Source organism: Bradyrhizobium sp. CCGB20 (genome assembly GCF_024199855.1).
In the GTDB taxonomy this organism is placed as follows: Bacteria; Pseudomonadota; Alphaproteobacteria; order Rhizobiales; family Xanthobacteraceae; genus Bradyrhizobium.
Map to the genome: position 1 here is coordinate 6,284,663 of NZ_JANADN010000001.1, position 57,230 is coordinate 6,341,892.

The 57,230-nt window shown below is 65.8% G+C and carries 49 protein-coding genes (2 of these 49 running past the window's edge); 24 read left to right on the forward strand and 25 right to left on the reverse strand.

Annotated elements, in window-relative coordinates; genetic code table 11:
* Positions 1-406 carry the 3' portion of a universal stress protein gene (locus NLM15_RS29560; RefSeq protein WP_254121301.1) on the forward strand. 20 nt of this gene lie to the left of the window's left edge, so only the last 406 of its 426 coding nucleotides appear in the window; its start codon lies off the left edge, out of view; the stop codon is at positions 404-406.
* Between the two features lie 141 nt (positions 407-547).
* Entirely contained in the window at positions 548-1,009 is a 462-nt protein-coding gene (locus tag NLM15_RS29565; RefSeq protein WP_254121302.1) for a hypothetical protein, read from the forward strand.
* 225 nt (positions 1,010-1,234) lie between these two features.
* Here NLM15_RS29565 and NLM15_RS29570 read toward each other — a convergent pair whose 3' ends face one another.
* A complete protein-coding gene (locus tag NLM15_RS29570; RefSeq protein ID WP_254121303.1) occupies positions 1,235-1,471 on the reverse strand; it encodes a DUF1127 domain-containing protein in 237 nt (78 codons plus the stop codon).
* 186 nt (positions 1,472-1,657) lie between these two features.
* On the opposite strand from NLM15_RS29570, the gene NLM15_RS29575 reads away from it, so the two are divergent.
* Positions 1,658-3,001, forward strand: coding sequence for a PLP-dependent aminotransferase family protein (locus tag NLM15_RS29575; RefSeq protein WP_254121304.1), 1,344 nt, complete (start codon positions 1,658-1,660; stop codon positions 2,999-3,001).
* 13 nt (positions 3,002-3,014) lie between these two features.
* Here the strand turns inward: NLM15_RS29575 and NLM15_RS29580 are convergent, their stop codons facing one another.
* On the reverse strand, positions 3,015-3,614 hold the full coding sequence (locus tag NLM15_RS29580) for a YdcF family protein (protein ID WP_254121305.1): 600 nt from the start codon (positions 3,612-3,614) through the stop codon (positions 3,015-3,017).
* A 62-nt stretch (positions 3,615-3,676) separates the two neighbouring features.
* Positions 3,677-4,264, reverse strand: a complete 588-nt coding sequence (locus tag NLM15_RS29585) for a hypothetical protein (RefSeq protein ID WP_254121306.1) — start codon at positions 4,262-4,264, stop codon at positions 3,677-3,679.
* An 80-nt stretch (positions 4,265-4,344) separates the two neighbouring features.
* Here NLM15_RS29585 and NLM15_RS29590 point away from each other — a divergent pair, with 80 nt between their 5' ends.
* Complete coding sequence (locus NLM15_RS29590; RefSeq protein WP_254121307.1) at positions 4,345-4,779, forward strand: hypothetical protein; 435 nt, start codon at positions 4,345-4,347, stop codon at positions 4,777-4,779.
* Positions 4,780-4,781: 2 nt separating this feature from the next.
* Here the strand turns inward: NLM15_RS29590 and NLM15_RS29595 are convergent, their stop codons facing one another.
* The 3 genes from NLM15_RS29595 to NLM15_RS29605 form a co-directional block, all read right to left on the reverse strand.
* On the reverse strand, positions 4,782-7,181 hold the full coding sequence (locus NLM15_RS29595; RefSeq protein ID WP_254121308.1) for an EAL domain-containing protein: 2,400 nt from the start codon (positions 7,179-7,181) through the stop codon (positions 4,782-4,784).
* Between the two features lie 119 nt (positions 7,182-7,300).
* On the reverse strand, positions 7,301-8,713 hold the full coding sequence (locus tag NLM15_RS29600; protein WP_254121309.1) for an MFS transporter: 1,413 nt from the start codon (positions 8,711-8,713) through the stop codon (positions 7,301-7,303).
* A 196-nt stretch (positions 8,714-8,909) separates the two neighbouring features.
* The gene (locus tag NLM15_RS29605) at positions 8,910-9,416 is read right to left on the reverse strand and encodes a ferritin-like domain-containing protein (protein WP_254121310.1); all 507 of its coding nucleotides are present in this window, start codon (positions 9,414-9,416) and stop codon (positions 8,910-8,912) included.
* Positions 9,417-9,842: 426 nt separating this feature from the next.
* Here NLM15_RS29605 and NLM15_RS29610 point away from each other — a divergent pair, with 426 nt between their 5' ends.
* The 8 genes from NLM15_RS29610 to garD all read left to right on the forward strand — a co-directional run bounded on the left by NLM15_RS29610 (position 9,843) and on the right by garD (position 21,257).
* Complete coding sequence (locus NLM15_RS29610) at positions 9,843-10,925, forward strand: YbhN family protein (protein ID WP_254121311.1); 1,083 nt, start codon at positions 9,843-9,845, stop codon at positions 10,923-10,925.
* Between the two features lie 80 nt (positions 10,926-11,005).
* A complete protein-coding gene (locus NLM15_RS29615; protein WP_254121312.1) occupies positions 11,006-12,961 on the forward strand; it encodes a hypothetical protein in 1,956 nt (651 codons plus the stop codon).
* Between the two features lie 318 nt (positions 12,962-13,279).
* Positions 13,280-14,620: an MFS transporter gene (locus tag NLM15_RS29620; RefSeq protein ID WP_254121313.1), complete on the forward strand. Its 1,341-nt coding sequence runs from the start codon at positions 13,280-13,282 to the stop codon at positions 14,618-14,620.
* Between the two features lie 126 nt (positions 14,621-14,746).
* On the forward strand, positions 14,747-15,652 hold the full coding sequence (locus NLM15_RS29625) for a LysR substrate-binding domain-containing protein (protein ID WP_254121314.1): 906 nt from the start codon (positions 14,747-14,749) through the stop codon (positions 15,650-15,652).
* A 130-nt stretch (positions 15,653-15,782) separates the two neighbouring features.
* The gene (gene kdgD / locus NLM15_RS29630) at positions 15,783-16,727 is read left to right on the forward strand and encodes a 5-dehydro-4-deoxyglucarate dehydratase (RefSeq protein WP_254121315.1); all 945 of its coding nucleotides are present in this window, start codon (positions 15,783-15,785) and stop codon (positions 16,725-16,727) included.
* A gap of 24 nt (positions 16,728-16,751) precedes the next feature.
* Positions 16,752-18,104: a glucarate dehydratase gene (gene gudD / locus NLM15_RS29635; RefSeq protein WP_254121316.1), complete on the forward strand. Its 1,353-nt coding sequence runs from the start codon at positions 16,752-16,754 to the stop codon at positions 18,102-18,104.
* A gap of 24 nt (positions 18,105-18,128) precedes the next feature.
* Entirely contained in the window at positions 18,129-19,577 is a 1,449-nt protein-coding gene (locus NLM15_RS29640; protein ID WP_254121317.1) for an aldehyde dehydrogenase family protein, read from the forward strand.
* 138 nt (positions 19,578-19,715) lie between these two features.
* Positions 19,716-21,257: a galactarate dehydratase gene (gene garD / locus NLM15_RS29645; protein WP_254121318.1), complete on the forward strand. Its 1,542-nt coding sequence runs from the start codon at positions 19,716-19,718 to the stop codon at positions 21,255-21,257.
* Between the two features lie 16 nt (positions 21,258-21,273).
* Here the strand turns inward: garD and NLM15_RS29650 are convergent, their stop codons facing one another.
* Both NLM15_RS29650 and NLM15_RS29655 read right to left on the reverse strand, forming a co-directional pair.
* Complete coding sequence (locus tag NLM15_RS29650; protein WP_254121319.1) at positions 21,274-22,014, reverse strand: hypothetical protein; 741 nt, start codon at positions 22,012-22,014, stop codon at positions 21,274-21,276.
* Positions 22,015-22,018: 4 nt separating this feature from the next.
* Positions 22,019-22,906, reverse strand: a complete 888-nt coding sequence (locus tag NLM15_RS29655; RefSeq protein ID WP_254121320.1) for a MipA/OmpV family protein — start codon at positions 22,904-22,906, stop codon at positions 22,019-22,021.
* Positions 22,907-23,245: 339 nt separating this feature from the next.
* Here NLM15_RS29655 and NLM15_RS43790 point away from each other — a divergent pair, with 339 nt between their 5' ends.
* From NLM15_RS43790 to NLM15_RS29675, 4 genes are all read left to right on the forward strand, one after another.
* Complete coding sequence (locus tag NLM15_RS43790) at positions 23,246-23,926, forward strand: response regulator transcription factor (protein ID WP_254121321.1); 681 nt, start codon at positions 23,246-23,248, stop codon at positions 23,924-23,926.
* Positions 23,923-25,287, forward strand: a complete 1,365-nt coding sequence (locus NLM15_RS29665) for a HAMP domain-containing sensor histidine kinase (protein ID WP_254121322.1) — start codon at positions 23,923-23,925, stop codon at positions 25,285-25,287. The genes NLM15_RS43790 and NLM15_RS29665 overlap by 4 nt, the downstream gene beginning before the upstream one ends.
* A 192-nt stretch (positions 25,288-25,479) precedes the next feature.
* Positions 25,480-25,749, forward strand: a complete 270-nt coding sequence (locus tag NLM15_RS29670) for a hypothetical protein (RefSeq protein ID WP_254121323.1) — start codon at positions 25,480-25,482, stop codon at positions 25,747-25,749.
* Positions 25,750-25,849: 100 nt separating this feature from the next.
* The gene (locus tag NLM15_RS29675) at positions 25,850-26,062 is read left to right on the forward strand and encodes a TonB-dependent receptor (protein ID WP_254121324.1); all 213 of its coding nucleotides are present in this window, start codon (positions 25,850-25,852) and stop codon (positions 26,060-26,062) included.
* Between the two features lie 8 nt (positions 26,063-26,070).
* Here NLM15_RS29675 and NLM15_RS29680 read toward each other — a convergent pair whose 3' ends face one another.
* Positions 26,071-26,427 (reverse strand): hypothetical protein, encoded by a 357-nt coding sequence (locus NLM15_RS29680; protein WP_254121325.1) that lies wholly within the window; start codon positions 26,425-26,427, stop codon positions 26,071-26,073.
* A 436-nt stretch (positions 26,428-26,863) separates the two neighbouring features.
* Here NLM15_RS29680 and NLM15_RS29685 point away from each other — a divergent pair, with 436 nt between their 5' ends.
* A complete protein-coding gene (locus NLM15_RS29685; protein ID WP_254121326.1) occupies positions 26,864-27,916 on the forward strand; it encodes a hypothetical protein in 1,053 nt (350 codons plus the stop codon).
* A gap of 84 nt (positions 27,917-28,000) precedes the next feature.
* Here the strand turns inward: NLM15_RS29685 and NLM15_RS29690 are convergent, their stop codons facing one another.
* On the reverse strand, positions 28,001-28,606 hold the full coding sequence (locus NLM15_RS29690; RefSeq protein WP_254121327.1) for a DUF2147 domain-containing protein: 606 nt from the start codon (positions 28,604-28,606) through the stop codon (positions 28,001-28,003).
* Positions 28,607-28,714: 108 nt separating this feature from the next.
* Entirely contained in the window at positions 28,715-29,743 is a 1,029-nt protein-coding gene (locus NLM15_RS29695; RefSeq protein ID WP_254121328.1) for an NAD(P)/FAD-dependent oxidoreductase, read from the reverse strand.
* 181 nt (positions 29,744-29,924) lie between these two features.
* On the opposite strand from NLM15_RS29695, the gene NLM15_RS29700 reads away from it, so the two are divergent.
* Entirely contained in the window at positions 29,925-30,392 is a 468-nt protein-coding gene (locus NLM15_RS29700; RefSeq protein WP_254121329.1) for a thioesterase family protein, read from the forward strand.
* Positions 30,393-30,407: 15 nt separating this feature from the next.
* Here NLM15_RS29700 and NLM15_RS29705 read toward each other — a convergent pair whose 3' ends face one another.
* Both NLM15_RS29705 and NLM15_RS29710 read right to left on the reverse strand, forming a co-directional pair.
* Complete coding sequence (locus NLM15_RS29705; protein ID WP_254121330.1) at positions 30,408-30,728, reverse strand: 2Fe-2S iron-sulfur cluster-binding protein; 321 nt, start codon at positions 30,726-30,728, stop codon at positions 30,408-30,410.
* 165 nt (positions 30,729-30,893) lie between these two features.
* Positions 30,894-31,268 carry an Hpt domain-containing protein gene (locus tag NLM15_RS29710; protein ID WP_254121331.1) on the reverse strand — a complete coding sequence of 125 codons (375 nt, stop codon included), beginning with the start codon at positions 31,266-31,268 and terminating at the stop codon, positions 30,894-30,896.
* Between the two features lie 397 nt (positions 31,269-31,665).
* Between NLM15_RS29710 and NLM15_RS29715 the strand changes: the two genes are divergently transcribed.
* Positions 31,666-37,374: a negative regulator of septation ring formation gene (locus tag NLM15_RS29715; protein WP_254121332.1), complete on the forward strand. Its 5,709-nt coding sequence runs from the start codon at positions 31,666-31,668 to the stop codon at positions 37,372-37,374.
* 67 nt (positions 37,375-37,441) lie between these two features.
* On the opposite strand, the gene NLM15_RS29720 is transcribed toward NLM15_RS29715, so the two are convergent.
* The 7 genes from NLM15_RS29720 to NLM15_RS29750 all read right to left on the reverse strand — a co-directional run bounded on the left by NLM15_RS29720 (position 37,442) and on the right by NLM15_RS29750 (position 46,503).
* Positions 37,442-38,095, reverse strand: a complete 654-nt coding sequence (locus tag NLM15_RS29720; RefSeq protein WP_254124481.1) for a response regulator transcription factor — start codon at positions 38,093-38,095, stop codon at positions 37,442-37,444.
* Positions 38,092-41,640, reverse strand: coding sequence for a PAS domain-containing hybrid sensor histidine kinase/response regulator (locus NLM15_RS29725; protein WP_254121333.1), 3,549 nt, complete (start codon positions 41,638-41,640; stop codon positions 38,092-38,094). Before NLM15_RS29725 ends, NLM15_RS29720 begins: the two co-directional genes overlap by 4 nt.
* Before the next feature lie 147 nt (positions 41,641-41,787).
* Positions 41,788-43,278, reverse strand: a complete 1,491-nt coding sequence (gene mctP / locus NLM15_RS29730; protein WP_254121334.1) for a monocarboxylate uptake permease MctP — start codon at positions 43,276-43,278, stop codon at positions 41,788-41,790.
* Positions 43,268-43,405 carry a DUF3311 domain-containing protein gene (locus tag NLM15_RS29735; protein ID WP_254124483.1) on the reverse strand — a complete coding sequence of 46 codons (138 nt, stop codon included), beginning with the start codon at positions 43,403-43,405 and terminating at the stop codon, positions 43,268-43,270. Before NLM15_RS29735 ends, mctP begins: the two co-directional genes overlap by 11 nt.
* Before the next feature lie 299 nt (positions 43,406-43,704).
* A complete protein-coding gene (locus tag NLM15_RS29740) occupies positions 43,705-44,580 on the reverse strand; it encodes an MlaD family protein (protein WP_254121335.1) in 876 nt (291 codons plus the stop codon).
* 16 nt (positions 44,581-44,596) lie between these two features.
* The gene (locus NLM15_RS29745) at positions 44,597-45,367 is read right to left on the reverse strand and encodes an ABC transporter ATP-binding protein (protein ID WP_254121336.1); all 771 of its coding nucleotides are present in this window, start codon (positions 45,365-45,367) and stop codon (positions 44,597-44,599) included.
* Positions 45,368-45,369: 2 nt separating this feature from the next.
* The gene (locus NLM15_RS29750; protein WP_254121337.1) at positions 45,370-46,503 is read right to left on the reverse strand and encodes an ABC transporter permease; all 1,134 of its coding nucleotides are present in this window, start codon (positions 46,501-46,503) and stop codon (positions 45,370-45,372) included.
* A 134-nt stretch (positions 46,504-46,637) separates the two neighbouring features.
* Here NLM15_RS29750 and dgcA point away from each other — a divergent pair, with 134 nt between their 5' ends.
* The gene (gene dgcA / locus NLM15_RS29755; RefSeq protein ID WP_254121338.1) at positions 46,638-47,633 is read left to right on the forward strand and encodes an N-acetyl-D-Glu racemase DgcA; all 996 of its coding nucleotides are present in this window, start codon (positions 46,638-46,640) and stop codon (positions 47,631-47,633) included.
* On the opposite strand, the gene NLM15_RS29760 is transcribed toward dgcA, so the two are convergent.
* Complete coding sequence (locus NLM15_RS29760) at positions 47,603-48,799, reverse strand: major facilitator superfamily domain-containing protein 6 (RefSeq protein ID WP_254121339.1); 1,197 nt, start codon at positions 48,797-48,799, stop codon at positions 47,603-47,605. The genes dgcA and NLM15_RS29760 overlap by 31 nt on opposite strands.
* A gap of 75 nt (positions 48,800-48,874) precedes the next feature.
* Between NLM15_RS29760 and NLM15_RS29765 the strand changes: the two genes are divergently transcribed.
* Positions 48,875-50,263 carry a hypothetical protein gene (locus NLM15_RS29765; protein WP_254121340.1) on the forward strand — a complete coding sequence of 463 codons (1,389 nt, stop codon included), beginning with the start codon at positions 48,875-48,877 and terminating at the stop codon, positions 50,261-50,263.
* Positions 50,264-50,444: 181 nt separating this feature from the next.
* Here NLM15_RS29765 and NLM15_RS29770 read toward each other — a convergent pair whose 3' ends face one another.
* Positions 50,445-50,804, reverse strand: a complete 360-nt coding sequence (locus NLM15_RS29770) for a hypothetical protein (RefSeq protein WP_254121341.1) — start codon at positions 50,802-50,804, stop codon at positions 50,445-50,447.
* Between the two features lie 222 nt (positions 50,805-51,026).
* On the reverse strand, positions 51,027-51,290 hold the full coding sequence (locus NLM15_RS29775) for a PepSY domain-containing protein (RefSeq protein WP_254121342.1): 264 nt from the start codon (positions 51,288-51,290) through the stop codon (positions 51,027-51,029).
* A gap of 233 nt (positions 51,291-51,523) precedes the next feature.
* Between NLM15_RS29775 and NLM15_RS29780 the strand changes: the two genes are divergently transcribed.
* Both NLM15_RS29780 and NLM15_RS29785 read left to right on the forward strand, forming a co-directional pair.
* Positions 51,524-51,907, forward strand: coding sequence for a VOC family protein (locus tag NLM15_RS29780; RefSeq protein ID WP_254121343.1), 384 nt, complete (start codon positions 51,524-51,526; stop codon positions 51,905-51,907).
* A gap of 121 nt (positions 51,908-52,028) precedes the next feature.
* Complete coding sequence (locus tag NLM15_RS29785) at positions 52,029-53,714, forward strand: Na/Pi cotransporter family protein (protein ID WP_254121344.1); 1,686 nt, start codon at positions 52,029-52,031, stop codon at positions 53,712-53,714.
* A gap of 64 nt (positions 53,715-53,778) precedes the next feature.
* Here the strand turns inward: NLM15_RS29785 and NLM15_RS29790 are convergent, their stop codons facing one another.
* Positions 53,779-54,219: an RbsD/FucU family protein gene (locus NLM15_RS29790; protein WP_254121345.1), complete on the reverse strand. Its 441-nt coding sequence runs from the start codon at positions 54,217-54,219 to the stop codon at positions 53,779-53,781.
* Positions 54,220-54,422: 203 nt separating this feature from the next.
* Here NLM15_RS29790 and NLM15_RS29795 point away from each other — a divergent pair, with 203 nt between their 5' ends.
* The gene (locus tag NLM15_RS29795) at positions 54,423-56,240 is read left to right on the forward strand and encodes a caspase family protein (protein ID WP_254121346.1); all 1,818 of its coding nucleotides are present in this window, start codon (positions 54,423-54,425) and stop codon (positions 56,238-56,240) included.
* A gap of 72 nt (positions 56,241-56,312) precedes the next feature.
* On the opposite strand, the gene NLM15_RS29800 is transcribed toward NLM15_RS29795, so the two are convergent.
* Positions 56,313-57,230: the 3' portion of a threonine/serine dehydratase gene (locus tag NLM15_RS29800; protein WP_254121347.1), read on the reverse strand. The gene runs 66 nt beyond the window's last position; the window shows 918 of its 984 coding nt (coding positions 67-984); the start codon falls outside the window, past its right edge; it ends in the stop codon at positions 56,313-56,315.

The window sequence follows — 57,230 nt, forward strand, 5'->3', positions numbered from 1 at the left end:
GCCCATCGACCTCGCCGACACCGATCTGGCAAAGCCGGCGATCGCGACCGCTGCAACGCTGTCGCAGACCTGGAGCGGCACCGTGCGCCTGCTCAACGTGCTGCCGATGACGCCGGTGATGCTGGCCGAATACGTCCCGGCCGATTTCGACGAACAGCAGCGCCAGACCTCGGAAGAAGCGCTCGCCATCGTCGCGCGCGAATCCGGCATCGAGGCTCCTCGCATCTCCAGCGTGGTGCGCCAGGGCGGCATCTATCACGAGATCCTGGAGGAAGCCGTGCACATGAAGGCCGATCTGATCGTGATGACCTCGCACCGGCCGGCGATGCGCACCTATTTCCTCGGCTCCAATGCCGGGCACGTCGTGCGCTACGCCAAGTGCTCGGTGCTGGTGGTCAGGCACTGAGTGCTGCCGTCATTGCGAGCGCAGCGAAGCAATCCAGACTGCAGACGCGGAAAGATTCTGGATTGCTTCGCTGCGCTCGCAATGACGATGCGGAAGCAGCCGCAGCCCAATCTCATCGCACTTTAAGCTCGGAGCAATGTCATGAAGCAATGGTGGCGGCGATGGACCTACGAGGTCCCGCTCGCGATCGGTGATGCGTTGTGGGAATTGCTGGTCGTCCAACTGGCGGCGTTGCTAGACAGGCTGACGGTGCGGAAGATCGTAGCCGCCATCCCTGTCGCCATCATCGTACTCGCTTATTACCACAGGATCCCGATTCCGCCGGAGCTGATGCTGGTCGGCGACTTCCTCGCCTATATCGACATCTTCTCGGCGCTGTTCCTGCTCGGCGTGCTGAGCCGCGTCACGACGATCCTGTTCGTCGTCAGGCAGACCGCGGCGCGCATCGCCCTGCTCGTCGGCAGCACCGTCGCGCATGTGCGGCGCCTGGACGTTCGGCATCGGCGCCAGCGCGGCGCGCCAGCAAGGCCCCGCCGCAAGCCCGTCCGGTCCGAGGATGATCGCGCTTATGGCAGCGTCTGGGACCAGGTCGCGCTGGCCTGATCGAGGCACTAAGGCGCCGCGCCGTATGCGGCCCGTAGCCCGGGTGAGCGAAGCGATACCCGGGACCACGCTCGCAACAATCCCGGATGTCGCTTCGCTCATCCGGGCTACGAGATGTTGCATTGCCCGGCGGGCAAAACACCGTGGGTGTGTGTCTGCAATGACGATGCAGAGGCGCTGTACGTCACCACGCCCGGATCTGCCGGGCGTGGCAACAGAGCAAACTCACAGATATCGCGTCAGCTCGGCCTTGAACTGCCCGTAGACGGCGTCCTCGATCTGGCTGCGCGTGATCCCGATGTCGCGCAAGGCGCGGTCGTCGAGCTCGTTCAGCGTCTTGACGGCGGAGCGGCGCTCCAGGCGGTCGAACAGCGCATGAGCGGCGGTGGCGAGCGTGCTGAAAAATCCGCCCGATGAGGATGGGCGTAAACTCCGCCCGGCAGTTTGCGAGATCGTGGTCATTCTTCTTCTCCGGCGTGCTGTTCCGCGCGGCGAAGCAGGTGCCGTTGGCGCAGACGCTGGCAGCGCCTACACCTCATTTGCCATCGGATTGCTCTCGCTCACCTCGGCTCAATCGCGGAACTTGATGGAACTTAAATGCTCCAGTACACTACTCGGAGCAAGTAAAACATTGCTCTCGGTGCAATAATGTCCAAGTTCGAGTACGTGAAGCTTGCCGATGCCATTGCGGCCGATATCACTAAAGGCACGTTAAGGCCCGGCGACCGACTGCCGCCACAGCGCAATTTTGCCTACGACCGCGGCATTGCGGTCTCGACCGCGAGCCGGGTTTATACGGAGCTGCTCCGCCGCGGCCTCGTCGTCGGCGAGGTCGGCCGCGGCACCTTCATCTCCGGCGACATCAAACGCGAAGTCGAGGCGTTGAGCGAGCCGCGCGATGCGCGCATCGATTTCGAGGTCAATTATCCCCTTCTGCCGCAGCAATGGGCGATGATCGCCAAGAGTCTTGCGGGACTGGAGCGCGTCGACGCGCTCGAATCCGCGCTGCGCGTCTCGGCCAGCACCGGCACCAAGAGCGCCCGCAATGCCGCCGCCGCCTATCTCGCGCGCAAGGATTTTACGCCGCAGGCCGAGCAGATCGTCTTCACCGCCAACGGCAAGCAGTCGCTCGCAGCCGCGCTCGCCGCTCTCGTTCCCACCGGCGGGCGCTGCGGCGTCGAGGCGCTGACCTACCCTTACGTCAAGAGTATCGCGGCGCGGCTCGGCGTGACGCTGGTGCCAATTCCGATGGATGAATTCGGCGCACGGCCCGACGCGATCCAGAAAGCGCATCGCGAGGCGCATCTGTCGGCGCTGTACCTCCAGCCCATCATCCAGAACCCGCTCGGCGTCACCATGAACGCGACGCGGCGCGCCGACATCATGCGCGTCGCCGAAAAGCTCGATCTCACCATCATCGAGGACGCCGTCTACGGCTTCCTCGCCGACGACACGCCGCTGGCGGCGCTCGGCCCCGACCGCTGCATCGTGATCGACAGCCTGTCCAAGAAGGTGGCGCCGGGCCTCGCGCTCGGCATCCTCGTCACACCGCCGCATCTGCGCGAGAGCGTGATGAGCGCGGTCCGCACCGGCGGCTGGATCGCCTCGGGCCACGCACTGGCGTCCGGTCAGCGGCTGATGGCCGACGGTACCGTCGCCGAGCTGACGCGGCTGAAGCGGACCGACGCCGGACGCCGGCAGCAGACCGCGGCGAGGCTGCTCTCGGGCTACCAACTCTCGGCCGACCCGCGCTCCTATCATCTCTGGCTGACGCTGCCGCCGCACTGGCGCTCGCAGACCTTCGTCGCCGCCGCAGCACGGCGCGGCATCGCGCTGACGCCGTCCTCGACGTTTGCGATTGCGCATGGACATGCACCGAACGCGGTGCGGCTCGCACTCGCCCCGCCCTCGCCCGAGCAGCTCGATTCCGGCCTGCGCACGCTCGTGTCGCTGCTCGGCACCAAGGAAGAGGATTTCGACTCGACCGAGTAACGCGCGGAACCTCTCAGGCCTCCGGCCATTCCGCGATGAATCCGCTCGCCTTGTACGGCTCGATCTTGTCCCATTCGTGCAGGACGCGGCGGCGAAACTCGACATCCGTGTGCCAGAGCGCGCGCGGTATCGCAAAGCTGTCGACGGTGAGCAGCATCTTCTCGACTTCAGGCCAGTGCCGGTGCAGCGTCATCGGGTAGCGGCGCGCCGTCCAGGTGTTGCCAAGGCAGATCACGCTCCGGATGTTTTGCAGTCCAAGCGCCGCATCAATGATCGGCAGCGAGAAGATCACGTTCTCGCCGGTGTTCATCGCGCGATGTTCCTCGAGGACAAGATCCGGCGGAATGCCTGCGGCAACCATCGCTGCCTTGATGATGGTGCACTCGGATTGCTCCGAGCCCGGCGTCACGCCGCCACTGACGATCGACCAGCGGAAGAAGCCCTCGCGCCACAGCCTCGCGGCGACGTCGACGCGCAGTGCGACGTCCTCGCGGGTACCGAACATGAACAACAGATCGGCCGGCCGCAGTGGCGTATCGACCAGATGCGTGCGGTTGATCTCGGCGATCTCATCCGCCGCAAGCCGGCGGGTGCTGCAATCCATGCTTGGCATGGCGGCACGATGCGGCACCGGCGCAAGGCTGCGAAGTCACGTTTGATTGCGGCCGATTGCACCTACGGCAGCAAGGCCTTGGGCACGCGGTCAAAACCGTAGCTCTGCGGCTGGTTGCGCCGCACGAAGCCGCCGACCTGCCAGGCGAACAGCGCGGCAAAGCCGATGATGAACAGCGCACCTGCGAATTCGCCGATCAGGAGCGCGCGGATCAACAGCCCGGCCATGGCCACCGTCAGCACCGCCAAAAACGCCAGCACCCCCGCATAGGTCTTGCGGCCGAGGCCGGCGGTCAATTCGGCGCGGCTGCCGGCTTGAGCCATCCGTGCATGCAGTTCGAGAATGAACTCGCGAAAACCGTTGTCCTGCGGCGCCATCAGCGCCGCGGTCTGCCAGCTCGTCGACAGGATCGCGATACGGCCGCCCTTGGTGTGGCTGAGATCGGCGCGAAAGCGGTGCTGCTGCATCGATACCGGGCGAAACGACAGCCGGATCGCCGAGATCTCGTCATAGCGCCACAGACCGGAGCGGCCGGCGATGTGCCAGGACAGGCCCTCGTCCGTCAGCTCGAAACGATGCGCCGAGCCGATCAGCGACGCCTTGTAGGCGTAGCTCGTGACCGACGGGCCTTGCGCTTCCGAAACCTGCATCTCGACAATAAATTCCCGTCCGCGCAATCCCGCCTGCGATCGGCTTGCGCGATCGCCCTCGCCCATCCTACAAGTTGGGCATGGCTGAGACGACCTTTTTTCCACGCCGCCTGATTCTCGGCGCCGCCGTGATCTCCGGCGTGCTGCTTGCGCTCGCGGTGCACATGCTGGGCGCGCGCTACGGGCTCGACCTCGGCGGGCTCTGGCACTCCGACACGCATGAATTCATACCGGCGGGCGCGGCGATCGCGTGGTGGCTGATTGCCACGGTCGGCTTCTCGGGCGGCTATTTCACGGCAACGCTGATGCAGAGCGCCGTCTCCGGGCAGATCCCGCAGCGGATGCGGCAGTTCCTGATCGCGGTCGGCGTGCTGCTGCTGGCGGGCGCAGGCCAGGCGGCCTCGGCGCCGAGCCCGATCCCGACCGTTTCGGGCGTGCTCGCCGGGCTCGCCGCCCTATGCCTTGGCGCCGTGATGGCGTTCTGCGGCGCGCATTTCGCGCTCCGCCGCGGCTAACATCAAGCCGAGGCGCGCAGCCGCGGCCGGTCCAGCATCAACGCGACATCGGATGCGGGCCGCGGCTTGCTGAAAAGATAGCCCTGCGCCTGGGTGCAGCCCTCGCGCCGCAGCAGCTCGAGCTGCGCGTCATTCTCGACGCCTTCCGCCGTGGTGACGATGCCGAGGCTGCGCCCGAGGCCGGTCACCGCGCGGATGATCGCCATGGAATCCTCGCGCGTCGCAAGCTCCGACACGAAGGAGCGGTCGATCTTGATCTTGTCGAACGGGAAGCTGCGCAGATAGCTCAGCGAAGAATAGCCGGTGCCGAAATCGTCGAGCGAGATCCGCACGCCCATGGCGCGCAGCTCGTGCAGGGTGGTCAGCGTGGCCTCGCTGTTCTGGAGCAGCACCGATTCGGTGATCTCGAGCTCGAGGCGTCGCGCCGCGAGCCCGGAGGCTGTCAGCGCATCGGTCACGGATGCGATCAGGTTCGGGCTCTTGAACTGCATCGGCGACAGGTTGACGGCGACATCGACATCGTCCGGCCAGGTGGCGGCGTCACTGCAGGCGCTGCGCAGCACGAACTCGCCGAGCTGGACGATCAGGCCGGTCTCCTCGGCTAGCGGAATGAAGTTGATGGGGGCGATCAGGCCGCGCTGCGGATGGTTCCAGCGCAGCAGCGCCTCGAAGGCGACGACGCGACCGCTGGCGACGTCGCGGATCGGCTGATAGTACGCCTCGAACTCGTCGCGCTGCACCGCCGCCCGCAGGTCCATCTCCAGCAGCCGCCGCGCCTGCGCGCGCGCATCCATGCCGGTTTCGAAGAATCGATAGGTGCCGCGACCGTCCGCCTTGGCGCGGTACAGCGCGAGGTCGGCGTTTTTCAACAACTCGTCGGGATTGCTGCCGTCCTGCGGCGACAGCGAGATGCCGATCGAGACGCCGATGACGATCTGGTGGTCCTCGATCTCGTAAGGCGCCGAGATCACCTCGACCAGGCGGCCGGCAAGGGACCTTGCCGCGGTTTCCTCCGACCGTCCGATCTGGACCACGGCGAACTCGTCGCCACCGAGCCGCGCCACGGTGTCGCTCTCGCCGACGGTGGCCTTTAGCCTGCGGCCGACCTCTTTGAGCAGCGCATCGCCGATGGGGTGGCCGAGCGAGTCGTTGATGTCCTTGAAGTGATCGAGATCGAGACAGAGCACCGCGATCTGATCGCCCGACTTCACCCGGCGCAGGCCCTGCTGGAGCTGCTCGTGGAACAGCACGCGGTTCGGCAGACTGGTCAGCGCGTCATGGCGCGCCATGTGCGAGATCTTGGCCTGCGCCTCCAGCCATTCGGTGATGTCCTCGAAGGTCGCGACCCAGCCGCCGCCCTGCATCGGTTGGTTGACGACGCGGATGGAGCGGCCGAACCGGGTTACAACCTGGCTGGTCGTGCGGCCCTCGCGCGCGTCGGCGACGAGGCGCGCGAAAAATTCGCCCGCATCGCCCTGCCACTGGCCCTTGGCCTGCTCCTCCCGTAGCACGTCGACGAGCAGACGGCCGGTGAGCAGAATGTCGGTACGGCCGAGCATCGCGGCGTAGCGCTCGTTGAAGAGCTGGATCTTGCCCTCGGCATCGAACATGCACAGCCCCTGCGACATGTTCTCGAGTGCAGTGTCCAGCACGACCTGCTGGCGTCCCAGTTCGCCCTTGGCGCGGCGGTCGAGCACAGCCGCCGCGAGCGCGATCGCGATGATCGCGGCGGCGGCGCTGGCGGTGAGGATGGACAATGAAGCCGGCGGGATCGACAGGCCGCTGATGACGACCGCAGGATCCGGCGTCAGCTCCACCGCGCCCATGGCAGTGAAATGATGTGAGACGATGGCCAGCGTCAGCAGCACCGTCGCGCCGAGCGCACCCGCAAGGCTGTCGCGTCGCCCTGCAACGACCATGGCAAGCGATCCAAGGGCGACGCCGAGGACGATCGAGACCGTCACTGTGCCGGTCGTCCAGCCGATGCGCGCGGGAATCTCGAGCGCCATCATGCCGGTGTAATGCATGGCGGCAACGCCGGCACCGACGACGGCGCCACCGAGCGCAACCAGGATCCCCCGCGTCACCGACACCGAAATGCTCAGCCCGATGAAGGTGACCGCGATCGCGAAGATCAGCGACAGGATCGTCAACGGAATATTGTATGCGCCACCCGCTCCGGGCCCGTAAGCCTGCATCGCGATGAAATGGGTTGCCCAGATGCCGCCGCCGGCGACAACGGCATCGAGCGCGACCCACGATACGCGGGCTCCCCCGTTCGCCGCACGCGCGCGGTGGAACAGGCTGATCGCCGCTGCGCTGGCGAGCAGACACACCGCTCCGCCGAGTGCGACCAGACGCCAATCATGCTGATCCGTCAGGCAGTAAAGAACTTGATACATTGCCGGCCCCTATTCCAACCGCACTAGAACCGGCAGAGATGGACAGTCGGTAACCGGCTATGTACCGGTTCCAGTAATGGTGAACAGGGAATGTGTGGGATCGCTCACATTGAGTCCCCTCACGCCTTCGCGTCATCGGCTGCATATGAGCCGAGGCCGATCACGGCGGCGGCGAGCAGCAGGACGGCCGCCGATATGATTAGCGACTGGTGAAGGCCGATCATGAAGGCACTGTCCGAGGCCACCAGCGAGCCGAACAGCGCGACGCCGAGCACACTGCCGGTCTGCCGCGTCGCGTTCAGGACGCCGGCGGCGATGCCGGAGCGCGCCTTGTCGACGCTGCCGAGCAAGGTGGAGGTCAGCGGCGGCACCAGCAGGCCAAGTCCACCGCTGATCGCGATCATCTGCGCAAAGATCGCGAAGTAGCTGGTCCCGGCTTCGATCCAGAGCAGGCCGAGACAGCCGAGCGCCGAGATGCAGGCGCCGATCACGATGGTCGGGCACGAGCCGATGCGTTCGGCCAGACGCGGCGCCAGCAAATTGACCGGCAGCACCGCACCCATCATTGGCACGAAGGCGAGCCCGGTCCACCATGCCGACAGCCCGTTGATCCTCTGGAAGTAAAGGCTCAGCACGAAGATCAGGCCGTAGATCGCGATGTTGACGAGGAGACCGACGATCGTGGTCAGGGTAAACAGCCGGTGACTGAACAGCGACAGCGGCAGCATCGGCTGCGCGGTGCGGCTCTCGCGCCAGACGAAGAGCACTGCCAACGCGGCTGAGGCAACGAAGGCCGCGATCACGGCTGGATCACTCCAGCCGAGCGAGCCACCCTCGATGATGGCGCCGGCAAGCGCGCCCAGCGCGCCGATCGCGGCGATCTGGCCGGGCAGATCGATCTCGCGCGAGCGTGCCCGCGTGGTCTCGCTGGCGTAGCGCCAGCTCAGCCACAGGCCGGCAAGACCGATCGGCAGATTGACCAGGAAGATCGCGCGCCAGCTAACCAGCGTGATCAGCGCGCCGCCGACGAAGGGACCGGCCGTAAGCGCCAGGCTCGCGCCGGCGGCCCAGACCGCCACGGCGCGACCACGCTCGCGGTCGTCGGCATAGGCATGATTGAGCAGCGCCAGCGAATTCGGCACCAAGATTGCGGCCGCCAGCCCCTGCACCAGCCGCGCTGCGATCAGCACGGCCGCATCGGGGGACAGTGCGCAGGCGAGCGAGGCCGCGGTGAAGATGGCGAACCCCGCCATGAAGATGCGCTTGGCGCCGATGCGGTCGCCGAGCGCACCGGCGGTCAGAATGAAAGCGGCAAAGGCGATGGTGTAAGCGCTGACCACCCATTGCAGCTCGGCGACGCCGCCGCCGAGCGTTTTGCCCATCGCATCCAGCGCGGTGTTGACGATGGTGACGTCGAGCTGCACCACGCCATAGCCGAGGCTCATCGCGGCAAGCGTGAGGGAGGTCGCAAGGCGCGAGCCGGCACGCGGCGCGCCGGCTAGCGTTTCATATTTGATGGTACTCGCTCGCATGCTGCCACCTCGGTTTGCAGCCCCATGCGAAACATACGCCTTCAGCCCGCCATCATGCTTCGACAATGACCGAATGATGGATGTGCGCTTTGCCGGTCTCACCACATCCGCGGTGTCATCGCCCGCGCAGGCGGGCGATGCTGCAGGAACAGAAGTGCTGCGCGGATCGCCGCGCGGCACTTCCCGGCTACGCCCGCTAGCTTGCCGCGCGCAAATTCACCTTGCTCTCGGCGAGCGTGGTCAGCTTCTTGTCGGTCGCCTTCTCTTCTTCCAGCGTCTTGGCAAGCACGGTGGCGCAGTCGTTGCGGCCGAGCTGCTTGGCCCAGGCGATCAGGCTGCCATAGCGCACGATCTCGTAATGCTCCGCGGCCTGCGCCGCGTTGATCAGCGCGGCGTCCAGCACGGCCTTGTCGGCGACTTCGCCGGCGGTCTCGTCGGCTTCCTCGATGATGCCGTCGATGGCCGGGCAGTCGACCGCCTTCACCTGCGCGCCGTGCATCTTGAACACTTCCTCGAGGCGCGCGACGTGCTGCTTGGTTTCCTCGAGGTGCGTCAAAAAGCCCTGCTTCAACTGCGGATCGGTGGCCTTATCTGCCATTTTCGGCAGCGCCTTGGTGAGCTGCTGCTCGGCATAATAGATGTCCTGAAGCTGATGTACGAACAGGTCGTTCATGGTCTTGATGTCTTTTGTGAACAGTCCCATCGTTCCGATCCTCTCGGTTTCGGGAACACGGAGGCGTCGGCTTGCACGAAAAGCCGATTATTCCGCCATGTTCGATTGCTGATGGAGCGCTAACCGGCGCATAGCATCGACGTTCCAAAAAAGCCCGTATTGCTTGCGTTGGAACAATGCCGATCGCGATCGGATACGAAACCATGTCAACACACGGACGCGCGATCCGGGCGGACGCCTCGACTCATATGCTTAACGCGCGGCCGATATGAACCAGATATGACAAAAGCGGCCGGTCCGACGCAGAACCTATCCTTGTCAAGGGCTGCACAAGTCGCTGTTTTTGCCTTAAATGAGCTACATCATGCCTAGCGATCGAAGCCCATTTCGGGCAGTGATCGCACCCGACCGGCCAATGTCTGGCCTCGTCGGTTTTGCCCCCCGCCGGGAGGATGAATGCACGGACTGCTGCCCGCGCTGAAACGCGGCTTCAAGAGATGGATCGGCTGGCGACGGCTCGGCGTTGCCGCGAGCGTCTTCATCATCGCCTTCGCGATCACGACGCTTGTGCGCACTCTCAAGGACATCGATACCGGCGTCATCCTGACCGCGTTGACCGAGATTCCCCGCGGCAATATCGGGCTGGCGGCGATCTGCGTCGTCTTCGCGTTCTGTACGCTGACCTTTTACGACTATTTTGCACTGCGAACGATCGGCAAGAAACATGTGCCCTATCGCATCGCAGCACTCTCCAGCTTCACGTCCTATTCGATCGGCCACAACATCGGCGCCACCGTCTTTACCGGCGGCGCGATCCGTTTCCGGATCTATTCGGACTACGGGCTGAACGCGATCGACGTCGCGAAAATCTGCTTCCTGTCCGGCCTGACCTTCTGGCTCGGTAACATCTTCGTGCTCTCGATCGGCATGGTCATCCATCCGGATGCCGCCTCGTCGATGGATCAACTGCCGTCGTCGATCAACCGGCTGATCGGGCTCGGCGGCCTCGCCTCGATCGGCGCCTATCTGGTCTGGCTCTGCATGGGCGAGAAGCGCCGCGAGCTCGGCCAGAAGGGCTGGAAGGTGGTGCTGCCCTCGGCGCCGCTGACGCTGGTCCAGATCCTGATCGGCGTGGTCGATCTCGGCTTCTGCGCAACGGCGATGTACCTGCTGATGCCGGCCAATCCGCCGATCGATTTCATGTCGCTGGCGGTGGTGTTCATCCTGGCGACGCTGATCGGTTTTGCCAGCCACGCGCCCGGCTCGATCGGCGTGTTCGATGTCGCCATGCTGGTCGCGCTGCCCGAATTCGGCCGCGAGCAGCTTCTGGCGACCCTGCTGGTCTTCCGCATCCTCTATTTCGTGATCCCGTTCGGCCTCGCCATCTCCATTATGGGCGCGCGCGAGCTGTGGATGAACGTGGTCCAGCCCTGGCAGGAACGGCGGCGGCTGGCCGAGGCCTGCGCCCAGGCCAACCTGCCCAAGCAGGTGGCAGCGATGGAGCGCGAGCGATCATTGCGGCAGGCCAGCAAGCGTTAAAACGGGTCAGACTAAGATTGCGGACGGGGCAGCAATCCTCTCTTATTTCCGCCTCAACTTTGCCGTTGAACACGCGGGCCATGATCCCTTTTTCCTTTCGTACCTTCGCCGCGGGCCTCCTGCTGCTTGCCGGCATTCTCACGTCTTTACCGCCCGAGCGCGCCGCCGCGCAGGACGCCGGCGCGATGCAGATATCCTGGGAGGTGCGCAACCGCTTCCGCCTGTTCCGCGAGGAGCGCGACTTCCTGCTCCACGTCGAGAACGCGCGTAACCGCAGCATCCTCGCCGCCGAGCAGTCGCTGGAGCTCCAGAGCGAGGGCCGCGGCTGGGCTCGCAACATGGTCAACCGGCTCTGCATCGACCTCCAGGGCCGCGTCAACCAGCCCTGCACCCGCGACAACGTCAAAGAGAACTACCTCACCCCGACCGATCACCCGGTGACCGTGCGCCTGACCGGCGCGGTGCCGGTCGGCGCCACCTGCGCCTGGTCGTTCGACGACGGCGACGGGCCGCAGACCTCGACCTTCGATTGCGCCGAGCCGATCAATCTGCGGGTTCGCTACGGCAAGCAGACGGTCGCCAGCGTCGACGTCTCCTCCGGTTCCGACCCGACCCAGCGCGTCCAGACCGAGATCCAGGTCCGCGACATCTTCGTTGCGGGCCTCGGGGACAGCATCGCCTCCGGCGAAGGCAATCCGGACCGGCCGCTGCCGTTGTCGGACGAAGGATTCTGCTTCCGCTCCTATCTCGGTACTGCCGCCGGCGGCCAATATTACCGGCCGAGCCGGGCCGGCTATAAAGGCGGCCGCGCCTGCGAGGCGCCGGATACGCTCGCCAACTGGCAGCGCTACAGCGCGCTCTGGTTCAATTCGCCCTGCCATCGTTCGCTCTACAGCTACCAGGCCCGCACCGCGCTGGCGCTCGCGGTGCGCTACACCCACATCGCGGTGACCTTTCTGCCGCTCGCCTGCACCGGCGCCAGCATCGGCGACGGCCTCCTGGGCTCGCAGCGCGCCCGCGAATGCCCGCCCGGCAAGACCGGCGTCTGCAACACCAGCGTGAACGCGCAGGTCGCCGAGCTGCGCGAGGCGCTCACCGCCGCCAGGAAGCGGCAGCCCGACCGCACGCTCGACCTCGTGCTGCTCTCGGTCGGTGCGAACGACGTCTATTTCTCCGGCCTCGTCGCCGACGTCATCGTCGACACCGCGACCGAACGCGCGCTGTTCCGCCGCTCCGGCGTGATGGCGAGTGTCGACGATTCCCGCGATGCGCTGGCACGCGAGCTGCCGCAGAATTTCGCCAAGTTGCGCGAGGCGCTGAAGCCGCTGGTCGGCGGCGACCTCTCGCACGTGGTCTACGTGTCCTACGCCAATCCCGCGCTCGCCGATGGCGGCGTGCCCTGCCGCGGCGGCCGCGCCGGGTTCGACATCCACCCGTCCTTCAACGCCGATCCGCAGCGCCTCGCCCGGGTCTCGACCTTCGTCGACACCGAATTCCTGCCGCAACTGAAGGGGCTCGCCACCTGCACGCGCGGCGCGCTGTGCCGCGATCCCGAAGCCGACCGCATGACCTTCGTGGATTCGCACCAGGCAGCGTTCGCCGATCACGGCTTTTGCGCGCATTCGGGCAACGATCCCGAATTCGATCGCACCTGCTTCGCCGAGAACGGCCAGAGCTTCAATCCCGATATCGTGAGCGCGGCGAGCCAGCCGATGCTGTGCGGCCGCGGTGCATCGGAGTATCGCGCCTATCTGCCGCGCGCACGGTGGATCCGCGATGCGAATGACAGCTATTTCGCCGCGATGACCTATCCGCAAGGCCTGCCGGCGGCGAGCCAGCCGACCGACATCCACGACGCCACCTGGGGTGTGCTCTCCGCCGTCTATGGCGGCGCCGTGCATCCGAGCGCGGAGGGTCACGCCGCGATGGCGGATGCCACTCTGCCGGCTGCGAGCAGCGTGCTCGGATTGGACGCGGTGCCGCCGGGCGTCACGCGCAGTCTTCTCGCGCCGCTGTTGCCGGGCGCACAGCAGTAGCACGACGCTGCTCCCACACATTTGGTTTCATCGCCCGACTTGATCGGGCGATCCAGTACGCCGTGACGGCGGTGATTGAATCGAGAGGCCGCGGCGTACTGGATTCCCCGCTTTCGCGGGGAATGACAGTGGAGCGCTTGGCACAATCTCGCGCATCACCATCGCACATTCGCGTCACCGCACTATCGTTCCCTTCACCTGCCGTTCCATCAATCCAAAAACGGCATCGATCGATACTGCCTTGAACTTGGACACTTTGCCGCGCGCGCCTCTAGGAGTCGCCTTGAGGAAACATTTCGAGTTCTAAGGAGGCGCGTGATGAGCGCAGTGGTGTCCGCAGCGGACGTGAGAAGGTCTCGCGTCAGGCTGTTCATCGTGACCATGTTGTTCCTGGTCACCACCGTCAATTATGCCGACCGCGCCACGCTGTCGATCGCGGGCCCCGCGCTCTCCAAGGAGCTGCATCTCGATCCCGTCGCCATGGGCTGGATCTTCTCGGCTTTCGGCTGGTCCTATGTCGTGGCGCAGGTGCCGGGCGGCTGGCTGCTCGACCGTTACGGCTCGCGCCTCGTCTATGCCTTCAGCATTATCATCTGGTCGCTGTTCACGCTGATGCAGGGCTGGGTCGGCTTCCTCAGCGCCGGCGCTGCCATCACCGTGCTGTTCGCGCTTCGCCTCCTTGTCGGCGTCGCTGAAGCGCCTTCCTTTCCCGCCAATGCCCGCATCGTCGCGGCCTGGTTTCCCGGCAATGAGCGCGGCACCGCGTCGGCCTTCTTCAACTCCGGACAGTATTTCGCGACCGTGATCTTCGCGCCGCTGATGGGCTGGATCGCGCACGATTACGGCTGGCGCTATGTGTTCTTCGTGATGGGCGCGCTCGGCGTCGTCATGGGCCTCGTCTGGATCAAGACCGTCTATGGTCCGAAGGAGCACCCCGGCATCAACGAGGCCGAGTTCGACTACATTAAGGAAGGCGGCGCGCTGGTCGACCTCGACGCGCCCAAGGACGAGCGCGCGCCGGACTCCGGCCCGAGATGGGACCATATCCGCCAGCTGCTCTCCAACCGCATGATGCTCGGCGTCTATCTCGGCCAGTACTGCATCAACACGCTGACCTATTTCTTCCTGACCTGGTTCCCGGTCTACCTCGTCAAGGAGCGCGGCCTGTCGATCCTGCAAGCCGGCTTCGTCGCGACGCTGCCGGCGCTGTGCGGCTTCATCGGCGGCGTGCTCGGCGGCGTCATCTCCGACGCCATCCTGCGCAAGACCGGCTCGCTGACCATGGCGCGCAAGATCCCGATCGTCGGCGGCATGCTGCTGTCGATGTCGATCATCGCCTGCAACTATGTCGATGGACAGGCGCTGGTGGTCGGCTTCATGGCGCTCGCCTTCTTCGGCAAGGGCATCGGCGCGCTCGGCTGGGCGGTCGTCTCCGACACCTCGCCCAAGGAAGCCGGCGGCGTCTCCGGCGGCCTGTTCAACACCTTCGGCAACCTCTCCTCGATCTCTACCCCGATCGTGATCGGCTACATCCTGGCGGCCACCGGCTCCTTCAACGGCGCGCTGGTGTTCGTCGGCGCCAACGCGCTGGTAGCCGCGTTCGCCTATCTCGTGATCGTCGGCAAGATCGAGCGGGTGGTGCTCAAACGTTCCTCCTGAGCGCTCCGAGTGATCGGAGTGGGACAGGCAACTCAACGGCGGCTTCTTCAGCCGCCGTCTTTGTTTTGGGGGTGATCGATGCTAGAAGTGCCGGGGAAACGCCTTATCCATCTAAGGCATGTATCGATGTTCGACCTCAACCAGCTCCGCTGCTTCGTGACAGTTGCGGAGGAATTGCATTTCGGCCGCGCCGCCGCGCGGCTGAACATGACCCAGCCGCCGCTGTCGCGGCAGATCCAGGTGCTCGAGCACATCATCGATGCGCCGCTGCTCGAGCGCACCAGCCGCTCGGTGCGCCTGACGCCTGCCGGCCGCAGCTTCCTGCCCGAGGCACGGCGGATCCTGAAGCTTGCGGAAAGCGCCTCGCAGGTCGCCCGCCGCATCGCGCTCGGCAAGACCGGCTCGCTGAAGATCGGCTTCACCGCCGCCGCCGCCTACGGCTTCCTTCCCGAGCTCGTCGCGGCCTGCCGCGCCAAGCTGCCCGAGGTCGACTTCTCGCTGAAGGAGATGGTCTCCGGCGACCAGTTCGAGGCGCTGACCTCGGGCCAGATCGATGCCGGCCTGCTGCGGCCGCCGATCGCGCGCCCCGAGCTGACCAGCCGCCGCGTCGTCGCCGAGCCCCTGCTCGCCGCGATCCCGAAGAAGCATCCGCTGGCGAATGCCGAGAGCATCACCATCAAGGACTTCGACGACCAGCCCTTCGTGATGTATTCGCCCTATGAGAGCCGCTATTTCCACGATCTCCTGGTGGCGCTGTTCACCCGCGCGGACGTGCTGCCGCGCTACGTCCAGCATCTGAGCCAGATCCACTCGATCCTCGCCATGGTCCGCGCCGGCCTTGGCCTTGCCATCGTGCCGGCCGCGGCAGCGAGCCTGAAAATCTCCGACGTACGGCTGCGGCCCCTGAAACTGCGCACGCGCGTCCCGGTCGAGCTATTCATGGTCTGGCGCCGCGACGACGAGAACCCGCTGCTCTCGGCCCTGGTGAAGATCGCGAGCGAATTGTCCTCGGCGGAGCTGCTGGAAGATTGATGCTGATTTCGCATCAGTCGATATAGGCTTTGGCTTGGACGCGCATCGAACGGTCTCCTAAACCACGGCGCATGGACGCGCAGGCTTTCAGCGCGCGTCCTCCACAACACGCAATAAGGGAGCCGCGCCCATGAGCAAGATGACCCCGCAGGAAATGGCCCAGAAGATCGGATCGGGCCTCCTGTCCTTCCCCGTCACGCCCTTCAAGGCGGACTATTCCTTCGACGAGGCCACCTACCGCGCCAACATGGACTGGCTGTGCGGCTATGACGTCGCCGGCCTGTTCGCCGCCGGCGGCACAGGCGAGTTCTTCTCGCTGACGCCGAGCGAGGTTCCGCAGGTCGTCAAGATCGCCGTTGACGAGACCAAGGGCCGCGTGCCCGTGCTCGCCGGCACCGGCTATGGCACCGCCACCGCGCGCGAGATCGCTGTTGGTGCCGAGAAGGCCGGCGCCGACGGCCTCTTGCTGCTGCCGCCCTACCTCACCCATTCCGAGCAGGACGGCCTCGCCGCCCATGTCGAGGCGGTCTGCAAATCCGTCAAGATCGGCGTCATCGTCTACAACCGCGACAACGCCATCCTCCAGCCCGACACGCTGGCCCGCCTCGCCGAGCGCTGCCCGAATCTCGTCGGCTACAAGGACGGCATCGGCGACATCGAGCTGATGACCCGCGTCTACACCAAGCTCGGCGATCGCCTCACCTATGTCGGCGGCCTGCCGACGGCCGAGACCTTCGCGCTGCCCTATCTCGACATGGGCGTGACGACCTATTCCTCGGCCGTGTTCAACTTCGTGCCGGAATTCGCCACCAAGTTCTACGCCGCGGTGCGCAAGCGCGACCACGAGACGATCAATGCCGGATTGAAGAACTTCATCCTGCCGCTGATCGCAATCCGCAACCGCAAGAAGGGCTATGCGGTCTCGATCATCAAGGCCGGCATGAAGGTGATCGGCCGCGATTCCGGTCCGGTCCGCCCGCCGCTCACCGACCTGACCGAGCAGGAGATGGCGGAACTGACCGCGCTCGTGCAAAATCTGTCCGCCGCACGATCGACACAACAGGCGGCAGAATAACAGGCAACACGGGAGGAGCAACTGATGGTCGAAGTTTCAGGCGCGTCAGTCGCCGGCGCGCCGGTCGTCACATCGATGCAGGTGATCCCGGTCGCGGGCCGCGACAGCATGCTCCTCAATTTGAGCGGCGCGCATGCGCCGTTCTTCACCCGCAACATCGTCATTCTCACCGACAATGCCGGTCACACCGGCGTCGGTGAGGTGCCGGGCGGGCAAAAGATCTGGCAGACGCTGCAGGATGCCCGCGATCTCGTGATCGGCAAGACCGTCGGCGCGATGAACAACATCCTCGCCGATATCAGCACCGCCTTCGCCGACCGCGATGCCGGCGGCCGCGGCAAGCAGACATTCGACCTGCGCGTCATGATCCATGCGGTCACCGCAATCGAATCCGCGCTGCTCGACCTGCTCGGCCAGCATCTCAACCTGCCCGTCGCCGCACTGCTTGGCGAAGGCCAGCAGCGCACCAGCGTCGAGACGCTCGGCTACCTCTTCTTCGTCGGCGACCGCCGCAAATCGAAGCTCGCTTACGTCAGCGGCGAGACCGGCAAGGCGGAATGGTTCAACCTCCGCCATCAGGAGGCGATGACGCCCGAGACGGTGGTGCGGCTCGCCGAAGCCACCCACGATCATTACGGCTTCGCCGACTTCAAGCTCAAGGGCGGCGTGCTCCGCGGCGAGCAGGAGATCGAGGCCGTCACGGCCATCGCCAAACGCTTCCCCAACGCACGCGTCACGCTCGACCCCAACGGCGCCTGGTCGCTCGACGAAGCTGTCAGCCTCTGCAAGGACATGCACGGCATCCTCGCCTATGCCGAGGACCCCTGCGGCGCGGAAGGCGGCTTTTCCGGCCGCGAGATCATGGCCGAGTTCCGCCGCGCCACGGGGCTGCCGACCGCGACCAACATGATCGCCACCGACTGGCGCCAGCTCTCCCATGCGCTGCGCCTCGGGGCGGTGGACATTCCGCTGGCCGATCCCCACTTCTGGACCATGCAAGGCTCGGTGCGCGTTGCCCAGACCTGCCGCGACAACGGCCTGACCTGGGGCTCGCACTCCAACAACCACTTCGACATCTCGCTCGCGATGTTCACCCATGTCGGCGCCGCCGCCCCCGGCAGGGTCACCGCGATCGACACCCATTGGATCTGGCAGGACGGCCAGGCGCTCACCAGGGAGCCGCTCCAGATCAAGGGCGGCAAGATTGCCGTGCCGGAGCGGCCGGGCCTCGGCATCGAGATCGACCGCGCCGCCGTCGAAGCGGCGCATGAGCTCTACAAGCAGCATGGACTTGGCGCCCGTGATGACGCTATGGCCATGCAGGACCTGATCCCCGGCTGGACCTTCGACGACAAGCGTCCTTGCCTCGTGCGTTAAGAAACCTTCCTTGGAGGAAAAACGATGACTGCGATCCTGAAAAACTTCATCGGCGGCGAATGGGTCGACGGCTCCGGCGTCACCAAGAACATCAACCCCTCCAACACCAACGACCTCGTCGGCGAATACGCCAAGGCCGACAAGGCGCAGACCGAGAAGGCGATCGCGGCAGCCAAGGCCGCTTTCCCTGCCTGGGCGCAGTCGACCCCGCAGGCGCGCTATGACGCGCTGAACAAGATTTCCCTCGAAATCCTCGCCCGCAAGGAAGAGCTCGGCCGCCTGCTCGCGCGCGAGGAAGGCAAGACCCTGCCGGAAGGCATCGGCGAGGTCGCCCGCGCCGGCCAGATCTTTGCATTCTTCGCCGGTGAGGCGCTGCGGCTGATCGGCGAGAAGGGTGCCTCGGTGCGCCCCGGCCTCGACGTCGAGCTCACCCGCGAGCCGGTCGGTGTCATCGGCATGATCACGCCCTGGAATTTCCCGATCGCGATCCCCGCCTGGAAGATCGCGCCGGCGCTCTGCTACGGCAACACGGTGGTGTTCAAGCCGGCTGAGCTGGTGCCGGGCTCGGCGCATGCACTGTCCGAGATCATCACCCGCTCCGGCATTCCCGCCGGCGTGTTCAACCTCGTGGTCGGCTCCGGCTCCGTGGTCGGCCAGACCCTGCTCGATCACCCCGATGTGGCCGCGATCTCCTTCACCGGCTCGGTGCAGACCGGCCGCAAGATCGCGCAGGCCTGCGTGCTGTCGAACCCGATGAAGAAGTTCCAGCTCGAGATGGGCGGCAAGAACCCGCTGGTCGTGCTCGACGACGCCGACCTCAAGACCGCCGTCGAGGTCGCCGTCAACGGCGCCTATTTCTCGACCGGCCAGCGCTGCACCGCCTCCTCGCGCCTGATCGTGACCGAAGGCATCCACGACCGCTTCGTCGCCGCGATGGCCGAGCGACTGAACGGCCTCTCGGTCGACGACGCGCTCAAGGCCGGCGTGCATATCGGCCCCGTGGTCGACCAGAGCCAGCTCGACCAGGACCTGCGCTACATCAAGATCGGCCAGGACGAGGGCGCCAAGCTCGCCTTCGGCGGCGAGCTGCTCAAGCGCGAGACGCCCGGCCACTACCTCCAGCCGGCGCTGTTCACCGAAGCCAACAACAACATGCGCATCGCGCGTGAGGAGATTTTTGGCCCCGTCGCCGCCGTCATCCGCGCCAAGAACTACGAGGAAGCGCTGGCGATCTCCAACGACACCGAGTTCGGCCTCGCCTCCGGCATCTGCACCTCCAGCCTGAAATACGCCTCGCACTACAAGCGCAACAGCGAGTCTGGCATGGTGATGGTCAATCTGCCGACAGCCGGCGTCGACTATCACGTGCCGTTCGGCGGCCGGAAGGGCTCGAGCTACGGCGCCCGCGAGCAGGGCTCCTATGCGCGCGAGTTCTACACGACCGTGAAGACGGCTTATACGTTTCCAGGTTGATGCACGATCGTAGGGTGGGTTAGCCCGCGGCTGCGCGAAGCGCAGTCCGCTGGCGTAACCCACCTCTTCTGCCCCCGCGGATTAAAGACAGTGGTGGGTTACGCTACGCTAACCCACCCTACACTTCGGAGTCCTCCCATGGACCAGGACGTCGCAGCGAAAGAGCAGCCCCGCCACATCAAGCTCAACGAGCGCGACAATGTCGCGATCGTGGTCAATGATTTCGGGCTTCCCGCCGGTTCGCGCTTTTCCTGCGGGCTGACGCTCCGCGCCTTCGTGCCGCAAGGGCACAAGACGGCGCTGGTCGACATCGCGCAAGATCAACCGATCATCCGCTACGGCGAGGTGATCGGCTATGCGTTGTCGCCGATCCTGGCCGGCGAATGGGTGGACGAAGCGCGCATCCGCATGCCGGAGGCCCCCGCCCTCGACAAGCTCGAGATCTCCACCGCCGTCCCCGCGCCCTTGCCGCCGCTCGAAGGCTTCACCTTCGAGGGCTTCCGCAATCCGGACGGCTCGGTCGGCACGAAAAACATTCTGGGCATCTCCTCCTCCGTGCAATGCGTCAAGGGCACGATGGAATACGCCGTGAAGCGCATCCGCGCCGAGCTGCTGCCGAAATACCCGAATGTCGACGACGTCGTGCCGCTGACGCATGCCTATGGCTGCGGCGTCGCCATCACCGCGCCCGATGCTGTCGTGCCGATCCGCACCCTGCAAAACATCGCGCTCAACCCGAATTTCGGCGGCGAGATTTTGGTGATCAGCCTCGGCTGCGAAAAACTCGCGCCTGAACGGCTGGTGCCGGAGGGCGTCAGCGATGCCATCGTGCGCATGCAGGACGAAGCCTTTGACGGCTTTGGCGCGATCGTCGATGCGATCATGACCCAGGCGGAAGCCCGCCTGAAAATCCTCAACAAGCGCACCCGCGAGACCTGCCCGGCCTCCGATCTCGTCATCGGCCTGCAATGCGGCGGCAGCGACGCCTTCTCCGGCGTCACCGCGAATCCCGCGGTCGGCTTCGCCGCGGACCTGCTGGTGCGCGCCGGCGCGACCGTGATGTTCTCCGAAGTCACCGAAGTGCGCGACGCGATCCAGCTCCTCACCCGCCGCGCCATCAACGAGGACGTCGGCCGCGCCCTGGTGCGCGAGATGGCGTGGTACGATTCTTATCTCGCCCGCGGCGGCGCCGACCGTAGCGCCAACACCACGCCCGGCAACAAGAAGGGCGGCCTCGCCAACATCGTCGAGAAGTCATTGGGCTCGATCGTCAAGTCCGGATCAAGCGCCATCACCGGCGTGCTCTCGCCCGGCGAGAAGGCGACGCAGAAGGGCATGCTGTTCGCGGCGACCCCTGCGTCCGACTTCATCTGCGGCACGCTCCAGCTCGCCTCCGGCATGACGCTGCAGGTATTCACCACCGGCCGCGGCACGCCTTACGGCCTTGCCGCTGCACCCGTGATCAAGGTCGCGACCCGCACCGAGCTTGCCCGTCGCTGGAAGGACCTGATCGACTTCGACGCCGGCAGCATCGCCACCGGCGAGAAGACCATCGAGGAAACCGGCTGGGATTTGTTCCGCCTGATCCTCGACGTCGCCAGCGGCCGTACCAAACCGTGGTCGGATCGCTGGGGCATCCACAACGACCTCACGCTGTTCAATCCGGCGCCCGTCACCTGACGGCGGCAAGCTGGGGTCACTGACCGTCGATCAGATGCATGTCGCCCAGCGTGACCGGCAGGCTGCGCGTGATGAGATCGGCAATCGCCGCGCGCAGCCGTTCGCTCGAAGCCGGACCGTCAAACGTCGCGTCGACCGTCCCGCTCGGGCCGGCGAGCCGCATGGTCCCGGTGTTGTCGAGCGGCGCGGCCGCCCGCTTCTCGATCACGTCGAACGACTTGCCCTCGATCACGCGGACCTCATAGAGCGCGTGGATCAGGCCGTAGTCTGCAAGCAGCGTCCGATACTGGGCGAGCCCGACGCCCTCGACGATACGGCCGTTACCTAGCTTCGATCTCGCGCGGGTGATGACGATGTAGGCGTCCAGCCCCTGCGGGGTGACGTCGCTGCGGACCAGCTCCTTGAAGGGATCACTGCGCAGGAGATTGACGGGCGCAACCGCCGAATCCCTGATCGCCGCGAACGCGGCGCGCCTGTAGCTCACCGCCTGCACGCGAAAGCGCCCGCCGAGCAGCTTCGTCGCCTGCTGGACGATCAGCTCGTCCAGCCCCCATGCGCTGATCGAGACACTTTGCCCGGCATTGCCGAGCGCGACCAGGCCGGCTTGCGTCAGGCTCATCTCCTCGCCGATGGCCGAGACGATACCGACGGTCTTGATCGCCTGGAGCCGCGTCGTGCGCGTCTCGAACGCCGCGGCAGCACCGAGGACGACACAAGCGATCGCGCAGACGACACATAGAACAACCCTGCGACGCATGGCCCTATCGAATCCTGAAGTCGAACGAATAGGACGCACCCAGGCCGACAGTCGTCTGGTTCGACGATCCCCGCAGCTTCACCAGCGGGCTGTCGGCAGCATTGCCGAGCAGCTTCTCGTACTCGACATAGGCATGGACCTCCCACTGCGGATTGATCCGATAGGAGATCTGGCTGCCGAAGCCGACCGAGTGCGCGCCGCCCTTGGCATCGTACACCGACAGCCCTGACGCCAGGGACTGCGCGGCATCGACGCCGAAATACGGTGCGGTCGCCTTGGTGCTTTTCCAGGTGAAACGCGGGCCGGCCGAGATCGTGAGCCTTTGGATCAGCGGCACGATGACGTCGGCGGAGACGTCGGCCACCGTACCGGTATGCCCGCCCAAGCCCTGGCGCAATTCGCTGCGCAGCCGCAGCCAGTCGACCGGAAAATATTCGACGAACCCGCCAAGCTCGTAGGCGGCCTTGACGTCGCCGAGGCCGGTCAGCTCGGCATATTTGTCGCTCTTGCGCGACGCGACATATTTGAACGCAGGCCCTGCGCGAAAATAGCCGACGTCAAACAGCGCAATGCTGGCGCTGTCGCGGGGCCCGCGAAACTGGTCGACCGACCCGGCGCGGCGGATGGTGAAGATTGGGATCGGGAGAAACTTGCCGTTCTTCGATCCGACGAAATCCGGTGTGTACTCGCCGCCGATGCCGACCATGACGGTCCAGTTTCCGGACGGCGACGGCAGCATCGGCACGTCGAATGGCGGGGCCGGCAGCGTGAACGCGGTCTGCGCCGATACAGATTGCATGGTCGCCATGATTGCACCGAGTGCTGCAAGACAAACGGTCGTCCGCCGCGCATGCGCCGTGAGGCGGAGAGCGGCTTCGTCAAAATGATTCATTACGGGGCCCCATCGGCCTTGCTGGCCGAGTCGACTGGTGTGATCAGGAGCCCAGCATGTGGTCCGGCAAAATTGCCCCAAGATTGCAACGGGCAAGCATGCCTGCGACATTCCGCGCGCGAGGTGCGCAGCCAAACCAACATTGCCCGAACATTGCCGGGCCGCACTCAACCTCCAAAACTTTGCCCGCAGATGCCGGTCAGCCCGCTGGTTCCTGCCTTTTATTCGCCAAGCTCGCTGCCTTAAACGGAACCCGCGCACGAACCGAACCGCCGGAATTCGGCCAGGAAGCGTCAAGGTCAGGGTTTTATTGCCCCAGCAGAGTCAAGGACGACCCGCGTGCGCTCCCTCGTGATCGAAGACGAACCGCAGATCGGTGCCTATGTCAGCCGCCTGCTCGGACAGCTACACGGAATCGTCGACGTGGTCGGCTCGATTGCCGACGCACGCCTCGCGCTCGACAATTTCAAATATGATCTCGCCATCGTCGACCGCATGCTGCCCGACGGCGATGCGCTCCAGGTGGTCGCGGCGCTGAGCCAGTCTCCGGACCGCCCCGCGATCATCATGCTGACGTCTAAGGATGCCAAGGAGGACGTCGTCGACGGCCTCAACGGCGGCGCCGACGACTATCTCGGAAAGCCGTTCGAGCCGCAGGAATTGATTGCACGCGTGCGCGCGGTGTTGCGGCGGCCCCGGCTGCTCGCACCTTCCGTGCTGTCGCTCGGTAATGTCGAGCTGCATCTCGGCAGCAACGAGGCAGTCGTCGCCGACACAAAAGTGCTGCTGCGGCGGCGCGAGGCGCTGATCCTCGGCGCGCTGCTGATGCGGCGCGACCGCGTCATCACCCGCGCAGCCCTGATCGAGGAGATCTACGGCTTTGACGACGAGATCGAATCCAACACGCTCGAAGCGCAGGTCTCGCGCCTGAGGAAGAAGCTGGCCGAGCTCGGAGGCGATGTCGAGATCCGCAGCATGCGAGGCATCGGTTACATCCTGCGGCTGGCCACACCGAGATGACGTCGATCGCCCGAACGTTCGCACTGTCGCTTGGCATCGCCGCAACGACCATTTTCCTGATCATGCTCGGCATCTTCATCTGGCGGTATCCGATGGAAGAACGCGAGTTCAGGGCTTGCCGCGTCGTGGTCGCCGTTCTCGAACGTGCCACTGTCATTGAAGGGAAGAACCTGACGGTACGCCCGACGCCCGGACTCGAAGAGCTGAAAGCGGACAGCCCTGATCTCTGGTACGTCGTCTCCGCCGGCGACATGGTCAGCGAGTACGGCAGCGAACGCCGGCCGGCCCTTCCCTTCGCATTTCCCTATCACGGGCCCATCGGCTCCTCCGTCTTCAACACGCTCGACCAGAAGAGCACCTTCTGCCTCGCCGTCGTGCAACGCGGTACGCTGCAGCTCACGATGATGGTCGGCGAGCCTCAGGTCCGGTTCGGCCGGATTGCGCGGAACTTCCTCGTCCGCAGTGTTTTCTCGATCATCCTGCTGGCGCTGGCCTTCGCGGCGACGGTCGCCGTCGGCTCTGCGCTCGCCGCGCGTTTCGTCTCACGGGGCATCGAACGGGTCGCGCATCGCGCGCTCGCGATCGATCCCGCCGCTCCGCAAGGCTTGATCTCGCTGTCCGAGGTCCCACGCGAACTGAAGCCATTGGTCGAGGCACTGAACCGCGCCTTCGGCGAGATCGACGCCTATATCCGGATGCAGCGCCGCTTCCTCGGCAATGCCGCCCATCAGCTCCGCACGCCGCTGACACTGCTGCGCGCGAAGATCGAGGACGTGCCCGAGCCGGTCCTGAAGGCCGAGCTGGTCCGGGACGTCCGCCGCCTCACCTCGCTGGTCTCCGCCATGCTCGATCTCGCGCGGCTGCAAAACCACGCGATCGAGAAGCAGCCGATCGATCTTGCCGAGATCACGCTGGACGTGCTAGCCGATTTCGGCCCATCGGCGCTGGACGTCGGCATCGAGCTGGCGCTGGAGAGCGCGCAGGAGGGACCGTTCCTGGTGCAGGGCGTCGACGCCGCCGTCCGCAGCGCGCTCGCCAATCTCGTCGGTAACGCCATCATCCACGCCCGTGGCGCACGACGCATCGTCGCCACGCTCAGGCACGGCAGCATCTCGATTGACGATGACGGCGCGGGCCTGCCGGGCGGCGCCGAGCACAGGCTGCTCGAACCTTTCCAGACCGGCAACAGCGCGGGCGACGGCGCCGGTCTTGGCCTGTCGATCGTCCGCGAGATCATGGCCGCCCACGGCGGCGAGCTCGTCATCTCTTCCGTACCCGGCCGCGGCACGACGATGAGCTTGCGGTTCCCAGAGGCCACCGCGACAACCAAAGCTCCGCAGCCCGATCTGCAGGCCCATTAACGATGCGTTTCGAGCCCTCCCGCGAAACCGTCCCGAAACATTGGCGCGAAAAACTTCGTCCTCGTTTCGTCCTTTCGCGTCAAGCAACCAATTTATTCGCCGACGGCCAATCGAATGTTCGCACACGAGCGAACCTGTCTCGGCATCGCGGCGACCAAACCTCCGATTGATATCTTCAACGGAGATTTTCCAATGCGCGTTCTTTCCATGATGGCCGTTGCCGGCGCCATGATTGCGAGCTCGGCCGGTGCATTCGCCGGCGAGCTTCCTTCCTACGAAGTGAAGTCGTTGCCGATCTCGGCGACGCAAGTTCAGGTGCTCGGCGGTGCCGGCGTCGAGGAGCAGTCGACTGCGCCGACGATGATCGTCGCCGGCATGCCCGCCTCCCCCGCGCAAATTTCGGTGCTGTCGCCGCGCGTCAAGCGGCTCGCGAGCGCCAACGCCGCGAGCGAGCAGCGTTGATCGGCAAAAGGCGCACCACGTCATTCTCTCCTTCACGCATCCGCGCGCCGATCTCAATCGGCGCGCGCTCGATTTGTATGAATACTAAATTCCAAATCTGATGATTGAGGGACCATTACGTCCCTCCCGCATTTCAAGCCCCGGATCGCGCCTGTTCGATGCGATGGTCCGCTACGACAACGGGCCCTGGCGACTTCAGGTCAATGCCAGCAATCTCTTCGACAAGCGCCACCTGACCACGTGCCTGGCGCGCGGTGACTGCTTCCTCGGTATCGGCCGCACGGTGCTCGGCACCGTGACGTACAGATTCTAGGAACGCCCCTACGTCATGCTGCCCGGCATGAAGCAGCGCACGCGCGGATGGCCGTCGACATAGTGCTTCCAAACCATGGTGCGGCCGATCTTGTTCGGCTCCGTGATGACGGCACCGTCAGGCACGACGACCCATTCGTCGTCGAGATGCACACGGTATCGGCCATTGTCGGATTCCCAATCCACATCGGCGACCACATAGCCGTCGGCATCCGAGCAGCATTGCCCGTATTCGCTGTGCAGGCTCTCGAACCAGGGCTTTAGCGGCGAGTTGGCATAGCGCCCGTCGTCCCGCGCCAGCGCCGATGTCGTTAGAAGCGTTGCCAGGCCGAGCAACGCTGCCGCACTTGATCCTACAAATCTCATGTCGTCTCCGCAGAGTCATCGTCGCTGGGGGCGAACAATGCCGCCCTCGCTCCGCGCAATGAGACAGGCGCGGCGTCGGCGACTCGTTTCCCCAGCTGCTTTGCGACAGCTATGCAAATCCGGCGCCAGCACGCATTCCGGAGAACTACTGCCGCAAGCGCTGCCCTCGACCGGCGCGCAAGCCGCGCCTGTCTGATGCACCGGCGATTTGCCGCGGCTCTTCTGGAGGCTTTCCTTGTTCCGCGAGGACGTGTACGAAACGGCCGCGGACGCGAGCCGCATCGTTTATTCAACTGTTTCAATTAGAGAAATCGGGTGTTGGCGTGACTGGCATTGGACCGTCAGCGCTATGAGTTCGAGAGAGTTGCTTCCTGGCCAACAGGACCCGGCCGATTTGCCCGCAAACCAGGTGCAATTCGCCCTCGTGATTTCGCGCATGCTCGAGACGGTGAAGCACGACGCGGAAGCCAGGCGGCAGATGGTCTACGACCTTGCCCGCTACAAGCTCCAGGAGCAGTTCACCTACGCCGACGCCAGGAACATCGACCAGATGAAGCGGGCGCTCGAGATCGCCATCGAGGAGGTCGAAAAATTCTCGCGTGACGAGGCGCCGCTGGAGCGTTTGCCGTCGCAGCAAGTCACATCGTCAGTGGAGACAGGCGGCCTTCTGGTGTCCGGCGACAGCACCGTTCTGCAATCGGCGATCGGAAGACCGCGCAGCAAGCTGCCCGCGATCTCGGGCCCGCTTCTACCGGTGATCAAGCGGACAGCGGCCATCCTGCTCGCCGTTGGCACAGTCATCCTGATCGTCTCGCAGCGGGACAACATCGCCGCGCTGCGCCGGCAGATCTCGTCCCAGACGCCGGAGATCGCGCAGGTCGTGCCCAAGCCGGAGACGACGATCACGGTCGCCAAGCCGGAAATGGTGACGCCCGCCGCGCCTGCCCCAACGCGCGTGCTCCCAACCGACTACGGCATCTACGCCTTGATCGACGACAAGTCGCTGGCGGAGTTGAACGCGACCGGCGTCATGGCGCCGGACATGCGGATCGCGATTTCACCGGAGTTCAAGAAGCCCGACCGGCCGCATCTGCCGAACGGCCGCGTCAAGTTCATCGTATTCCGTCGCGACGCCGCGAATTCGATTCCGGAGCGCGTCGAGGTTCGGGTCGTGGCGAAAATCGCCAGAGAGTTCTCGACCGATGCCGCGGGCAAGGCGCTGGCCGGCGGCGACGACGTCGGTGTCATCCGCAACTTCGCCTATCCGTTCCGGGTGTCGCCGATTCCGGGCAAGAACGAAATGTACGAGCTTCACACCGGCGATTCAGGGCTTGAGCTTGCACCCGGGCATTACGTCCTGAGCCTGGGATCGCAGGCGTATTATTTCCAGGTCGACGGCGAGATCACCGATCCCCGGCAATGCCTCGAGCGGGTCGTCGCCGGCAACGGCACGTTCTACGCGCCCTGCAAGAAAGCGCGGACGTATTGACGGTTCCGTAGCCCGGGTGAGCGCAGCGACACCCGGGGAACGGCGGCCCCGCATATCGCTTCGCTCATGCGGGCTACAAGGAGCCTATTGCTTCGGGGCCGGCGCCATCATCGCACCGCCCCTTTTCGCCGGCGCGGGCGCGGGCTTCGTCGCCGCGGTCGCCTGCGCGGGCAGATACTTCGCGACGATCGCGGGATCGATCTGGGCGATGTTCGCGTCGGGCAGACGCGTCCAGGTCTCGTCCTTGCCGAACAGGGAAATGCCGAGGAAGCCGCGCATGGTCAGGGTCTGGCCATCGGGGCTCACCGACATCTTGGCCTTCCAGATGTTGCCGTCGCGCGGATTGACCACGTTGCCGCCGTCATACTTCAAGCCGTCGCGCTTCATGTCGCGGATGAAGGAGAGCCCGAGCACCGGCTGGTTCTTGCGATCGTCGGTGCATTTCGCGCAGACCTCGTTCGGATCGTCGCCGGGGCGCGGGAAGGTCTTTGCGATCACGCCTTCGAAGATGCCGTTGTGGTCGACGAAGAGAAACCACCCCACGGTCTTGCCGTCTTCGACCTTCTGCCAGAGACCCGCGGCGGTTGGCTGTTGCGCCTGCGCGGCAGCCGGCCTCGCCGCGCCAAGCGTCAGTGCGAGACCGAGCGCGAGGAGCGAGAACAGCCGAAAGCTGGAAAAAAGATTCCGCATTATGATCACCTTGCTAAGCCGCCACTGCAATGGCCGCAGACTACGGCGATTTCGCGAACGGTTCCAGCGCCAGGAACATGGGGCATCGCCTGCCCGCACCCGGTGCCGTCAGTTGACACCGAGCTTCTTTTGCAGGCTGGAGGACGAGGTCGTGTACTGGAACACGAGCCGCTTCTCCGGATAGACGTAACGATGGGCTTTTTGCGACATCAGCGCGCCCTCGTGGAAGCCGCACAGGATCAGCTTGATCTTGCCGGGATAGGTGTTGATGTCGCCGATCGCGAAGATACCGGGGACGTTGGTCTCGAACGCGGACGTCTCGACCGGCACCAGGTTGTTCTCCAGCGCAATGCCCCAGTTCGCGACGGGACCGAGCTTCATCGTCAACCCGAAGAACGGCAGCATCGTGTCGCAGGAAATGTCGCTCACGCTGTTGTCGTTGCCCTTGACGGTGGCGCCGGTCAGCTGGCCGTCGGTGCCGGAGAGTGCAGTGACCTGCCCGAGCCGCAGATCCATCTTGCCGTCGGCCACCAGCGCGCGCATCTGCTCGACGCTGTGGGGCGCGGCGCGAAAATCGTCGCGCCGGTGCAACAGCGTGATGCGCTTGGCGAGCGGATGCAGGTTGAGCGTCCAGTCGAGCGCGGAATCGCCGCCACCGACGATCAGCACGCTCTTGTCGCGGAACGTCTCCATCTTGCGCACGGCGTAGTGCACCGAGGTGCCTTCATAGGCCTCGATGCCCGGCACCGGCGGACGCTTGGGCTGGAACGAGCCGCCGCCGGCCGCGATCACCACCACCTTGCATTCGAACACCTTGCCGGCGTCGGTGGTGCAGCGAAACAAGGGATCGCCGATCTTCTCCACCGTCTCCACCATCTCGCCGAGATGGAAGGTCGGATGGAACGGCTTGATCTGCTCCATCAGCGCGTCGGTGAGGCCCTGGCCCGACACCTGCGGAATGCCGGGAATGTCGTAGATCGGCTTTTCCGGATAGAGCTCGGCGCACTGGCCGCCGACCTTGTCGAGGATGTCGATGAAATGCGCCTTCATGTCGAGAAGGCCAAGCTCGAAGGCGGCGAACAGACCGCAGGGGCCGGCGCCAATAATCAGCACATCGGTTTTGATCACGTCGCTCATGTCGTCTCTTTATCGATCGTTATCGGTTGGACGGCGCCCGGGGGCAGAGGTGACCCTGCCTGTCTAGCCAACGGGGATGGATCAGGGAAGGCATAAAAGCGGGAGCGCCCCGCAGCCGCGCCCACTTGCCGGGCCAGGATAACTGGGCTGTAACGGGATGCGATATGACGGAGATCAATCGGTGAACGCACCAAGCCGCCTCGATACGACGCCGCGCCTGGAGGACTATCCCTATCGCCTCGGCGACAACGTCCGCTTCGGCGACCTCGATCCGAACCAGCACGTCAACAACGCGGTCTACGCCACCTATTTCGAGACCGGCCGTGTCACGCTGATGAAGAGCCCGGAATACGGCCTGACCCCGCCGGGACTGGCCTGGATCATGGTGCGCCTCGACATCCATTTCCGCGCCGAGCTGCACTGGCCGAACACGATCGAGCTCGGCCTCGGCGTCGTGAAACTGGGACGGACGTCAGTGACCTTCGAGCAGGTCGTGTTTTCGCAGGGAAAGTGCATCGCCTCGGCGATGTCGGTCGGCGTTATGCTCGACGAGGCGACGCGGCGGCCGGCACCGCTCACCGCTGAGATCATCGAGAAGCTCAGACCCTGGCACAAGCGCGGCATCGAGGTCGCGCCGCCGAGCATCTAGTCCATCGAGGGACGATCAGGCCTGCCGTTCCGGCGTCCCCACGATGAGCCCGTCGAGCTCGTCGGAGACCTTGATCTGGCAGGACAGCCGCGAGTTCGGGCGCACGTCGAAACCGAAGTCGAGCATGTCCTCTTCCATCGGCGTCGGGCTGCCGACCTTCTCGCGCCAGACTTCGTCGACATAGACATGGCAGGTTGCGCAAGCACAGGCGCCGCCGCATTCGGCTTCGATGCCGGGAATGCTGTTGCGGATGGCGGCTTCCATCACGGTCGCGCCGTTCTCGACTTCCACCGTACGGGTTTCGCCCTTGTGGTCGACAAAGTTAATCTTGGCCATGTGTGCTCGTGCTGCCGCGATGTTGCGAATGAAGGAGGGTCCGGGCTGTCCTATAACGGGTCGATCCGCCCGGCGCCATAGCGTTTTGATGCGACGTGAATCCCGCTTTGCGGGAAGAAAACGCGTCAAAACAAAAGACTAGAGCACGGTTCTGACCCTGTTGCCCTAGGGCTTCAGGATCGCCGCGATGGCGGCACGGGCCTCGGTCACCGCCTCTTTCAGCGCGGCGAAGGCGTGGGGCCTGCCATGCCCGGTCCGGATCGCGGTCTCCAGGCTGGCTGCGGCATCCGCCACCGCGAAGGCGCCGATTCCGCGCGCCGAGCCCTTGAGCTTGTGGGCGAGCGCGCCGGCATCCGTCGGCAGGGCTGCCATCGCCGCGACCAGGCGGACCGCCTGCTCGGCGAACATCGCGAGCACTTCCTGTTCCAGCTCAGGGTCGCCGAGCGTCATGCGCGACAGGTGATCGAGGTCGAGCGGGCTGTCGATGGGTGCAAGCGGGGGCGAAGGCATCCAGTCCATCCGTTGCAGTTCAGGCGTCATGGCGCAGGCCCCGGCATCGCGCGGTGTCCGCCGGTCCGGCGGTCAGGTTCCCTCCACGGAAGCATGGAAATGGTTAACGAAGTGTTTGGGCTGTTTTACGCAAATCCGCCCGTTTATTGACGAAAAGTTGCCGCAATCCGGCGAGTCCGGTGGAGAATTGCATTTATTGCTAAGGCGTTACGCCCCGATCCTGTTAACGATGATTAAGATTGTCTTAATCGCGGGCATTTCATTCGCGACGCTCTGCCAATAGGATGTTGCGGAAATTGGCGGACAAGCCGTCCGGGTGGGGACGGCTCGGAAATCCGCGCAAGCGGCATGATCCGGTCTGTGGGCTTGCGCAAGCGCGCAGAGCTCGCGGGGGGACGCGTACAAGTAACAAGGGCTCGGACTGAACATGGCGAACACTCCGAAGAAGGTCAAAGACCCCACAGAAGTTGCGCTTTCTGCGATCCAGGAAGCTCTGAACATCAGCGACACGGCCGCGGACACCAGCCGCAACGCTTCGATGCGCAACGAAACGTCGCCGCCGGTGCCCCCGCCGCCCCCGATCTTCGACGAGCCGAGCTTCGAGCCGCGTCCTGCCGCCAACGAACGGGCAGTGTTCGACCCGATCGAGGAGCCGCGCACCTCGCGCCGCGCCGCCAATGACGACCGCGAGACCATCGGCCAGTTGCTCCAGGCGCTTCAGAAGGGCCGCCCTGCCCGCAGCGTCTACACCTTCGCCACCATCTTCGCCGGCGTCTGGCTCGCGGCCTGCGCCGCGCTGACGGTCGGCTTCCTGCCCTCGATCCAGGCCGCCATGGGCCAGAGCGGCGGCGTGCTCGTCATCGCCGGCCTGATCGCGATGTTCTTCGCGCCGATCATGCTGTTCTACTTCCTGGCGAGCCTGGTCTGGCGCGGCCAGGAAATGCGCATGATCGCGCAGGCGATGGCGCAGGTCGCGATCCGCTTCTCCGAGCCGGAAGGCTCGGCGTCCGATTCCATGGTCACCGTCGGCCAGGCCATCCGCCGCGAGGTCGCGGCGATGGGCGACGGCATCGAGCGCGCCATCGCGCGCGCCGGCGAGCTCGAGACGCTGGTCGCCAACGAGGTTGCGGCGCTCGAACGCGCCTATTCCGACAACGAAGTGCGCATCCGCGCCCTGCTCCAGGACATCGCGCATCAGCGTGACAATCTGGTCGGCCAGGCCGAGCAGGTCCGCAGCGCCATCTCCGGCGTGCAGATCGATTTGCGCCACGACATCGCGCTGATCTCGGACGCGATCGCCTCGCGCGTCGACGAGGTCGCCAAGTCCATCACCGGCGCGCTGGAAGAGCGCGGCGCCCACATCACGGGTGCACTGAGCAACGCCGGCGACAACATGATCCTCGCGCTCGGCGAGCGCGGCGGCGACCTGCTCGACCGCCTCGAGGAGGCCAGCAACGAGACCACGCGCGCCGTGCTCGACGCCAGCGAGCGGCTGACCACCAGCCTCAACTTCAAGACCGGCCACGTCCACGACGAGTTCGTCGACCTCGCCGACCGCGTCCACGAGATGCTGAACGAGCGTATCGACCGCATCACCGGCGAGTTCGAGCAGCGCTCCGCCGCGATCGTCGACGGCATCTCCGAGCGCACCGAGCTGGTGCACGACTCGCTGAAGAACTCGTCGGACTCGCTGCTGCTCGAGCTCGAGCTGCGCTCCAACGACCTCTCCGCCAAGATCGACGACGCCGGCAACCGCCTCGCCGGCCACATCATGACCTCCGGCGACAAGGCGAGCGAGGCGCTCGACGCCACCGTCAACACGCTCGTCGCCAAGGTCGTCAGCCAGACCGAGACCGCGCACGACTCGCTGTCGCTCCAGATGAGCGCGTTCGACGAGCTGGTGAAGAACCAGGGCACCGAGCTGGTCGAGAAGTTCGCCCGCGACTCCGGCACGCTCGGCGCGCTGATCACCCGCCACATCTCCGAGTTCGACCGCACCGTGAAGACGTTCGGCGGCGAGATCGTCGATCGCATGGGCCAGCGTACCCAGGACATCCACGAGTCGCTGAAGACCTATGTCGACAATTTCGACACCCGCTTCACCTCGAACGGCGGGGCGATCACGGCCGTGCTCGACCAGCGCCTGGTGCAGTTCGAGACCACGGTCGGCGAACGCGTCAACAACCTCGACTCCTCGCTGAGCGGCAAGATCGCCAGCCTCGACGGCACGATCGAAGGCCACATCAGGACCTTCGACGACCAGCTTGTCGGCCGCGTCGCGGCGCTCGAACAGTCGTTCGACACCCGCGCCAAGTCCGTGACGGAAACCATCGACGGGCGCCTCAACGTCCTCGCCTCGTCGCTGACCGACGGTGCCGCGCAGGCGATCCAGTCGATCGACTCCCGCCTCACCCACCTCACGACGTCGCTCACCGACGGTGCATCGCAGGCCATCGAGACGATCGATACGCGCCTCAACCATCTCACGAGCTCGCTCACCGATGGCGCATCGCAGACCATCCAGTCGATCGATACGCGGCTGACGCACCTCACGACGACGCTCACGGGCGGCGCCTCGCAGGCGCTCGAATCCATCGACTCTCGCCTCACCTACCTGACGAGCGCGGTGACGAACGGCGCCTCGCAGGCCGTGCAGTCGATCGACACCCGCCTCACCCTCCTGACCTCGACGCTCACGGACGGCACCGCGCAGGCGATCGAGGCGGTCGATCGCCGCATCACCGGCGTCGCCGATCTCATCGACGGCCGCAGCACGCATCTGACCGACACGGTCACGGCGCGCTTCCAGGACATCCACCAGGCCATCGAGACCAAGGTCGGCTCGGTCGCCAACGACATCGACGTGCGCGTGGCGCAGTTCGAGGACCTGCTCGGCTCGCGTGTCGAAGCCGTCGCCGGCCGCATCGAAAGCAGCGGCCGTCAGGCCAGCGAGGACATGATGTCCCGCGCCGAAATGATCTCGACCGCGATCCGCTCGCATGTCGAGGACGCCGAGCGCTCGCTCACCAACCTCGTGGTCAACACCAGCGAGACGATCCAGACCGGTGCGCGTACCGCCCAGCAGTCGCTGATGACGGTCTCCTCCGACGTCAACGCCCAGCTCAAGATGACCTCCTCCGAGGTCGAGCGCGCGCTGACCGCGGTCGGCACCGGTGCTGCGAACTCGATCCTGACCAGCGCCCGCGAGGCGCAGTCGACCCTGGTCGCGGCCTCCGGCGATGCCTCCAACCAGATCAAGTCGCTGTCGGTCGACGTCGAACGCACGCTGTCGGCGGCCGGCTCCGCCACCGCAGCCTCGATCCTGGCCGGCGCCCGCGAGGTGCAGACCACGCTCGTCACGGCGTCCTCGGACGCGGCCACCCACGTCAAGACGCTCACCGCCGACGTGCAGCGTTCGCTGTCGCTGGCCGGCTCCACCACGGCGGAATCGATCACCGCCGGCGCCCGCGATGCGCAGAGCGCGCTGATCGCGGCCTCGACCGAGACCGCCAACCAGATCAAGGCGCTGTCCTCGGACGTGCAGCGCTCGCTCTCGATGGCCGGCACCTCGACCGCCGAGACCATCATGACCGGCGCCCGCGAAGCCCAGAGCACGCTCGTCAACGCGTCCTCGGATGCGGCGAGCCAGGTCAAGTCGCTCGCGGCCGAAGTGCATCGGTCGCTCTCGCAGGTCGGCCAGTCGACCGCCGAGACGATCACGACCAGCGCCCGCGACGCCCAGAGCACCCTGCTCTCCGTCTCGGCCGAACAGACCGGCCAGGTCCGTTCGCTCGCGGCCGAGATGCAGCGCGCGCTGGCGACCGCCGGCGGCGCCACCATCGAGGCGCTGACCAGCGGCGTGCGCGAGGCCCAGGGCACGCTGATCTCCGCCTCGACGGATGCGGCAAGCCAGATCAAGTCGCTGACCACGGACATCGAGCGCACGCTGACCTCGGTCGGCGCCGACACCGCCTCGACCATCCTCAACAGCGCGCGTGAGGCGCAGACCTCGCTGACCTCGACGTCGGCGGATGCCGCAAGCCAGATCCGCACGATCTCAACCGAGATCGAGCGCGCATTGAGCACGGCCACGACCAACGCCACCAACGACATCCAGACCAGCGCGCTCAACGCCCAGAACGCGCTGATCAACGCCTCCAACGAGGCAAGCTCGCGCGTCAAGTCGAGCTCGGCCGACGTCGAGCGTTCGGTGCTCGCCGCCAGCAGCAGCTTCGGCCAGGCCATGACCGGCAAGACCGACGAGATCGTCACCTATGTGCAGCAGCAGGCCGACCGTCTGTCGAACATGATCGACGCCAAGCGCGGCGCGCTGGTCGACGCGATCGGCTCGAAGACCAGCCAGCTCACGCTCGACATCGACCGCGTCACCTCGGACGCGCTGAAGTCGATCGAGACGCGCGGCCATGCGTTCTCGCAGACGATGATGGGCAACGGCTCGGAAGTCGCCCGCACCATCAACGCGGCGAGCGAGATTGCCACCGGCGCGGTCGGCAAGTCGCTCAAGGACCTCGAACAGGCCTCGCGCACGGCGATCGACCAGTCGCGCCAGGTCTCGATCGCGGCCGTCACCGAGATGCAGGAGACCAGCAAGATCCTGCGCACCGACACGGTGGCCCTGTTCGAGCGCCTGCGCGAAGGCAACATCCTCCTCCAGGAGGTGCTGACCGGTGCGCACGACAACCTCAACTCGCTTGAGCGGGCGCTGGTGACGCGCGTCGCCGACTTCGTCTCGGCGATGAACGACGTCACCTCGCGCAACGGCGCGGCGACGCAGAACCTGGAAGACCAGCTCAACGTCTTCAATACGAAGACCACGCGGGCGCTCCAGGATCTCGGCGAGCTGTCGACCCAGTTCGACGCGCACGGCAAGGCCCTGGTCGAGGCCGCGCAGGTCGTCGAGCTGAGCAACAAGAACACCACCGCTTCCCTCGCCGAACGCAAGCAGGCGCTGGAATCGCTCGTCACCACCATCGACCTGCGTACGACCGATCTCGACCAGCGTCTGTCGCGCTTCACCGGCCTGCTCGATGAATCGCTGGCGGCCGCCGAGGAGCGCGCCCGCGACATCGCCCGCGTCGTCGCGGAGACCGCCGGCGCAGGTTCGGCCGCGATCACCCGCCAGTTCGAGGCGGTGCGCGCGGCGTCCGAGGAGGAGCACCGCCAGACCATCGAGGCCATGCACGACATCTACCGCCAGACCACGGACGAGGCGGATACGATGTTCAAGCAGTCGACCGAGAAGTTCACCAACCTCGTCTCCAGCATGAAGCAGATGGCGTTCGAGATGCACAACGAGCTCGAAGCCACCCGCAACGAGCTGCGCCGCGGCGTGCTTGAGATGCCCCAGGAGGCCGCCGAGAGCACTGCGCAGATGCGCAAGGTGATCGTCGACCAGATCGAGGCCCTCGCCGAGCTCAACCGCATCGTGGCCCAGCACGGCCGCGGCCTCGACGTCTCCACGGCGGGCCGCGCCGGCGCACAGCGCCAGGAAGAGCCGATGCTGGCGGCCGTCGGCACGCGCAACGCCGAGACGCGCGTGCGCGACAACGGCAGCGCCTCGACGCTGCCGCCGCCGGACCTCGGCCTGCCGGCCGCCTCGCGCCGCACCGAAGCGCCCCCGGTCGCGCCGGCGGGCAACGACCAGGGCCGCGATGGTTGGCTGTCGGACCTCCTCAACCGCACGGACGCCAACCAGGGGGCGCCGACCGGTCGTGAGGCTCCCCGTGGCCGCGCCACACCCGCGCCGCAGCCGCAGCCGCAGGCCCCACAGGCCAGCAGCAATCCGCTGGAATCGCTGTCGCTCGACATCGGCCGGCTGATGGACCGCAACCTCGCGGCCGAGATGTGGGACCGCTACCAGCGCGGCGAGAACAAGGCCTTCACCAAGCGCCTGTACACGCCCGCCGGCCAGAAGGCCTTTGACGAGGTCGCCCGCAAGTACCGCGCCGACCGCAACTTCAAAGGCACCGTCGACCGCTACGTCGCCGAGTTCGAACGCCTGCTCGACGAAGTCGCCCGCGACGGCCGCGGTCCGCAGGAGCTGCGCAACCACCTGACCTCGGAGACGGGTCTGGTCTACACCCTGCTCGCGCATGCGGCCGGACGGCTCGGCTAAGCGAAGCTCGCAAACAGCACGGTGAAAACGGAGGCCTCGCGGCCTCCGTTTTTTTCGCGGCAGGAGCTCAGGCCCCGCCGGGTTGACCGAATGCCAGCCGCTCGGCCAGGACCGCGGCCTGGGTGCGCGAGCCGACGCCGAGCTTGCGCAAAATCGTCGAGACATGGCCCTTCACGGTCTGCTCGGCGATGTCGAGCTCGCCCGCGATCTGCTTGTTGAGCTTGCCGTCAACGATCATCGCGAGAATGCGCAGCTGCTGCGCGGACAGCGAGGCCATTCGCCCCGCGAGCTCGACATCGGCGCTCTGGATCGAGCCGCGGCCGCCGACATTGGGCGGCATCCAGATCTCTCCGGCGAGGATTTTCGTGATCGCATCCGCCATCTCGGACAGGCCGAGCGATTTCGGGATGTAGCCGGATGCGCCGTAGGCGACGGCGCGGCGGATCGTGGCGGCGTCCTGCCGTGCGGAGATGATCGCCACCGGCACCGTCGGGAATTGCGCCGACAGGATGAACAGCGCGGCAAACCCCTGGATGCCCGGCATGGTCAGATCCCAGAGGATCAGGTCGATCTCGTCGGACTGGGCCGTCAGGACGGCGATGGCCTCGTCCAGCGACTGGCAGGCGACGATGTCGAGATCTGGCAGCACGCTCGACAACGCGCTCCGCAACGCGGCCTGTACCAGCGGATGATCGTCGCCGATCAGGATGCGCATCGTCAGGGAGCCTCCAGTTTAGTCCCGAACTGCCGGCTCAGGGCTTCGCCGCCGAGGAAGCGCCGCAGAGCTGCCGGCTTGACCGGCTTCGACAGGATCTCGCAGCCGCGCGCCCTCGCCTCCTTGCGCACCGCCTCGCTGCGATCGCCGGTGACGACCAGCGCGCGGACGGCGCGACCCGACTTCTGCCTGAGATCATCGAGAAAGTCCAAGCCGCTGCGGCCGCCATCGAGATGGTAGTCGAGCAACACGACGTCGGGCGGACCGGCTGTGGCCGCTGCCATCGCCTCGGCGGTATTTGCCGCGACCAGCACGCGATGCCCCCAGCCGCCGAGCAGCGCCGTCAGGCCCTCGAGGATCGTTGCATCATTGTCGAGACACAGGATCGTCAACGGCCGTTCCGCCGCCGCGGGCGCTGCAGTCGCGGGATTGCGCTGAAGCGGCCTGCCCGGCCCGCGCGCAAGCGGCACCGTGACGGCAAAGCACGACCCGTGCCCCGGGCGCGAACGGACGTCGACGGGATGGTCCAGCAGCCGCGACACACGATCGACGATGGCGAGCCCCAGGCCCAATCCCTTCTCCGACCCGGGCGTGAGACGCTGGAACTCTTCGAAGATGCGTGACTGGTCCCCCGCCGCGATCCCGACGCCGGTATCCCAGACCTCGATGCGCAGCCCGTCGCCGCGCCGCCGGCAGCCGAGCAGGATGCGTCCCTCGGGCGTGTAGCGAAGCGCTTTCGACAGCAGGTTCTGCAAGATGCGACGCAGCAGATGCGGATCGCTGCGCACGGCGAGGCGGCAATCGACGACGCGGAGGACGAGCCCCCGCTCGTGCGCCATCGCCGAGAACTCGACGTTCAGCTGCGCGAGCAGATCGGCGATCGGAAAGTCGAAGGCCTCGGCGCGAACGGCGCCGGCATCGTAGGAGGAGATGTCGAGCAGCCTGTCCAGCACGTGCTCGGTCGAGCGTAGCGCCGCAATCGCGCTGCTCGCCAAGGTGCGCCCCTTGTCGGCATCGCCGGCTCGCGACGAGGCCTGCAGCAGACTCTCGTCGAGCGCGGACAGAAACAGACGGGCCGCGTTCAGCGGTTGCAGCAGATCGTGGCTGGCCGCCGCCAGGAAGCGGGTCTTGCCGAGATTGGCCTGCTCGGCCTCCGCCTTCGCCTGCTCGAGCGCCTCGGTCCGCTCGCGGACACGCAGCTCGAGCCCTTCATTGGCGCGCCGCAGGGCTTCCGCGGCACGGTGACGCTCGGTGACGTCGGTGTAGGTCGAAACGTAGCCGCCCTCGGCAACGCGGTCGTAGACGATCTCGAGCACCGTGCCGTCCGGCCGCTTGCGCTCGTACAGATAGGGCCAGCGCTGCGTGGCGACGTCACGATTGACCAGGAGCGCGGCGAATTCGGACGCGGCATATTCACCGCGCTCGACGTTGAAGGCGATGAGCTCCGCCAGTGGAAGCCCCACGCGAACGAAATCCGGCGGCAGGTCCAGGAGCGCGATGAACCGGCCGTTCCATGCCGTGATGTTGAAATCCGCATCGAACGCGCAAATGCCCTGCGGCACGCTCTCCAGCGTGCTCTGCAGGAGGCTGCGGTTGAAGCGCAACGCCTCCGAGGCTTCATCGAGCATTGCCATCGCCGCCCGCCGCGACAGCGAGTGCCCTTCCAGCGACGCCGCGATCACCACGCGCGCCGATGCCGCACCGATCGCGCCGGCAAGCAGGTTCTCGGTGAACCGGATCGAGTCGAGATCGACGAGCCCCGACGGATCGAGTCGCGGCCCGGTGCCGGCGATGCGAGCCGCGAGATAGCCGTCGAAGGCCGCCACGCCGCGCTCCGCGCCGACAAACCGCAGCGCCAGCGCGCGGAGATCGTCGAGCCGGACCACCACGCGGGAGGACAGTTTCGGAATGGACTCGCGGACCACACCATCGGCAAAAGCCGCGGCCTGGTTGCGCTCGACGGTGGATTGCCGCCCCAACGCCGAGAACATGAGGAAACAGACGAGGTTGGCGCCGAGGCTCCAGAGCGTGGCGTGCGAGATCGGATCGATCCCTCCGAGGCCGAGCAGCGCGTTCGGCCTGAGCCAGGCGAGCTGCCACGGGCCTTGGCGAACGATCTCCTCGATCGCGGGCCAGAGTGGCGCCGCCGAGGGCAGCAGCAGCGTATAAGCCCAGACGAAAAACCCGACTGCGATCCCGATCGAGGCGCCGGTCTTGTTGGCGCGCGGCCAGAACAGCCCTCCGACGAACGCCGGACCGAATTGCGCGACCGCGACGAACGATAGAAGTCCGATCACGGTGAGCGGATAGGACTGGTTGACCAGGCGGTGCATCAGATAGGCGAGCAGCAGGATGCCGAGTATCGAGAGCCGGCGCACGGCCACCAACACCGACGTCATCGGCCGGCTCTGCGCACGCAGGCCGAAGAAGCGCGACCGCAGCAGCAGCGGCATGATGACGTCGTTGCAGAGCATGGTGCTGAGCGCGACGGAGGTCATGATCACCATGCCGGTAGCGGCCGACAGCCCGCCCAGGAAGGCGATCAGGCTGACGGTGCTCGCGTCCGCCGCGATCGGCAGCGAGATGACGTAGGTGTCGGGGTCCATCATCGCGCCGAACCGGTCGAGACCGGCCGCGGCGATCGGCAGGATCAGCAGGCTGAACAGCGCAAGATACGCAGGATAGAGCCACGCTGCGGTGCGCGTGTGGCTCGGGCTCTCGTTCTCGACGACGGCGACGTGAAATGCCTGCGGCAGGCAGAGGAAGGCGATCGCCGAGATGATGATCGTCGAGGGCCAAACCGGCTGCGTCGGATCGAAGGCGAGAATGCCGGCCAATTGCGGATCCGATTGGAACTGCGACAGCAGGGCGGCCGGCCCGCGCGAGAGGCCGAACAGCACGAACAGCGCAACGATCAGGAATGCGACCAGCTTGACGACGCTCTCGAAGGCGATCGCGAGCATCAGGCCGCGATGATGCTCGCTGGCATGGACATGCCGGACGCCGAACACGATCGCGAACAGCGCCATCGATGCCGCGACGCCGAACGCCGAATCCTGCCAGAACCGCAATGCCTCGCCTCCGGCACGCTCGGGCTGGAGGATCAGATAGTCGAAGCTCTTGCCGACCGCCTTGAGCTGAAGCGCGATGTAGGGCAGCACGCCAAGCAGCGATGCGAGCGTCACGAAGGCCGCGAGCACCTGACTCTTGCCGTAGCGCGCGGCGATGAAGTCCGAAATCGAGGTGACGTTCTGCGCCTTCGCGATCGCGATCACCTTGGAGAGGAGCGGCTGGCCGAACAGCAGCACCAGGGTCGGGCCGATATAGATCGTGGCGAAGTCCAGTCCGCTGGTGGCGGCTCGCCCGACCGATCCGTAGAAGCTCCACGAGGTGTTGTAGACCGCAAGCGTCAGGCAATAGCTGATCGCGGCCGCCCAGGAATTTGGCGAGACCAGCGGCCCACCGGCGCTCCGTCGATCGCCCCACCAGGCGACCAGGAACAGCGTGGTCACATAGCCGGCTGCGACCGCGAGAACGAACCACGCCTGCAAGACATCCTCACCCGAAACCGTCCGATCCGCCCGCGACGAGCGGCTCCGGAGCGCGGGCGGATACTAGAACGTTTTCAATCACATGGAAGGCTATTCATTGCGGAGAAGACCGGCGGCCGGATCTCCGGCCGCCGGTGGCGCATCATCTCAGGCCGCCTCGCGGGACAGCCGTTCCTGGGGCATGCGCTTGAGCACCAGGTTGACCGCGACGGCAACCACGATGTTGAGCGCGAGCGCCAGCAGGCCGGTATAGATGGCAACCGGGCCCATGCCGTAATCGACGCTGTGCAGCGGCTTCAGCCCGTCCGACCAGGCGAGCCACGATCCGCCTGCAAGGCCGACGGCCCAGCCGGCCAGCAGCGCCGTGCTCGAGAACCAGTTCAGATAGAGGCCGAACACCAGCGCCGGCAGGGTCTGGAGGATCCAGAGCCCTCCGAGCAGCTGCAGGTCGAGCGCGAACTGCGTCGGCATCAGCAGGATGGCGAGCAGTGCGCCGACCTTCACCAGCATGGAGGTGATCTTGGCGACCTTCGCCTCGCCCGCGGGCGTCACCTTCGGATCGACCCACACCTTCCAGAAATTGCGGGTGAACAGGTTGGCCGCGCCGATGCTCATGACGGCGGCGGGCACGAGCGCGCCGATCGCAATCGCGGCGAAGGCGAAGCCCGCGAACCAGCTCGGGAACAGCATCTTGAACAGCTCGGGCACGACGTCGTTGTTGCTCGCGAGCTTCAACCCCGCCGCATGGCCCATGTAGCCCAGCAGCGCGAGCAGACCGAGCAGCAGCGTGTAGGCCGGCAGCAGCATCGCATTCTTGCGAATGGTGTTGCCACCCGAGGACGCGAAGATGCCGGTCAGCGTGTGCGGGTACATGAAGGCGGCGAGCGCCGAGCCCAGCGCCAGCGAGGCATAGGGCACGATCTGCGCCGGCGACAGCAGGATCCCGCCAGAACCCTTTGCAGCGAATGCCGCATCCGCCGCGGTGAAGATCGCGCCGTAGCCGCCAAGCCTGGACGGCACGATCGCGATCGCGGCGATCACCACGATGTAGATCATGATGTCCTTGACGAAGGCGATCAGCGCCGGTGCGCGCAGGCCCGAAGAATAGGTGTAGAGCGCGAGCACCAGGAAGGCGAGAACGAGCGGCACTTCGCCGTGAAGGCCGAGCGCCTTGATCGCGACCTCCATGCCGATCAGCTGGAGCGCGATGTAGGGCATCGTCGCCAGCACGCCGGTGGCCGCGACCGCGAGCTCGAGACCGCGCGATCCGTAGGCGCCGCGCACCACGTCACCCGCGGTGACATAGCCGCGTTCCTTGGCGACCTTCCACAGCACCGGCATCACCGCGAACACGAAGGGGTAGACGATGATGGTGTAGGGAAGCGCGAAGAATCCGTAGGCGCCGACTGCATAGACCAGCGCAGGAACGGCGATCACCGTATAGGCGGTGTAGAAATCGCCGCCGACCAGGAACCAGGTGATCCAGGTCCCGAACTTGCGGCCGCCGAGGCCCCACTCGTCGAGATGGGCGAGCGTCTCCGGCTTGCGCCACCGCGAGGCGACGAAGCCCATGCCGGTAACGAGGACGAACAAGGCGAGGAATACGGCGAACGCCGCGCTATCGACGTTAGTCAACATGGCGCACGCTCCTGTAGACGATGTAGGTGAGGAGCGAGGTCAGCGGCACCCAGGCGAGCTGATACCAGTAGAAGAACGGGAAGCCGAACAGATAGGGCTCCCGGACATTGTAGAACGGCACGATCATCAGGCCGATGAACGGCAACAGCAGCAACAGACGTATCACGCTCTCCTCCCCTGTGAGTGAAGTCGACGCGCTTTTTCGTGAGCGCGACTTGAGCGCGATATAGCTGACAAGCAGGGCCAGCCCCTCCCCCTACCTTGGCTCGGCCAGACCCCCATACTTTCGTATCGCCGGAGCGCGCGGCGCACGCCGTCATTTGCGAGGAGCAAAGCGACGAAGCAATCCAGACTGCCTCGACGGAGACAATCTGGATTGCTTCGCTACGCGCGCAATGACGGAGGTGAGACCGGAGGCGGCGCCTACTACCGGCGGCGCTCGTTCGACGGCGCCTGCCTCGGCGGCTCGGGCGCCGGAGCCGGTTGCGCACTGCTGTTGCTGGCGCCGAACAGCACGCGGGTCGGGTTGCGGTCGAAATTGTTCACGGCGCGGCTGATGTCGCCCAGCGTACGGCGGCCATCGGTCATCAATGCGCCGGAGCGCTTGTCGAAATCGTCGGCCAGTTCGCGGATCGACTTCACCGCCTGGAACAGCTCGCCGCCGTCCTTGCCGCCGGCGAGCGTGTTGAGGCCGAGCATGAGACTGTCGGCCTTGAGCATCACGCCGTCGACCTTGGCCATCACGCCGTCGATCTTCTCGGAATTGCGCGCGAGCGAGTTGGTGAAGGTCTCGAGATTCTTCAGCGAGTTCTTCACCGACTCCTGATTGTCGGCCACGATCTTGTTGATGTTCTGGAGCGTGCCGCGGATCGCCTCGGTGACGTCCTGCAGCTTGTTGGGATCGGCGGTCAGCGTCGGGATGCCGTCCTCGTCGAGCGCCGGCGGGGGCGCGGCCTCCTCGCCGCCCTTGAGCGAAATCGCGGCAACGCCGGTCAGGCCCTGGAATTCGAGGCCGACCAAGGTGTCCTTGCGGATCGGAGCGTTGTTCTCGACCATGGCGAGTGCGACAACCCGCCGCGGGTTGTCCAGCTTCACCGAGACCACCTCACCCACCCTGATACCGTTGAAATTGACGCTGCCTCCGTTGCGCAGGCCCGCCGCCGGACCCTCGAACACGACGCGCAGGGGGCTGCGCTGCTTGGTGGTGTGCAGCGACTGGAACCACAGCACGAAGCCGATCGCCGCGGCGATCACCGCCAGCGTGAACGATCCGATCAATACGTAATTCGCCCGCGTTTCCATCAGCTACTCCGGCACCTCAGCCCATGACCGCGCGGGCGCGCTTGCCATGGAAATACTGCCTCAGCCAGGGATGCTGCGAGGCCTGCATGTCGGCAATCGACCCTGCCGCAATGATCTTACCGTTCCCTAAAACGGCGATGCGGTCACAAGCCGTGTAAAGGCTGTCGAGGTCGTGGGTTACCATGAAAACGGTCAGGCCCAAAGTACGCTGGAGCGTCCTGACCAGCTCGTCGAAATCACCGGCGCCGATCGGATCCAGGCCCGAGGTCGGCTCGTCGAGGAACACGAGATCGGGATCGAGCGAGAGTGCGCGCGCCAGCGCCACGCGCTTGATCATGCCGCCCGACAGTTCGGAAGGAAAGCGATCGGCCACTTCCGGCTTGAGCCCGACCATGGTGAGCTTGGCCAGGGTGATCTCGTCCATCAGCCGCTGCGACACGCGCAGATATTCGCGCATCGGAAACTGGATGTTCTGCCGCACGGTCAACGAGGAGAACAGCGCGCCCTGCTGAAACAGCACGCCCCAGCGGCGCTCGACGTTGCGGCGCTGCGAGGTGCTGGAGGAATCGAGATCGACGCCGAACACCTCGATGGAGCCCGCGACCTTCGGCACGAGGCCGATGATGGTGCGCGTCAGCACCGACTTGCCGGCACCCGATGGACCGACGAAGCCGAGGATCTCGCCGCGCTTGACGTCGAGGTTGAGGCCGTCGAGCACGCGCGTCGCGCCGAACTGCACCGTGATGTCGCGGACGCGGATGATCGGATCTTGAATCTCGCCAGCCATCGTCACATCCCGATCGAGGCGAAGAAGATGGCGAACACGCCGTCCATGACGATGACGAAGAAGATGCCCTTCACCACGGATGCCGTGGTGTGCTGCCCGAGCGATTCCGCGCTGCCCTGCACGGCGAGCCCCTCGACGCAGGCGACGATGCCGATCACCGCGGCCATGACGGGTGCTTTCACGATGCCGACGATGAAATGGTCGATCGAGATGGCGTCGCGCAGGCGCAACAGGAACGCTTCGGGATCGACGCCGCCATAGAGCCAGGCGACGAGACCGCCGCCATAGAGCGCGGCCATGGCGCCGAGGAAGGCCAGGATCGGCAGCGCCAGCACCAGCGCCAGCATGCGCGGCAGCACCAGGACCTCGATCGGGTCGAAACCCATGGTGCGCAGCGCGTCGATCTCCTCGCGCATCTTCATCGAGCCGAGCTCGGCGGTATAGGCGCTGCCCGAGCGGCCTGCGACCATGATGGCGACCAGCAACACGCCGATCTCGCGCAGCACCAGCACGCCGAGCATGTCGACGACGAAGATATCGGCGCCGAACCTGCGGAAATGAAAAATGCCCTGCTGCGCGATGATGCAGCCGATCAGGAACGTGATCAGCACGATGATCGGCACCGCGCGCCAGCAGACCTGCTCCATGTGATGCACGGTCGAGGTCAGGCGGAACGAGCGCGGGTGGATCAAGACGCGAAAACCCGCCGCGAGCACCGCGCCGAGCATGTCGACGAGGCCCGCAACCGTGCCGGCGACGCCGGCCACGGCCCGGCCGATCTGCTCCAGCATGCCGGTGATGGTGACCGCGCTGCTGTCGACGACCGGCGCCGCCCTGACCCGCCGCACCTCGTCGACGAGGCTGGAATAGTTGGCGGACAGCCCTGCGATCTGCGCCTCGACCGGCCCTTGCGTCAGGCTGCGGCGCAGCCGCTCGATCAGCCAGGCGCCGAAGGTGTCGAGCTTGGCGACTTCGGAGACGTCGATGAAGATGCTTTGCGAACCGCCGGCGAGCTTCTCGGCGTCAGCCACCATCCGCTCCAGGACCGGCGCGAAGCTCGCGGTCCAGGTTCCGGTGGCGCAGAGTGCCAGCGCGTTGCCCTTGGCAATCCGTTCCAGCTTCGGATCGCCGTTCAAGTTGTCCGCTCCCGTACCAGGGCGGAGAAAATCACATGGTTGCGCACGCGCCCTTACCCGAAGAAGGTATCCCCAACTGGTTAATGTTAGTTGTTAGAGGTAACTAGCAGGTTCAGATTTCGCCAGAGTTCAAAATGACTTCCAGCAAAGTTCCGGTTCTCGCCGCGCGAATCGAGCGCTTCCCCATCGCCGGCAGTTTTACCATCAGCCGGGGCGCCAAGACCGAGGCCGTGACGGTCGTGGCCGAAGTTAGCCAAAACGGCCTGATCGGCCGCGGCGAGTGCGTGCCCTATCCCCGCTATGGCGAGACGCCCGAGGCCACTTTGGCCGCCATCCAGGCCATGCAGGCGGCCATTGCGGGTGGCCTCTCGCGAGAGGCCCTGCAAGCCGCCATGCCGCCCGGTGCGGCCCGCAACGCGCTGGACTGCGCCCTGATCGACCTCGAGGCCAAGGCGGCCGGCCTGCGGGCCTGGAGCCTGCTCGACCGCCCGGTCCCGGGCGAGCGCACCACCGCCTACACGATTTCGTTAGGGACCCCCGCGGCGATGGCGGCAGCGACCGCCAAGGCCGCGCACCGGCCCCTGCTCAAGATCAAGCTCGGCGGCGACGGCGATCCGGAGCGGATCGCGGCGGTTCGCAAGGCCGCCCCTGAATCCGAGCTGATCGTGGATGCCAACGAGGCTTGGACCGAGGCCAATCTGGAGCACAATCTCGCCGCCTGCGACGCCGCCGGCGTCACCCTGGTCGAGCAACCGCTGCCATCAGGCAAGGACGACGCGCTGGCGCGGATCAAGCGGCCGCTCGTGGTCTGCGCCGACGAGAGCGTGCATGACCGCAATTCACTCGCGCCGCTGCGCGAGCGCTACGACGCCGTCAACATCAAGCTCGACAAGACCGGCGGCCTCACCGAGGCGCTCGCCATGGCCGATGCGGCGCAGGCGCTCGGTTTCGAGATCATGATCGGCTGCATGGTCGCGACCTCGCTGTCGATGGCGCCGGCGATGCTGGTGACGCCGCAGGCGCGCTTCGTCGATCTCGACGGCCCGCTGCTGCTGGCGCGCGATCGCGATCACGCCCTGCGTTATGACGACAGCCTGGTCTATCCGCCGGACTCCTCGCTCTGGGGCTGAGCGATCAGCCGGTGCCGCGCCGACCAGATCACGACCGCGCCGGCCGCGGCCATCGCCGCCATGACGTAATAGAGGCCATCGCCGATGCGGGCGTAGATCGCGCCCGACGCGATCGAGGTCGCCGCCCCCAGCAGCCCGTTGCACGCGGCATAATAGCCCTGCCCCCGCGCGATCTGATGCGATGGCACGCGCTGCACCAGCAGATTCATCGTGCCGACGATGGTCATGCCGAAGGTGAGGCCGTGGCCGAGCTGCACGATCGCGAGCAGCGCCAGCGGCGGCTCATGCGCGGTGACGATCCAGCGCACCACGGCGCTTAATCCGCCAATTGCGATCAGCGTGGATGGATGCAGCGAGAAGCGCGGCGACAGCGCGAACACCACGATCTCGGCGATCACGCCCAGCGTCCACAGCCCCGCGATCGTCAGACCGCCGAAGCCGTGGAGCTGCCAGTTGATGGCCGAGAACGTGTAGTAGGCGACGTGGCTGCCCTGGATCAGCGCCGCCGACGCGATCACGGCCCAGAAGCCGCCGTCGCGCAGCAGGGCCTTGCCCGCATGCGTCTCCGTCGTCCTTCGCCTGACATCGTCGAGCGGCTGAAGCAGCAGGCTGGCGGCGACCGCAACGACGGCCCATGCGACGATGATCCAGATCAGATCGCGCGCCGCGATGCTGTCGACGAGATAGCCGCAGGCGAGCGAGCCCGCGGCGAAAGCCGCCGAGCCCCACAGCCGCAAGGGTCCGTAATCGAGCCCGTAGCGGGCGACGCCGCGCAGTGCATAGGCATCGGTCAGCGGGGTCGTCGGCGTCCACATCATGCAGGTCAGCGCATAGATCAGGAACAGCGCCAATGGCTGCTGTTGCAGGCCGACCGCCGTGAACCCGATCGCCGTCGCCAGCACCGACATCATCATGCCGGCGCGAATGGCGTGTCGCTTCTCGGCAAGGGCGGTGATTTGCGGCAGCGTGGTGAAGCGCGTGATCGCCGGCAGCGCGTTGATGATGCCGATCCACGCCGCGTCGATGCCGATCGCCTTCAGCCAGAGCGGAAAGAACGGCAGATGCGTGCCCGCAACCGCGAAGATCGCCGAATAGAACAGCGCCAGCCTCACGGCGAATCGCCGCTTCACGGTGGCTGGCGTGGGGATTTGTGATTCGGGTGGCATCAAACCAATTGCGATTCGGTCGATATCGTGGTGATCGTTACAGTAACGCGCGGTGATTTGCGCGACGAGATTGATATGGCCAACGAAGCATTCGCCCTCTCGCCCATGTCTGCCCGCGCGGCCGAGCCGAACGAGCAGGATTACGACGCGATCCGCGAAGCCTTCATGGAGACCGCGCGCGGCCGCTGGTTCCTCGGCGAATATGCGAAACGCAACCGCAATGCGGATACCCGCATGGTGCTCGATGCGGTCGCGAAAATCGAAGAAACCCTTGCGGCACAGCGACAACCGGTCGTCGAGGATCGCCTGCCCGAGGCGCTGGTCGAGATTCGCCGCGCCATCCGCGAGGCCGAGACGATCGCGATCGCGGCCTTCGATCCCGCGGCGATCGAGGCGAGCCTCGCGCCGATTCCGCGCGGCGTGCGCATCATCAAGGAGATCTCCTGGCGCTGGCGCGAGATCGGCGCCGACGGCCGAATCTGCGATCTCATTGATTCGCAGCTCGCCTCCATCGAGGCCGCCTGCGGACAACTATCGACCATCGACCCCCGCGTTGAGCTCAAGGCCGCATTCGATTTGCTCAGGGATCGGGTCGAGCAGCTCGATGGTGACGGCGACACAGCGCCGCACGCGGAGGCCCGTCCGTCGCCGGCGCCGGTGCAGGAAGCATCGCCGTCCGTCGCTGATGCTGCGCCTGCCGAGACCGCGCCTGCCGCGATGGCGAGCGAAGCCCCCGTGGCGTTTACGGAGGCGCCGCAGGACATCGCAGCGGCTCCCGAAGCCGCAGCCGCCGTTGAGACCGCGAGCACCAACGAAACACTGGCCGTTGCCGAGCCGGCAATGGACGTCGCCGTCGAGCCGGAGGTTGTCGCCGACAATCGCGTCGCGCCCGAAGAGGAGATCGCCGAGACAGCCGCGTTCGCGGAGGTAACGGACGAGTTCTCCCGCGACGCCGCCGCGGATGCCGAGGACGAAGCCATACTCGAGGCCATCGCGCTGGAGATGGCCGCCCCCGATCCGGAGTTCGACGAGATCGTCGAGCCGGTCGCGATGGAAGCGGCCATTCCCGAGCCGATGGCCGCGGAGCTCGCAGCCCCGATTGGCGCCGAAATTCCGGAGCCGGTCGCAGCCGCGCCGGCCGCTGCACCGATCGTGGAGGAGCCCGCAGAGGAAGCCCCGATCGCGATGGAGTCGCTGGCGCGCCTCACCAACGCGATTGCGGAAGCCGCCGCCGAAGTGATGGAGCAACCGGCCCCGGCGATGGCGGCCGCGGCACCATTCGGCGCAGCACCGACCGCGACACTGCCGATGCCCTCGCCGCTGCCCGCCTCCGTGCCCGAGCCCTCGCTCGGCGCCACCATCCTCGCCAGCGGCATCCTGCAAAAGCCACGCGCGGCTGCGAACGACCCACTCGCACCGATCCGCCGCATGACCCAGGCCGAGAAGATCGCGTTCTTCTCGTAAGGGGCGACCGCCTTCGCCGTTCACTCTCGTGTCCGGGACAAGCGAGAGCGAGATGTCGAGCACGCTCTCTCCACATCGTCATTGCGAGCGCAGCGAAGCAATCCAGAATCTTTCCGCGGAAAGATTCTGGATTGCTTCGCTGCGCTCGCAATGACGGATTAGCCCCGGCGCGCTCGCCCGATCACCCGCAATTCCAGACCGCGCCGATCGGTGTCCGTGTCCAGCACGGACCAAAACTGCCGCCATTGTAGCGGCCGCCGCCGAAGCCGGGCCGGCCGAAATAGCGCCATTCTCCGTCCCAGCCGTAATATTGTGGAACGGGGTCGATGTACCAATGGCGCCGGTCGGCGCGCGACAGGCGGCGCATCGCCTCTTTCTGCTTGTAGAGCGGAATGCTGTTGCTCAGCGGCTGGCGATAGCCCGGCAGGAAGCCGTAACCGCGCCAGACGGACGCTGGCCGTTTCTTGATGGACTCCGCCGGCGCGGTGGCCGGCAGCAGCGACAGGATGATAGCAACAGATAGACACAGGACTCGCGACATGCACCAACCATAGACAGTCGGTTGCAAGATGACCATTCAAATCCGAGTGCAGAGTTCATCGCAACCGATGCCAGCGGCTTCTTGCAGATCTGCAAGGTGATCCGAGAGGTCGGTCCCTTCGATCACGCCTGACGCCGTCCCGGACCCCTGCGTCGTCGCCCACAGGCATCATTGCGAGGACCGGGCCGGGAAACCCGGCGCGGCCAGTCATCGATCGCCGGACTAATCGTCGTGTTTTTCAGAGATCACTACGCCCGTTTTAGGGTCTGCGTGAAACTCCATTTTCTGGCCGTTTTTGATGCCCTCTCCTTCCCAATGACCGTCGTCAGCCTCAAGCTTGGTGACTTGAGTGTAGCCCGATTGCAGGAGTTTCGACTTGACCTGCTCCATCGGCATCCAGTCTGGCCCAGGCTGATCGGCCCTGGCCATGCTCAACGGTGTCGTCATCAACGATCCGAGAAGTACAAGTACCGCCGCGTTCTTCATGGGCAATCTCCCTTCCATGAGGGCTCAACCGGAGGTGCGCGAGAACGTTCCGTGGAAGACAATTTCTGCCGCAAGCCGGATTTGGCGGGCAAGTGGGAGCCGATTGACCGAACCTCGGCTAACTCATTCCAGCTTCCGATGGCTCAAATAGGGGCAATCGCGTTAGGCTGTACGATGCCAGGCCCGTAACCGCGAAATGCTGCGCGGACAACCGCTTATTCCGGAGCGAGCGAATGCCCCAAACCCCGCCGGTCGGCGCCTTCGCCATCATTCCGAGCAACGACCTTGCCGCTGCCATACCGTTCTGGGAGCGTCTCGGTTTTGCGCGCGCAGGCGGTGATGCCAACTACGTCATCATGAGGGGTTGGGGATGCGAAGTGCATCTCACGCAAGCCGGCGACGGCCCGTGGCAAGTGCCCGAGCACAATCCCTTCGGCGTCTTCATTCGCACGCCCGACGTCGATGCCATTGCCGCGCGCGTCGACGATCTGATCATCCGGCCGGGCGGCGTGCTGCGCCACCGCGAATGGGGTCTCTACGAGGTCGGCATCAACGGACCGGACGGTCTTCTCGTCCGGATCGGCTGGCCTTCCGATCTGATGACCTCGCGCGGCTGACGATGCTCCTCCCGAGTGGGGTGATGGCAGACGATCGCGTAACAATTGATCCGACCCATCGGGGCTTTGTTGCTGTACTGTCTGCTTCGCTATTCGTGGTGCGTTGTCGCGAGGAGCATGCATGTCCACGGCGATCTCGACGCTCGGCGGGGTAGGTCTCTTCCTGCTCGGCATGACCGTGATGACGGAGGGCCTGAAGACGCTGGCCGGTTCCGCGCTGCGCGGGGTGCTCGGCAAGGCGGCGTCGACGCCGCTGCTTGGCTCAATTTGGGGAGCCATCGTCACGCTGCTGGTGCAGTCCTCCAGCGCAACGACGATGACGACGATCGGTCTTGTCAGCGCCGGCCTGCTGACGTTCCAGCAAGGGTTGAGCCTGGTCTTCGGCGCGAATATCGGCACCACGGGGACCGGCTGGTTGGTCGCGCTGATCGGCGTCCGTGTCTCGCTCACGGCCGCGGCGTTGCCGATGATCTTCGTCGGCGCGTTGACCAAGCTTCTCGGCCGAGGGCGAGTTTCCGGCGCCGGTGCCGCGCTCGCAGGATTTGGACTCGTGCTGTTCGGGCTGACGACCCTGCAGCAGGGCATGGGCGGGCTGGCGGAACGTTTGCACCCGGCGGACCTGCCCGCGGTCCTCGGCAGTCCCGGGACGTCATGGTGGTCGGGCCTGCTCGGCGTACTGTCGCTGGTGGTGATCGGATTGGTCATGACCGCGCTGATGCAATCGTCGACGGCCGCCATCGCAGTCACCTTGTCCGGCTATTTCGCAGGCGCAATCGGGTTGGACCAGGCCTGCGCGTTGATCATCGGCCAGAACATCGGAACGGCGACGAGTTCCGCGCTCGCCGCGATCGGCGCGAGCGCCACCGCGAAGCGGTTGGCCATCGCCTACGTCCTTTTCAAGCTGATCGCCGCGCTCATCGCGCTGATAGCTTTTCCCATCGTCACGCCCTTGCTGCTGCGCGCCTCGGACACGATCGACGGCGTCACGCTGCTCGCCGGATACCACACGGCCTTCAACGTCGTCGGCGTCGCGGTCCTGCTCCCGCTGATCAACCCGTTCACGCGGCTGGTCGAACGGATCCTGCCCGAGCGCGGCTCGCCGCTGACGAGATGTCTCGATCCTTCGGCGCTAGAGACCCCGATTGTGGCGGTGGAGGCGGTACGGCGCACGATCGCGCGCGCTCTCCTGACGGTGTGCGGTTCGGTCGAAGCGAAACTGGCGGCCCGCGCCGGACCGATACGCCTGGGAAAGGACGCCGTCTCCGTGCCGGAAGCGGCCGATGCCGTGCGCCAGGCGCAAATATTCCTGTCGGATGTGGCCGGACCACCCGATACCGACGACGAGCAACGCCGTCTCACGAGCACGCTGCATGCACTGGACCACGCTGCTCGACTGACGGACCTCGCAAATGGAGCAAACAATTTCGGCGCGGTGGCAGGCGGACCGGAGGACATCCGCGCCGGAGAGCTATGTGCAGAGGTCATGCGGTGCGCCGCCGCAATTGCGCGCGGCGTCGCGGCGCCCCGCGTCGATGGATCGACGCACTTCGCGTCCGCCTCGCATGCCGGCGACATCTTGGCTGGTCCGCGCGCGGACCCGCCCGACGAGGCCATCGCCGAGTTCGAGCGTTGTACGACACAGCTCCGTGAAATGCTGCGCGCCCACCGCAGCGCGACGCTCGGTGCGGTGGCCAATGGAACACTGACCGCCGAGACTGCCCTCCTTCGCGTCGAGGCGGTTCGAAACCTCGAGGCGTTGTCGCAGCACGCCTGGCGTTCGGCGATCCATCTCATCGGTCGCGGCTAGAGCATGATCATACTCAAACAACAACCTAAAGCGCGATGACGATGCATCCTGATCTCATCGCGCCCTAGATCACGCCCTTCCGGATCAGGAAGCAGCCATAACCCCTGCTGTCGCCGACCTGCACGACACCAAAGCCCGCCGCCGCCGCGCGATAGAAATCCGGCCGCGCGAGTTTGCCGGGCACGACGGTGTGGCCAACGGCGCGCTCGATCTCCGACAGCACGGCGCGCTGCACGTCGGGCACGCGATCGGGATCGTCCACCGGCGCCATCACGCGCACCGGATCGGGATCGAAATCGTCGAGCGGGTAGACCGACATGATGGCGCGGACGGCCACCTCCATGCTCATGCCCGGCAGCTGGATCAGGCGCTGCGACGTGGTGCTCTGTGCGATGCGGGCCGCGGGATGGTTGGCGTCGACGAAAACGAGGTCATCGCCATGGCCCATCGAGGCCAGGAGCCAGAGCAGGTCGGGCGTGAGGATCGGATCGATCGATTTCAGCATGTGACGGAACTTCCCCAAAAAGCATGTCCTGCGCCGGAAAACCGGTCTGGCCGGCAAGCGGCCATTCACCATAGCAGGTTCCGAGCGTGATTCAGATCACGCAGCCTACCATGGTGATCGCGATCACGGACCCAAGGGCTCGAACGCGGCGAGGCTTGCTCGCAACCAATCTCGTATCGAGATCAGTGCCAGAGGAGCACGCCATGTTCCGCCTAAAGCCTTTCCTGATGACCGCCAGCCTCGTGGGAAGCCTGTTCGGCTTCGCCTGCGGCCCTGTTTCGGCGCAAGTCGCCCCGGTCCAGCCGGCTCCTACGGCGCTGCAGGGACCCGAGCAGCGGGTCGCGCTGGTGATCGGCAATTCGAACTACCAGAACGCGCCGCAGCTCGCGAACCCCGACAATGACGCGCAGTCGATGTCGCAGTTCCTGAACTCCGCCGGCTTCGAAGTGGTTGCCGCGACCGACCTGACCCAGAACGACATGCTCCGCGTCGTCCAGGACTTTTCGGCGAAGGTCGCCTCGCGCGGCCCCAACACCGTGGCGATGGTCTATTACGCCGGTCACGGCGTGCAGCTCGCCGGCGAGAACTATCTCGTTCCGGTCGACGCGAAGGTTTCGAACCCCACCGAGCTCGTGAGCAATTCGGTGCGCCTCGTCGACGTGATGTCGACGCTGGAGACGATCCCGAGCCGCATGCGCATCGTGATCCTCGATGCCTGCCGCAACAATCCATTCCCCACCGTCAACGACGCCGGCCGCGGCCTCGCCATCGTCGACGCCCCGAACGGCTCGATCGTCGGCTACTCGACCGCCCCGGGCGCGGAAGCGCAGGACGGCGCCGGCGGCCACAGCCCCTATACGCAGGCCTTCCTGAACGTCGCGCGCGAGCCCAACGTGCCGATCGAGCAGCTGTTCAAGCGCGTGCGTCTCGAAGTGAACCAGACCACCAGCGGCGCGCAGATCCCGTGGGAGAGCTCGTCGCTGACCTCTGACTTCACCTTCTTCGGCGACACCGCCGTTGCCGCCAACCGCGCGCCGGTCAACACGCCGGTGGTGCAGATGGCCTCCAACCTGCCGAGCCGCTCGACGCGCCAAGCCTACGACTACGTCGTGTCCGAGGGACGGCCGGAGTACTATCAGGAGTTCATCACGATGTACCCGCACGACCCGCTGTGCGACCACATCCGCTGGCTGCTCTCCAATCTCCTGATCTCGCAGGCCTGGCACAAGGCGGTGCTCGCGAACTCGCCACTCGGCTACAAGACCTTCTACGACAGCTACGGCAACAGCCCCTATGCGCAGTCAGCGTTGAAGTTGCAGGTCCAGCCGAAGCTGATCCCCCTGATGCAGGCAACCAAGTTCCTGGCTCCGCAGAACATCAACCCGACCTTCAAGATTGGCAATCTCGGCCAGCCCAAATACATGCCGCTGCAGCAGGGCAATGGCGGATCGCAGATCAATGGCAACCTGCCGATCGTGCAGAAGCCGGTGGACGGTAATGTGATCGGCAAGCCCGGCAATGGCGGCCAGATCGTCAACCTGCCGGCGGGTAACAACCAGCCGAACCAACCAAACGGAACGCCGTCGCAGACCCCGGGCAAGATCGTCACCCTGCCCGCACCGACCAACACGACCAACAACAATGGCGGCATCGGCAAGATCGTGACGCTGCCTGCGACCAACACCACGCAGAATGGCGGCAGCAACAACGCCGGCACGAACAATGGCAAGCCAGGCAAGATCGTCAGCATGCCGGTGAATGTCGGCAAGGGCGGCTCGAACGTCGATGCGAAGCCGGTCGTTCAGACGCAGAACCACCCGATCCGCGTCAACAACGGTGTGAAGATCGTCAACACCCCGGTGAACAAGGTGCAGGTGCAGAACAACCAGCAGAACACCCGCCCGCAGTTCAACACGACCAACCGGATCGTCAACAACGGCGGCAACAACAATTTCCGCCAGTCGATGAACCAGGCGCAAGGCAATAACGGCGGCAACAATCACCGCGGCTTCATGCGCTGATCGCGGCAAGCGAAACGAAGAGGGGCAGAGCGAAAACGCTCTGCCCCTTCTTCATGTCAGAACATCAGGAACTCAGGCCACCAACTCGGCAAACAGATCCGCATCGACATTGCCGCCGGAGAGCACGATGACGACGTTCTTGCCGGCAACATCGAGGCGTCCCGCAAGCAGCGCGGCAAGGCCCACTGCGCCGCCGGGCTCGACCACGAGCTTCAGCTCGCGATAGGCAAACGCCACGGCCGCGCCGACTTCCTTGTCCGACGCAGTGACGCCCCGCGCCAGCAGCTTGCTGTTGATCGCAAACGTCATCTCGCCGGGGATCAGGGCCATCAGCGCATCGCAGATGGTGCGGCCCGCCGGCCCATGCGGCTCGCGATGCCCCGCGGTCAGCGAAATGCCGTGATCGTCGAACGCCTCGGGCTCGGCCACCACGATCTCGGCCTGCGGGTAGCGCGCCTTCACGGCGGTCGCAACGCCGGCGATCAGGCCGCCGCCGGAGGCCGGCGCCACCACGATGTCGGGCGCAAGGCCGAGCGTCGCCATGTCCTCGGCGATCTCGCGGCCGGCCGTGCCCTGCCCCGCGATCACGAAGGGATCGTCATAGGGCCTGACCAGCGTCGCGCCGCGCTTCTCGGCGATGCCGCGCGAGATCGCCTCGCGGTCGTCGCGGTCGCGGTCGTACAGCACGACCTCGGCGCCGTAGGATTTGGTGCGCTCGCGCTTCGACAGCGGCGCATCCGCGGGCATCACGATGGTCGCCTGCATGTCGAGGATCTTTGCCGCCGCCGCCACGCCTTGGGCGTGGTTGCCGGAGGAGAACGCGACGACGCCGCCGGCGCGCTTGTCCTGCGGGATCGAGAACACCTTGTTGAAGGCGCCGCGGAACTTGAAGGAGCCGGTCCGCTGGAGCATCTCCGGCTTCAGGAACACTTTGGCACCGACACGCTCGTTGAGCACGGGAAAGGACAACAGCGGGGTGCGGATGGCGAA

Excerpts from the sequence above, each read along its gene's own strand:
- NLM15_RS29565 (WP_254121302.1), top strand. The coding sequence starts at position 548 with ATGAAGCAATGGTGGCGGCGATGGACCTACGAGGTCCCGCTCGCGATC.
- NLM15_RS29570 (WP_254121303.1), bottom strand. The coding sequence starts at position 1,471 with ATGACCACGATCTCGCAAACTGCCGGGCGGAGTTTACGCCCATCCTCA.
- NLM15_RS29575 (WP_254121304.1), top strand. The coding sequence starts at position 1,658 with ATGTCCAAGTTCGAGTACGTGAAGCTTGCCGATGCCATTGCGGCCGAT.
- NLM15_RS29580 (WP_254121305.1), bottom strand. The coding sequence starts at position 3,614 with ATGCCAAGCATGGATTGCAGCACCCGCCGGCTTGCGGCGGATGAGATC.
- NLM15_RS29585 (WP_254121306.1), bottom strand. The coding sequence starts at position 4,264 with ATGCAGGTTTCGGAAGCGCAAGGCCCGTCGGTCACGAGCTACGCCTAC.
- NLM15_RS29590 (WP_254121307.1), top strand. The coding sequence starts at position 4,345 with ATGGCTGAGACGACCTTTTTTCCACGCCGCCTGATTCTCGGCGCCGCC.
- NLM15_RS29595 (WP_254121308.1), bottom strand. The coding sequence starts at position 7,181 with ATGTATCAAGTTCTTTACTGCCTGACGGATCAGCATGATTGGCGTCTG.
- NLM15_RS29600 (WP_254121309.1), bottom strand. The coding sequence starts at position 8,713 with ATGCGAGCGAGTACCATCAAATATGAAACGCTAGCCGGCGCGCCGCGT.
- NLM15_RS29605 (WP_254121310.1), bottom strand. The coding sequence starts at position 9,416 with ATGGGACTGTTCACAAAAGACATCAAGACCATGAACGACCTGTTCGTA.
- NLM15_RS29610 (WP_254121311.1), top strand. The coding sequence starts at position 9,843 with ATGCACGGACTGCTGCCCGCGCTGAAACGCGGCTTCAAGAGATGGATC.
- NLM15_RS29615 (WP_254121312.1), top strand. The coding sequence starts at position 11,006 with ATGATCCCTTTTTCCTTTCGTACCTTCGCCGCGGGCCTCCTGCTGCTT.
- NLM15_RS29620 (WP_254121313.1), top strand. The coding sequence starts at position 13,280 with ATGAGCGCAGTGGTGTCCGCAGCGGACGTGAGAAGGTCTCGCGTCAGG.
- NLM15_RS29625 (WP_254121314.1), top strand. The coding sequence starts at position 14,747 with ATGTTCGACCTCAACCAGCTCCGCTGCTTCGTGACAGTTGCGGAGGAA.
- kdgD (WP_254121315.1), top strand. The coding sequence starts at position 15,783 with ATGAGCAAGATGACCCCGCAGGAAATGGCCCAGAAGATCGGATCGGGC.
- gudD (WP_254121316.1), top strand. The coding sequence starts at position 16,752 with ATGGTCGAAGTTTCAGGCGCGTCAGTCGCCGGCGCGCCGGTCGTCACA.
- NLM15_RS29640 (WP_254121317.1), top strand. The coding sequence starts at position 18,129 with ATGACTGCGATCCTGAAAAACTTCATCGGCGGCGAATGGGTCGACGGC.
- garD (WP_254121318.1), top strand. The coding sequence starts at position 19,716 with ATGGACCAGGACGTCGCAGCGAAAGAGCAGCCCCGCCACATCAAGCTC.
- NLM15_RS29650 (WP_254121319.1), bottom strand. The coding sequence starts at position 22,014 with ATGCGTCGCAGGGTTGTTCTATGTGTCGTCTGCGCGATCGCTTGTGTC.
- NLM15_RS29655 (WP_254121320.1), bottom strand. The coding sequence starts at position 22,906 with ATGAATCATTTTGACGAAGCCGCTCTCCGCCTCACGGCGCATGCGCGG.
- NLM15_RS29665 (WP_254121322.1), top strand. The coding sequence starts at position 23,923 with ATGACGTCGATCGCCCGAACGTTCGCACTGTCGCTTGGCATCGCCGCA.
- NLM15_RS29670 (WP_254121323.1), top strand. The coding sequence starts at position 25,480 with ATGCGCGTTCTTTCCATGATGGCCGTTGCCGGCGCCATGATTGCGAGC.
- NLM15_RS29675 (WP_254121324.1), top strand. The coding sequence starts at position 25,850 with ATGATTGAGGGACCATTACGTCCCTCCCGCATTTCAAGCCCCGGATCG.
- NLM15_RS29680 (WP_254121325.1), bottom strand. The coding sequence starts at position 26,427 with ATGAGATTTGTAGGATCAAGTGCGGCAGCGTTGCTCGGCCTGGCAACG.
- NLM15_RS29685 (WP_254121326.1), top strand. The coding sequence starts at position 26,864 with ATGCTCGAGACGGTGAAGCACGACGCGGAAGCCAGGCGGCAGATGGTC.
- NLM15_RS29690 (WP_254121327.1), bottom strand. The coding sequence starts at position 28,606 with ATGCGGAATCTTTTTTCCAGCTTTCGGCTGTTCTCGCTCCTCGCGCTC.
- NLM15_RS29695 (WP_254121328.1), bottom strand. The coding sequence starts at position 29,743 with ATGAGCGACGTGATCAAAACCGATGTGCTGATTATTGGCGCCGGCCCC.
- NLM15_RS29705 (WP_254121330.1), bottom strand. The coding sequence starts at position 30,728 with ATGGCCAAGATTAACTTTGTCGACCACAAGGGCGAAACCCGTACGGTG.
- NLM15_RS29710 (WP_254121331.1), bottom strand. The coding sequence starts at position 31,268 with ATGACGCCTGAACTGCAACGGATGGACTGGATGCCTTCGCCCCCGCTT.
- NLM15_RS29715 (WP_254121332.1), top strand. The coding sequence starts at position 31,666 with ATGGCGAACACTCCGAAGAAGGTCAAAGACCCCACAGAAGTTGCGCTT.
- mctP (WP_254121334.1), bottom strand. The coding sequence starts at position 43,278 with ATGTTGACTAACGTCGATAGCGCGGCGTTCGCCGTATTCCTCGCCTTG.
- NLM15_RS29735 (WP_254124483.1), bottom strand. The coding sequence starts at position 43,405 with ATGATCGTGCCGTTCTACAATGTCCGGGAGCCCTATCTGTTCGGCTTC.
- NLM15_RS29740 (WP_254121335.1), bottom strand. The coding sequence starts at position 44,580 with ATGGAAACGCGGGCGAATTACGTATTGATCGGATCGTTCACGCTGGCG.
- NLM15_RS29745 (WP_254121336.1), bottom strand. The coding sequence starts at position 45,367 with ATGGCTGGCGAGATTCAAGATCCGATCATCCGCGTCCGCGACATCACG.
- dgcA (WP_254121338.1), top strand. The coding sequence starts at position 46,638 with ATGACTTCCAGCAAAGTTCCGGTTCTCGCCGCGCGAATCGAGCGCTTC.
- NLM15_RS29760 (WP_254121339.1), bottom strand. The coding sequence starts at position 48,799 with ATGCCACCCGAATCACAAATCCCCACGCCAGCCACCGTGAAGCGGCGA.
- NLM15_RS29765 (WP_254121340.1), top strand. The coding sequence starts at position 48,875 with ATGGCCAACGAAGCATTCGCCCTCTCGCCCATGTCTGCCCGCGCGGCC.
- NLM15_RS29770 (WP_254121341.1), bottom strand. The coding sequence starts at position 50,804 with ATGTCGCGAGTCCTGTGTCTATCTGTTGCTATCATCCTGTCGCTGCTG.
- NLM15_RS29775 (WP_254121342.1), bottom strand. The coding sequence starts at position 51,290 with ATGAAGAACGCGGCGGTACTTGTACTTCTCGGATCGTTGATGACGACA.
- NLM15_RS29780 (WP_254121343.1), top strand. The coding sequence starts at position 51,524 with ATGCCCCAAACCCCGCCGGTCGGCGCCTTCGCCATCATTCCGAGCAAC.
- NLM15_RS29785 (WP_254121344.1), top strand. The coding sequence starts at position 52,029 with ATGTCCACGGCGATCTCGACGCTCGGCGGGGTAGGTCTCTTCCTGCTC.
- NLM15_RS29790 (WP_254121345.1), bottom strand. The coding sequence starts at position 54,219 with ATGCTGAAATCGATCGATCCGATCCTCACGCCCGACCTGCTCTGGCTC.
- NLM15_RS29795 (WP_254121346.1), top strand. The coding sequence starts at position 54,423 with ATGTTCCGCCTAAAGCCTTTCCTGATGACCGCCAGCCTCGTGGGAAGC.